Below are 57,067 nucleotides of genomic sequence, written 5' to 3' on the forward strand. Positions count from 1 at the left end.
TCTCGTGCCTGCGTGCGATGGCCTCCACCACCTCGGCGCGCCGTCCCCAGAGCGTCGTGGAGGTGCCGGCCTCCGCCAAGATCATCGCGAAGGTGGTCCCCCACGAACCGGTTCCGAAAACGACGGCCTTGGTCATCTACTCACCGTACGCCCAGCTCGCGGCGCACCGGCGTCGGCGGACGGCATCACCCGGCGCGGCTCTCGGACTCATCGAAGGGGGTGTCCGGCGCCTTCTCGCCGCGCAACTCGGCGAGAAGGCCGACGACCTCGGCCATGATGTCGGCCGTCGCGTCCTTCAGCACCTGGCCGCGCATCGGCAGGCCCTGGTACTTCGACAGGTCGACCGGCGGACCGGCGAGCACGCGGAAGGTCTTGCGGGGGAACAGCCGCGGCTTCTTCCCGCCGTACGGCAGCAGCTCCTGCGCGCCCCAGTGCGCGACGGGGATCACCGGCGCGCCGGTGGCGAGCGCCAGGCGTGCCACGCCGGTCTTGAACGCCATCGGCCAGTAGTCGGGATCGCGGGTGATCGTCCCCTCGGGGTAGAAGATCACGCACGAGCCCTCCCTGAGGGCCTCCTCGGCGTGCTTCAGCGAGCGCGCCGCGTCGGTGCTGCCGCGGAACACCGGGATCTGCCTGCACGCGCGCACGATCTTGCCGATCACCGGGATGTCGAACACCCCGGACTTGGCCAGGTAGACCGGCCAGCGGCCGTTGTTGTACGTGAAGTGGGCGAGCAGCAGCGGGTCCGTCCACGACAGGTGGTTCGCCGCGATGATGACGCCGCCCGTGCGCGGCACGTTGGCGCGGCCGCGCCAGTCCCGCTTCGTGAAGAGCAGCAACACCGACTTGACGATCACCGTGACGAGGGCTTCCCAGAAGATGGGCGGGCGTCCGGGGCGGCTCAATTGACTCCTCCAGTCATGCCTGTGCGCCATCAGTCTCCCGGTTGGCTCCACGAGATGTCGAGGCGGAATGCTAAGGCTATGCGTACGGCAGACGGTCGGCACAGTCACGACAGCGGACATGGCGCGGAACCTCACTGGACCATCGTGGTCCCGGTGAAGACGCTGATCGCCGCCAAGACACGCCTGGCGGCGCACGCGGGGCCCCACCGCGCGGCGCTCGCCGTGGCCATCGCCTGCGACACGGTGTCGGCCGCGCTGGCCTGCCCGGACGTCGCCCGCGTCATCGTCGTCACCGGCGACCCGGTGCCCGCCGAGGCCCTGGCCGCGATCGGCGCGCACGTCGTCGCCGATCCGGAGGCCGGGCTGAACGCGGCGCTGCGGGCCGGCGGCGCCGAGGCCGTGCGGCTGGCGCCCGGCGGACCGGTCGGCGCGCTCCAGGCGGACCTGCCGGCGCTGCGTCCCGCGGAGCTGAGCGTGGCGCTCGCCTGCGCCGCCGACTTCGACCAGGCGTTCGTCCCCGACGCCGCCGAGATCGGCACGACCTTCTACGGGGTGCGGCCCGGCGTGCCGTTCCGGCCGCGGTTCGGCGGCGAGTCGCGGGCCAGGCACCTCGGGGGCGGCGCCAAGGAGCTGACGCCGGGCGGCATTCCCTCGGTGCGCCGCGACGTCGACACGCCGTCCGACCTGGAGGACGCGCTCGCCCTCGGCGTCGGCCGGTACACCGCCGAGGTGGTGACGACGATGAGGGGGTCCTCCGGATGGAGAACCCCCTCGTGATCCCATGACGGCCCCGTGGCCGACCGGCCCTCGCCACGGTCAGTGGCCGGCGGCCTCACCCTCGCGGGCGTGCTTGGGCAGCAGGAAGGCGGCGAGGAACGTCAGCGCCAGCATGCCGTCCACGACCCAGAGGATCGTCTTCATCGCGTCGCTGAAGCCGGTCTTACCCGCCTCGGCCCCGGCGGAGGCGAGCGCCTTCTGGACGGCCGCGCCCGCCTGCGGCGAGGTGACCGCGGCCCGGGTGTCGGCCTCCAGCCGGACGCAGGAGGCGGGCGCCACGGCCGGGTCCTTGGCGACCGCGCGGTCGTGGCCGCAGGCGCGCAGGCCCTCGACGACCCGGTCCTGCGCCGGGCCGGTGACCTGGACGGCCGCCAGCTCCGCGCGCAGCCTGGGCGTGACGTCGTCGGCGGCCGCGGCCACGCTCGTGCCGAGCATGCCGAAGAACAGCGTGCCGAGCAGCGCCACGCCGAAGGCGCTGCCGAGCTGCTGGACGGCGGTCAGGCTGCCCGAGGCCGAGCCGTTCTCGTGAGGCTCGACGCCGGCGAGCACGATGTCGAAGAAGGGCGCCATGAGCAGGCCCATGCCGGCACCGGTCACGAGCAGCGCGGGGCTGAGCTGCCAGGGGTTCACGCCGATGCCGGCGACGTTCAGCGTGAGGATCACGGCCAGCACGCCGAGCGCCATGAGCAGCGTGCCGCCGTGCAGGAGCTTGCGCCCGAACTTCTGCAGGGGCTGGGCCAGGAGGAAGCCGACGACCATGCCGATCGACCACGGCACCATCGACATGCCGGCCTTCAGCGGCGAGTAGCCGAGCCCGATCTGCACGTAGAGGTTGAAGACCAGCGAGAAGCCGACCATGCCGGAGAAGAAGACCAGGCCGGTGACCAGGCCCCCGGTGAACGCCCGCTTGCGGAACAGGCTGGGCACGACCAGCGGGTCACCGCCCCTGGCGTTCTTGCGGCCCTCGAACCAGCCGAAGCCCACGAAGACCAGCACCGCGGCGGCGATCATCAGGAATGACCACAGCGGCCAGTCGTGCTCGCGGCCCTGGACCAGCGGGAAGATGATCAGGAAGCCGGCCAGCGAGGCGAGAACGACACCGGGGACGTCGAGCTTCAGCGGGTGCGGGGAGCGCGACTCGGGCAGGAACCGCATCCCGGCGAGGACGGCGGCGAGGCCGAGGGGGATGTTGATCAGGAAGATCATGCGCCAGCCGGTGCCGAAGAAGTCCGCGTCCACCAGCCATCCGGCCAGGATGGGACCGGCGACGGTGGACAGGCCCATGATCGGCCCGAACAGGCCGAACGCCTTCTGCATCTCCTTCGGCGGGAACATCTCCTTGATCATGCCGAGTCCCTGCGGCAGCATCACCGCGCCGAAAAGGCCCTGCACCACGCGGGCGGCGATCAGTATCTCGGGCCCCTGCGCGACGGCGCACAGCAGCGAGCCGGCGGTGAAGCCCACGGCGCCGATGACGAACATCTTCTTACGCCCGAAGATGTCGCCCAACCGGCCGCCCGTGATGAGGCCCACGGCCATCGACAGGGTGTAGGCGGCGCCGAGCCACTGGATGACGGCGGCGCTTCCGCCCAGCTCCGCGCGGATCGCGGGCGAGGCGATGTTGGTGACCATCGCGTCCAGCAGGTCCATGATCTCGGCGGCCAGGATCACGAAGAGCGCGGCCCAGCGCCATCGATAGGGCGTCACCTCGGACGGCGACTCTTTCAGGGGGGTTTCGATCGATGTCATTCGGGTTCCTCCGCCCGCCCACCCCGGGGCAGAACAGTGTTCAGTAAATACGAGCGCTGTTCTATCATTGAACAGCGTTCGCCGCACAGTGCGGTGTTCTTAAGATATATCGCAAGGCTTGGCAAGACAAGATATATCGCGAAACAGAGTGGTGTTCTGCTCGGACGAGCGGTGTTCTCCGTGCGCACTACACTGGCCGGAAGCCACGCGAGGACGCCTGAAGGCGGGGTGTACGCATGACCGGACCGGAGCGCGACGACGCCGTGCCCGCGCCCCCATGGGAGCGGTCACGCAGGCGTCCGGCGCAGGTCCGCGTCCCCCTGACGCGCAAGCGCGTCGTCGACGCCGCCTTCGCCGTGCTCGACCGCGAGGGGTACGACCGGCTGAGCATGCGCCAGGTCGCCGGCGAACTCGGCGTCGCCGTCTCGGCGCTCTACGCGCACGTGGCCGGCAAGGACGACCTGTTCCGGCTCATGTACATGCGCCTGTTCGACCACTGGGAGCCGCCCGAGCCGGATCCGGAGCGGTGGCAGGAGCAGGTCAAGGACTTCGCCCGGCGCGGCCGCGGCCTCCTGCTGGAACATCGCGACATGGCGCGCATCTCCATGGCGCAGATCCCCTTCACCCCCGAGCTGCTGCCGAAGATCGAGCGCATGCTGAGCCTGTTCCGCGGCGCCGGGCTCCCCGACCACGTCGCGGCGGCCGCGGGCGACATGATCTCCACCTTCATCGAAGGGTTCGCCTACGCCGAGTCCATGTGGGAGGAGCGCCTCCGCGGCACCGAGGCGGCCTCCTGGGAGCAGATGCGCGAGACGATCACGGGGTACTTCGACGCGCTGCCGCCCGAGCGGTTCCCCCACCTGCTGGCCCTGTCGGGGCTGATGTTCGAGGAGACGAACGACGAGCGCTTCGACGTCGGCCTCGACATCATCGTCCGCGGCCTGGCCTCCTACATCGAGCCCACGGACATCAAGCCGGACTCCTGAGCGGACGACGCGTTCCCCCGGTCACGACCCCCGCGCCGGTCCAAGCGCGCCGCTGTAGACTGGCGCGCGTGCAGGCGACGGTGCGGAGCTTCGACCAGGAGACCCGGTCGGGGTCGGTCTTCCTCGACGACGGCACCGAGCTGCCGTTCGACGCCCCCGCCTTCGACGCCGGCCCCCTGCGCCTGCTGCGCTCGGGCCAGCGCGTGAACATCCGCGTCGAGGACGCCGTCATCACCGCGATCACCCTGTCCACGTTCCCGCTGCCGGGTTAGCGCGCCCGCCCCGGCGGACGCACAGGCCCGCAGACGCACCGGCCCGCAGACGCAGGCCCGGGAGAAACCGGCCGCTCGCACGCGGCCGGGACACCCGCCGCCGGACACGCCCGGACATACGGACGCCCGGGGCCTTGCCGGGCCCCGGGCGTCCGTGATCGTCCTCAGACGGTCGTCACTTCTTCTTGGCGGCCTTCTTGCCGGCCGCGTTGACCTGTTCCTTGAAGTCGGCGCCGGCCCTGAACTTGGGGCCCCAGCTCTCGGAAACCTTGATGGGCTCGCCGGTCGAAGGGTTCCTTGCCTGGCGGGCGGGCTTGTGAGCCATCTCGAACGCACCGAAACCGGTGATCGAGACCTTCTCCCCGTTCGCGACAGCGTGCTGGATCGCCTCGATTATCGCGTTCACGGCCTCGGTGGCCGTCTTCCTGTCGCCGACCCGATCAGCGATCGCGTCCACGAGTTCTCGCTTGTTCATCTCGGTTGTTCCCCCTGATTACCGCTGTCTGAGGATGAGCGCCGGGGCCGACGGCCCGCGGCCGATCTCACCCGGTGTGGCCAAGCGCGGGGTTCCGGCACGCGCCCACCAGTCAGCGGTCAGAAACCCCTTACCCGCTTGAAATTAAGGTACACAGGGCCAGGACTCAATCACATCCGGCGATGTTTCGACTACCGGGCGTGTCGGATCCGGCTTCCAGAGCGGCCAGGAAGTCGTCCAGGCGGGCGCCCGCGTGATCGAGGTCACGCTTGGCGAGATCGCATATCGCCACGAAACGGCGCGCGACGCGCTGTTTCTCGTCAGGGGGAAGCCGTGCGGCGGCGACGCGACGGTAGGCGTCGCGCAGCCGCCGCGCCAAACTGTCCTCGCGGCTCTCGGCCTGCGAGGCTCTCGCGGGCGGCCCGGAGGTCCCGGGCGGCGCGGCATCTGTCAAACGGTCGTCGGCAGCCATGGCTGCCGTCCATTCTCGTACTCCGTTATGTCATCCGCGTGCGTCAGGGTCAGGCCGATGTCGTCGAGTCCTTCGAGCAGGCGCCAGCGCGTGTAGTCGTCGATCTCGAACCCGGCGGTCTCGCCGCCCCAGCGGACCTGGCGTTCGACCAGGTCGACGGTCACTTCGGTGGACGGGTCGGCCTCGACGGCGCTCTGCAGCGCCTCGACCTTCTCGGCGGGCAGGACGACCGGCAGCAGCCCCATCTTCGTGGAGTTGTTGCGGAAGATGTCGCCGAAGCGCGCCGCGATGACGGCGCGGAAGCCGTACTGCTGGAGCGCCCAGACGGCGTGCTCGCGTGAGGAGCCGGTGCCGAAGTCGGGCCCGGAGACGAGGATCGAGGCGCCCGCGTAGGCGGGGTCGTTGAGGACGAACTCCGGGTCCTCGCGCCAGGCGGCGAACAGGCCCCTCTCGAAGCCGGTGCGGCTGACCTGCTTGAGCCAGACGGCCGGGATGATCTGGTCGGTGTCCACGTTGCTGCGGCGCAGCGGCACGGCCCGGCCGGTGTGGGTGGTGAAGGCTTCCATCTGTCCAGGCTCCTTACAGGTCGGCGGGCGCGGTGAGACGGCCGGTCACGGCGGTGGCGGCGGCGACCGCCGGGGACACGAGGTGCGTGCGCCCGCCCTTGCCCTGGCGGCCCTCGAAGTTGCGGTTGGAGGTGGAGGCGCTGCGCTCGCCCGGCGCGAGGGTGTCGGGGTTCATGCCGAGGCACATCGAGCAGCCGGCCTGGCGCCACTCCGCGCCCGCGGCCTGGAACACCTCGTGCAGCCCCTCTGCCTCGGCCTCGGCCTTGACCTGCATGGACCCGGGGACGATCAGCGTGCGCGTGGTGACCTTACGGCCGCGCAGGATGTCGGCGGCGGCGCGCAGGTCCTCCAGCCGGCCGTTGGTGCAGGAGCCGACGAAGACGGTGTCGACCTCGATCTCGCTCAGCGGCGTGCCGGGCCGCAGGGCCATGTAGTCGAGGGCGCGGCGGGCGGCGGCCGTGTCGGAGGTCTCCTCCGGCGCGGGGATCGCGGTGTTCAGCGGCGCGCCCTGCCCCGGGTTGGTGCCCCAGGTGACGAACGGCGACAGCGCCGAGGCGTCGATCTCGACGACCGTGTCGAAGACGGCGTCGTCGTCGGTGCGCAGGGACTTCCAGTACTCGACGGCGGCGTCCCACGCCTCGCCGGTCGGCGCGTGCGGCCGGCCCCTGAGGTAGGCGAAGGTGGTCTCGTCCGGGGCGATCATGCCCGCCCGGGCGCCCGCCTCGATGGACATGTTGCACACCGTCATGCGGCCCTCCATGGAGAGCTTGCGGACGGCCTCGCCGCGGTACTCGATGATGTGGCCCTGGCCGCCGCCGGTGCCGATCTTGGCGATGATGGCGAGGATCAGGTCCTTGGCGGTGACGCCGAACGGCAGCTCGCCCGAGACCTCGATGGCCATCGTCTTCGGCCGGTAGGCGGGCAGCGTCTGGGTGGCGAGCACGTGCTCGACCTCGGAGGTGCCGATGCCGAACGCGATGCCGCCGAACGCTCCATGGGTGGAGGTGTGCGAGTCGCCGCAGACGATGGTCATGCCCGGCTGGGTCAGGCCGAACTGCGGGCCGATGATGTGCACCACACCCTGCCCCGCGTCGCCCATGGGGTGCAGGCGGACGCCGAACTCGGCGGCGTTCTTGCGCAGGGTCTCGACCTGGGCCTTGGACACGGGGTCGGCGATGGGGCCGAGGACGGTCGGCACGTTGTGGTCCTCGGTGGCGATGGTCAGCTCGGGACGGCGCACCTTGCGCCCCGCCATGCGCAGGCCGTCGAACGCCTGCGGGCTCGTCACCTCGTGGATGAGGTGGAGGTCGATGTAGAGCAGGTCCGGCTCGCCGTCGGCACGCCGGACGACGTGCCGCTCCCATACCTTTTCGGCCAGTGTGCGACCCATGTCGTGAACGCCTCCTTGCGTTTCAGGCCCCCGGCACGTCTCAGAAAATAAGACGGAAATTTCGGGATATGGACAGCCTATCTATCGTTCGCGTAGATCCCCAGTTGCATCTCGTATGGCGAGACGGCAGTATCGGGGTATGGACAACTCTAGCGGAGTCGGCGTACTCGACAAGGCCGTGCTCGTGCTCAACGCCCTTGAAGCCGGTCCCGCGTCCCTGGCACAGCTCGTCCAGGCCACCGGGCTGGCACGCCCCACCGCCCACCGTCTCGCGGTCGCCCTGGAGCACCACCGCATCGTCTCCCGTGACACGCAGGGCCGCTTCATCCTCGGCCCCCGCCTCTCCGAGCTCTCCGCCGCCGCCGGCGAGGACCGCCTGCTCGCCGTCGCCTCCCCCGTCCTCACCCAGCTTCGCGACCAGACCGGCGAGAGCGCGCAGCTCTACCGCAGGCAGGGCGACGAGCGGGTGTGCGTGGCGGCCGCCGAGCGCGCGAGCGGCCTGCGCGACACCGTCCCCGTGGGCACGGCCCTGCCGATGACCGCCGGGTCCGCGGCCCAGGTGCTCCTGGCCTGGGAGGAGCCCGACCGTCTGCACCGCGGCCTGCGCGGCGCCAAGTTCACCGCCGCCACCCTGGCCAGCGTGCGCCGGCGCAGCTGGGCGCACAGCGTCGGCGAGCGGGAGCAGGGCGTGGCCAGCGTCTCGGCGCCGATCCGCGGGGCGGGCGGCAAGGTGATCGCCGCCGTCTCCGTCTCCGGCCCGATCGAGCGTCTCACCCGCACTCCCGGCCGCATCCACGCCGCTCCCGTGGTGGCCGCCGCCGAGCGCATCACCGACGCGATGCGCCGGGCCAACTGACCGGCTGTTCGCGCAGGGCAGAGGGGCCGTACGGGCCGGTGGGCGCCCCGCTCACCGATTGGGTTCGGAAGCAGTGCCAACTGATTAGAGACGGCAGCCGCCAAGCACTAGCCTGGCGGAGTGACAGATCGCATCGAGGCAGCTGCGTCAGAGCTGCGTCCCCTCCTTCAAGAGTTCATTCTCTGGGCACCCCAACACGCACCGGACAGTGATCCCGACATGGTGGGACCGGCCGCTCTCTGGCACCGCCTGACCGTGCGCGACGACGTCCACCTGTGGAAGCGCGGCGATCTTCGCCCGGTCCTCGTGGAGCGCATGCCGCAGGTCGTCGAGGATCCGGACGCGGCGGCCGACGGCATGATCCCGGCCGTGCGCGCCTACCTCACCTTCCTGTCGGAGACCGGCAGGCTGGCCAAGGGCTCGGACGACCTCGACGAGCTGCTCGACGGGCTCGACGCGATCGAGGACGACTTCGTCGAGGCGATGGAGGAGGTCATCGGCGAACGCGAGTGGGACGAAGAGGACGACGAGGACGAAGACCTCGACGAGGAGGAGGTCGAAGGTCTCGGCGACTTCGAGCCCTTCGCCGACGAGCTCGCCGAACTCCCGACCATCCGCCTGCGCCCCGACGCGGAGCTGGCCGACGCGGCCCGCGCCGTGCCGCTCATCTCCACGGCCCGCGATCTGGCCGTCTGGGTGGGCACCGCGCGCACGGTCGGCGAGGAGACGCTGCTGAGCGACGACGAGATCCGCGAGGCCCTGGCCGTCGTGGGCCTGCCCGTGCCCGCCGAGCGCCCGCTGGCCCAGGCCGTCCCCGCCCTGTGGAACCTGTGGAACCTCGCGGTCGACCTGGAGTTCCTCACCCCCGACGGCGAGGACACCGTCAGCGTCGACGAGGACACTCCGGCGTGGCCGTTCGAGAACGACGAGGACGTCCTGGACGCCTGGATGCTCGGGCTCCACTCCGTCGACTACGGCGACCCCGAGCTGGACGACGACGATCTGACCCTCGCGCTGTCCGGGCTCACCCGGGCGCTGCTGGTCCGCCTGCTGCTGGCCGGCGGCGAGCGCCCGCTCGGCGAGCTGGCCGAGGAGCTCTCCGAGGCCGCCGCCGAGTTCGACGACCTCGGCGCCACCGCCTGGGCCGAGGCGGGCGACCCGCTCGCCTCCGTGGTCGAGTGGCTCACCGGCTACGGCATGATCACCGTGGACGGCGAGCGCCTGCGCCTGACGCCGCTCGGCACCGAGGGCGTGGTCCACCTGCTGGACGACGACGACATCGAGGTGGACGCGCGCCCCGCGATCGACGCGATGACCGCCCTCGACCTGCTGTCGCTCAGCGCCGACCTGCCCGAGGAGGAGGCCGACGCCGAGTTCGCCGCCTGGATGAAGCTGCGCGACCCCGCCACGGCCGCCGGGGAGCTCCTCGGCGCCGCCGCCGAGGACGAGGCCGACGCGCTGATCCGCGTGCAGGCGGCCAGCCTCGTCGGCTCGCTCGGCCCCGTCGCCGTTCCCGCCTGGCAGGAGGCGCTCAAGGAGGCCTCGCTACGCCCGTACGCCGCGACACACCTCGCCCAGCTGGGCGTCGTCGGCGCGCCCGAGCCGAGCCAGAGCGACACTCACTGGCTGATCCTCGACATGTGGACGATCTCGGCGGGCCTCGGCACGCCGGAGTTCGTGAGCAGCCTGCACGACATCGGGCCGGCGCCCGTGCTGAGCAACCTGCTGGAGGTCATCTGGAAGGTGCCGCACCCGCACGTCGAGGAGCTGCTGGAGGCGATCGGCGAGGCCCATCCCGACCGGCAGGTCGCCAAGGCGGCCAAGCGGGCGCTGTTCAAGGCCCGCTCGCGCGCCGGTCAGGGCGCGTAGCCGCCGGGGAGGCCGTTCACGCGGCCTGGGCACGTGTCCCAGGCCGCGGCCGACGCCCGGGGATCGCGCCCGACGCCCGGGGACGCACAGGTACACGCGGTGCGCAATGCGCCGGCGTCACGCTCTTAGCAGCCCCGTGAATGCGAAAACCCCCGGAAGACGCGCTTCCGAGGGTTCCCGACCTTGTAGCCCCGACCGGATTCGAACCGGCGCTACCGCCTTGAGAGGGCGGCGTCCTAGGCCACTAGACGACGGAGCCTGGCCTACACGGTCTCGATCTTTCGACACCGCGGCGTGGTAGTCCCGACCGGATTCGAACCGGCGTTACCGCCTTGAGAGGGCGGCGTCCTAGGCCACTAGACGACGGGACCTCGCGCGCTGCGTGTCTGGATCCAGGTGACCGGATCCAAGATTCCGAACCGAGGAGGCGCCCTTCCGGACGCCTCGCAACGGGCGTAACTCTACCGCACCCGTGAGAGCACGGCCAAACCGATGGTCATGGCCGGGCGATCGAATCGCCCGATCCCGCAAACGAAAACGCCTATGTCTCCGAGAGACATAGGCGCCGTGCGGATGACCGCTGGGGTACCAGGACTCGAACCTAGACTAGCTGAACCAGAATCAGCCGGGCTGCCAATTACCCCATACCCCATTGCTCGCGGGCCCTGATTGCCGTGGGCCTCGCTCGCGACTCCGAAAGAATAGCCCAGCTTGGGGGCCAAGACCAAAACGATTGCCGAACCGCCGGATTCCTCCTGGTGAGCCCGCCGATCGGCCTCCCCCGCGGCCCTCGCGCCGCGCGCGGCGCTCACGTCCCCGGGGCACCGAACTCGCGGTACCGAGCATGCCCAGGCTGTGTAACCCTTCAGGGAAGACATTTGCCACGTGAGGAGCAGGCGCGTTGACCGATAACCCGTTCTTCGTCCAGAGTGCCCTGCCGTACCGGCTGCCCCCCTACGCGGAGATCCGCGAGGAGCACTACGCGCCCGCGTTCGAGCGCGGTATGGCCGAGCAGCTCACCGAGGTCGAGGCCATCGCGGGCAGCGCCGACCCTCCGACGTTCGAGAACACGATCGAGGCGCTCGAACGGTCCGGGGAGCTCCTCACCCGCGTCACCACGGTGTTCTTCAACCGGGCCTCCGCGGACACCACCCCGGGGATCCAGGAGATCCAGAAGGAGATCACCCCGCGGCTGACCCAGCACGCCGACGCGATCCACCTGAACCAGCGGCTCTTCGCCAGGATCCGCGCGGTCCCCGCCGACGGCCTGGACCCGGAGCGCGCGTGGCTGCTCGAACGCTACGTCACCGACTTCGTCCGGTCGGGCGCCGAGCTGGGGCCGGAGGACCAGAAGCGGCTGAGAAGCCTGAACGAGGAGCTCTCGACCCTCTCGACGACGTTCGAGCAGAACCTGCTCGCCGACACGAACGCCTCCGCCATCGAGGTGGACGACGCCGCCCGGCTCGACGGCCTCTCCGAGGACGCGGTCAAGTCGGCGGCCGAGGCCGCCAAGGCCCGGGGCCTCGACGGCAAGTACGTCATCACGCTCGGGCTCCCCACCGCCCAGCCCGTCCTGGCCGAGCTGACCGACCGCGCGCTGCGCGAGCAGATCCACAAGGCGTCCGTCGAGCGGGGCGTCCGGGACAACGCCCCGCTGGTGATCCGCCTGGCCGAGCTGCGGGCCGAGCGGGCCGCCCTGCTCGGCTACGGCAACCACGCCGAGTACGTCGTGGCCGACCAGACGGCGCCGAGCACGCGGGCCGTCACCGAGATGCTCGGCAAGATGGTCCCCGCCGCCGTGGCGAACGCCCACAGGGAGGCCGAGCAGCTCCGCGAGCTGGCCGGCTTCGACCTGGAGCCTTGGGACTGGTCGTTCTACGCCGAGAAGGTGCGGGAGGCTCGCTACGCGGTCGACAGCCGCCTCATGCGCCCGTACTTCGAGCTGGACCGTGTCCTTCGCGACGGCGTCTTCTACGCGGCTCACAAGCTGTACGGCCTCGACTTCGTCGAGCGGCCCGACCTGGTCGGCTACCACCCGGACGTGCGGGTCTTCGAGGTCTTCGACGAGGACGGCTCCGCGCTCGGCCTCTTCCTCGGCGACTACTACGCCCGTTCCTCCAAGCGGGGCGGCGCGTGGATGAACAGCCTGGTCAGGCAGTCGGTGCTGGAGGGCACCCGGCCGGTCGTGGTCAACAACCTCAACATCGCCAAGCCCCCGGAGGGCGAGCCCACGCTGATGACGTGGGACCAGGTCAACACGATGTTCCACGAGTTCGGCCACGCCCTGCACGGGCTGTTCTCCGACGTCGGCTTCCCGTACTTCTCCGGCACGGCGGTGCCGCGCGACTTCGTCGAGTACCCCTCGCAGGTCAACGAGATGTGGGCGGTGTGGCCGGAGGTGCTGGCGAACTACGCGCGCCACCACGAGACCGGCGAGCCCATGCCGCAGGACCTGGTCGACCGGATGCTGGAGTCGCAGAAGTTCGACCAGGGCCACGGGACCGTCGAGTACCTCGCGGCGGCGCTGCTGGACTGGGCGTGGCACACGCTGGAGGAGACGCCCGCCGACACGCTGGAGTTCGAGCGGCAGGCCCTGCGCAACGCGCACATCGACCTGCCGCTGGTGCCGCCGCGCTACCGCAGCACGTATTTCGCCCACATCTGGTCGGGCGGGTACAGCGCCGGCTACTACTCCTACATCTGGAGCGAGGTCCTGGACGCCGACACCGTCGAGTGGTTCAAGGAGAACGGCGGGCTGACCAGGGAGAACGGCGACACCTTCCGCCGCGAGCTGCTGTCCAAGGGCGGCAGCGTGGACCCGATGACGGGCTTTCGCGCCTTCCGGGGCCGTGACCCGCGCATCGAGCCGCTGCTGGAGCGCCGCGGCCTGCTCTGACCCGGCCGCTGAGACGGCGGACGGCGGCCCGGAGCCTCGCTCCGCGCCGCCGTCCCGGCCCGCGGGCCCCTGGAACGTCAGACGGTCGTCGTGCTCGGCGTGGCGCCGCTGCGCAGCAGGTGGAGGGCGGCGCGCAGCCGGTCGAGCGACTTCTCCCTGCCCAGCACCTCGATCGACTCGAACAGCGGGAGCCCCACCGTGCGCCCGGTGATCGCCACCCGCACCGGAGCCTGCGCCTTGCCGAGCTTGAGCCCCTGCTCGGCGCCGACCTCCTCCAGGGCGGTCTTCAGCGACTCGGGGTCGAACGAGACCGTCTCCAGCCGCGCCAGGTAACCGGCCAGGATCTCCTCGGCGCCCGGCTTCATGGCCTTGGCCCAGCTCGCCGGGTCGAACACCGGCTCGTCCAGGAACAGGAAGTCGACGTTGGCGGTGATCTCCGACAGCACCGCGATGCGGGTCTGCGCCAGCGGGGCGACCCTGGCGAACGTCTCCCGCCCCCAGCTCGGGTCCAGCCACGGCTCGCACCGCCCGATGAACACCTCCAGCGGCAGGGCCCGGATGTACTCGCCGTTGAACGCGCGCAGCTTCTTCTCGTCGAAGAAGGCCGGGGACGGGTTCACGTCCGAGAGATCGAAGAGGGGCACCATCTCGGACCAGGGCATGATCTCGCGGTCGTCCCCCGGGCCCCAGCCGAGCAGCATGAGGTAGTTGACCATCGCCTCGGCGAGGTAGCCCTCCTCGCGGTAGGACTCCAGCGCGACCTTGTCGCGGCGCTTGGAGAGCTTCTGCCGCTTCTCGTTGACGATGACCGGGACGTGCGCCCAGACCGGCGGCGCGACGCCCAGCGCGTCCCAGAGCAACTGCTGCTTGGGGGTGTTGGACAGGTGCTCCTCGGCGCGCACGACGTGCGTGATCCGCATCTCGATGTCGTCCACCACGTTGGCCAGGACGAACAGCGGCGAGCCGTCGCTGCGGGCGATGACGAAGTCCTCCATGGCCTGGTTGGGGAACTCCACCCGGCCCCGGACCAGATCGTCCACCACCGTCACGCCGGAGTCCGGGGTGCGGAAGCGCACCGCGCCCTCGGCGAGCCCCCGGTCGCGGCAGAAGCCGTCGTACCCCTGGTGCTCGGAGCCCGTGCGCGCCTTCACGTCCTCGCGCGTGCAGGCGCAGTGGTACGCCCGGCCGTCCGCGACCAGCTTGGCCACGGCGGCGCGGTGCTGCTCCTCGTACGCGGACTGGAAGTACGGCCCCTCGAAGTGCGGCGAGTCGCCGTTGATGCCGATCCAGGCCAGGGCCGAGATGATGCCCTCGGTCCACTCCGGCCGGTTGCGGGCGGCGTCGGTGTCCTCGATGCGCAGGACGAACCGGCCGCCCGACCGCTCGGCGAGCGCCCAGTTGAACAGCGCGGAACGAGCACCGCCGACATGGAACATGCCGGTCGGGGAGGGCGCGAATCGCACCCGCGGCGTGGGCTCGGCGGAGCCCTGCAGATCAGTCACGCGGAACCACCCGGTTGGTGAGAGTGCCGATGCCTTCGATGCCCACGCTGACCTCGTCGCCGTCCTCCAGCGGGCCGACCCCCTCCGGCGTGCCGGTGAGGATGACGTCGCCGGGGATCAGCGTCATGACGTCGGTGATGTAGGCGATCAGCTTCGGGATGTCGTGGAGGAGCTGGGACGTGCGGGCGCTCTGCTTGAGATCGCCGTTCACGGTCGTGGTGATCGCCAGGTCGGCGGGGTCGAGCTCGGTCTGGATCCACGGGCCGATGGGGCAGAACGTGTCGAAGCCCTTGGCGCGCGTCCACTGCCCGTCCTTGCGCTGGAGGTCGCGGGCGGTGACGTCGTTCGCGCAGGTGTACCCGAAGATCACCTCGTGGGCCCGCTCTACCGGCACCTCGCGGCAGAGGCGGCCGATGACCACGGCCAGCTCGCCCTCGAAGTCGACGCGCTCGGAGAGCTTGTGCGGGTAGACGATCGCCTCACCGTGGCCGATCACCGAGGTGGACGGCTTGCCGAAGATCAGCGGCTCGGCCGGCGGCTCACCGCCCATCTCGCGGGCGTGCGCGGCGTAGTTCCTGCCGACCGCGATCACCTTGCTGGGGAGCATCGGCGCGACGAGGCGCACCTCCTGGAGCGGATAGCGCTCGCCGGTGAACTGGATCGCGCCGAACGGGTGCCCGTCGATCCTGGAGATGAACTCCTCACCCTGCGCGCCTTCGACCACCCCGAACGCGACGCCTTCACCTGTGGAAAACCTTGCGATACGCACCCCACAAGGCTAGTGCCGCCGCGATCCCCCGAGCACATCAGCCGCTCCGGCCGAGGCCGTGGCCATCTGGAGACAGGACGGGTGAGCCCCGAACTTCGGCGGTGAGCGGGGGCGTGGGCGGGGCGGATCGTAGGGTTGCCTCAGCGGGGCGGTCGTGCGGCCGCCCGGGGGACGGGTCCGTCTGGCGAGGGAGTGGTCATGTCGGTTGTGAAGATCAACGTGCTGTCGGTTCCGGCCGAGATGCGGGAGGCACTGGAGAGCCGGTTCGGCGGCCGCGCGGGCATGGTGGAGTCGTCGGACGGGTTCGAGTGGTTCGAGCTGCTGCGGCCGGTCGAGGGCACCGACAGGTACCTGGTGTACACCCGCTGGCGCAGCGAGGAGGACTTCCAGCGCTGGCAGCAGAGCGAGGCCTTCCAGGCGGGCCACGCCCGCGCCGCCGCCGAGGCCGCCGCGCAGGGGCAGGGCCAGGGTCACGGACAGGGACACGGCCACGGGCAGGGCGGGCCGGCCGCGACGGGCTCGGAGCTGTGGACGTTCGAGGTGGTCCAGTCGGCCGGCCGCAAGAAGGACTGACCGCGCGGCCCGGGGGTGTGATCTTCAGGGACGGGCGGCGGCGCCTCGGTCCGTGGGCGCGGGCGTGCCGGTGGAGCGCAGGAAGCGGGTCGCCCACTCGCGGAGACCGTCGGTGAGCTCCGGGGGGTGGACCACCTCGAAGTCGGCCCCGGCGACGCCCAGCGCGAAGATGGGCCACTCCAGGTTCTCCGTGGTCATCCGCAGATGGCACCGCGTGGCGTCGATCTCGTCGATCGTCGCCCAGGCGCCGAGACGGCCGCGGAGCGTCTCGGCCGGCGCGTGCACGATCACCTCGACGCTCAGCGGCGCGACGATCGTGTCGATGCCGGCCCGGACGAACGCGGCGGCGTCCTCGGCGGGCAGCTCGCGCGGCCGGAAGCGGTCCCGCGTGCCGCGCGGCTCGCTCAGGCGGTCGAGCCGGAAGCTGCGCCAGTCGTGCCGGGCGAGGTCGTACGCCACGAGATACCAGCGGCGGCCGAGCGAGACGAGCCTGTGCGGTTCGACGTGCCGCTCGGTGACCTCGCCCGCCCGCGCGGTGTAGGAGAACCGCAGGCGTTCCTCGTCGCGGCAGGCCTGGGCCACGGTGGTGAGCGTGCCGGCGTCGACGGTCGGGCCCGCGCCCCAGACGGTCGGCTGGGTGGCGGCGCGCAGCGCCTCGATCCTGCGCCGCAGCCGGGGCGGCATGACCTGCACGACCTTGGCGAGCGCGCGTACCGACGCCTCCTCGATGCCGGCGACGGCTCCCTGCGCTGCCACGCGCAGGCCGATGGCGAGGGCGACGGCCTCCTCGTCGTCCACCACCAGCGGGGGCAGGGCGGCGCCCGCGGCGAGCTGGTAGCCGCCGTCGACGCCGCGGTGGGCCTCGACCGGGTAGCCGAGCTCGCGCAGCCGGTCGACGTCGCGGCGCAGGGTGCGGACGGAGACCTCCAGCCGGTCGGCGAGCTCGGCGCCCGGCCAGTAGCGGTGGGTCTGGAGGAGGGAGAGGAGCCGCAGCGTCCGGGAGCTCGTGTTCGCCATGGCTCCAGCGTGCCCGACATTGAGGTCAGAAAGTGACCGCTAGACCTCCTGGCGTGGACGCATCGTCCTCGCACCTCGGGAGAATCCATGACCGCGACCCTCGAAGCCCCGCCCACTCCCCCGGGCGGCGCCGCGCCCCTCGTGCGGCGCGTACACGCGCCCGGCGCGGTGAATCGGCCCGGAGAACCGGCCCGTTCGAGGTACCCGGTTGTTAACAATGTGACGGAAGTGATGCGGGCCACTTGACCATACCGGTGAGATTCGGACACCATGATCCGCCTCCACCCCTGGTCAAGGAAGGAAACTGGCGTGCGCCGCCGCACACGAGCTCTCGGTATTCTCACCACTCTTCTCCTGGCCGGTGGAGCCGTCTCCCTCGCCGCACCGGCCGGCGCCGGGACCTCGGACACCCGCACGACCGCGGCAGTCTCGACGGCCTCGGCCGCGAGGACCACCGCCGAGTGCCAGGGCGACTGGCTGCCCGCCACGCCGACCTCCGCCGAAGTCATGTCCGGTCAGGTGCGGTTCCTCGACCTCCCGCCCGTCAAGATCGGCAAGACGGTCGACTGGAACTGGAGCCCGTACAAGAACCGCTCCTGGGACATGGTCTTCTCCTCGCTGCGCTGGGTCGGCAGGCTCGTCGCCGACTACGAGACCTCCGGCGAGCAGGGCCTTCTGACCCGGGCCACCGAGCTGACCAAGAGCTGGGTGGAGAGCAACCCCCGGGGAGGCTCGCGCGCGAGCAGGTACGCCTGGGACGAGCACCCCATCGCCCTGCGCGCGCCCGTCCTGGTCTGCCTGAGCAGGCACGTCTCGGCGTCCTGGCTCACCGGCAGCCTCGCCGACCACGCCGTGATGCTGGCGAACCCGGCCCTGTACGAGAAGGGCCACAACCACGGCCTTGACCAGGACATCGCCCTGCTGCGCATCGGCTGCCGCACCGGGCACAAGGAGTGGGCCGACCTCGCGGTCCGCCGCATGACCGGGTCGGTGAAGCTCGACATCGACGCGCAGGGCGCGCTCCAGGAGCAGGCGCCGCGCTACGGCATCTACGTGCACGAACGGCTCAAGGTCGGCATGGACGCGATCAAGGACTGCGGCCGGAAGGTCCCCGCCGAGATCGAGAAGCGCTGGGATTCGCTGACCGGGTACATCACCCACGCCACCGAGCCCAGCGGGTACATGGCGCCCATCGGCGATGGCGGCGCGGACGTGAAGCCGTCGGGGTACGAGCACCCCGAGAAGACCGTGCGGGTGTTCGACGCCGGGTACGTCTTCGGCCGCACGGCCTGGGACAAGCCCGAGTCGGCGTACTACACGATCCGCTTCGGCCCGGGGCTGAAGTTCCACGGCCACGAGGACCACCTGGGCGTGACCTACTACGCGCAGGGCCGCGACGTGCTGGTGGAGGCGGGCTTCCACTCCTACGAGCGGACGGCGTACCGGTACTGGACGATGTCCCCGGAGGCGCACAACGTGCCGGTGGTGGTGGGCAGGCCGTTCCGCGGCCGCACGGCGACCTCGCTGGTGCGCGCGTCGGTCGGGGGCGACCGGCAGTCGTACAAGCTGGCCGACAAGGCGTACGGCGTGACCCGCACCCGGACTGTGCTGGTCAACCACGGCGACGACCTGATGGCCGTGCTGGACACGGTGCCCGCGGGCGCGAGGGCGCGGAGCTACTGGCACCTGGACCCCGCGCTGACCCCGGTGTCCACGAGCGGCGGGCGCGTCGTGGTGAAGGACAGGTCCGGCTGGAAGGCCACGGTCGTGCAGCTCGCGATGCCGTCCTGCGAGCCCGTCTCCGGCCAGACGGTGGTGCGCGGACGGACGAACCCCTACCAGGGCTGGATCTCCCCGACCTACATGAGCAAGGTGCCCGCCTCGGTCATCGTGTCCCCCGCCGCCGGGTCCCTGCTCACGATCGTCGTGCCCGGCGCCGGCGACCCCGAGGTCACCTGCTCGGGCGCCCGCGTCAAGGTCACGACCTCCGCCGGCACCGTCTCCTTCCGCGCCGCGTCGGGGAACCTTTCCTAGTATTCGCCACGGTGAGGGGCCCAGCAGGCCCCTCACCGAAGGTCGTCAGGCGCCGTGGCTCGCGGGGGTGGTCGCCGGGTCGGCGCCGTAGCCGGCACGCAGGAGGCCGTAGGTGACGGCCTGTTCCAGGGCCTGCCAGGACGCCTCGATGACGTTCTCGCCGACGCCGACCGTCGCCCACTCGCCCGCCGCGTCGCTGGAGGCGATGAGCACGCGGGTGATCGCGTCCGTGCCGTGGGTGCCCTCAAGGATGCGGACCTTGAAGTCGATCAGCTCGACCTCGGCCAGCTCGGGGTACAACTTCTCCAGCGCGACCCGGACCGCGCGGTCCAGGGCGTTGACGGGACCGTTGCCCTCGCCGGTGGCGACGATGCGCTCGCCCTTGGCGTGCAGCTTGACGGTCGCCTCGCTGACGACGTCGCCGCCGGGGCGCCGCTCGACGATCACGCGCCAGGACTCGACGCCGAAGTGCCGCCTGCGCTCGCCGGCGACCGTGTCGCGCAGCAGCAGCTCGAATGACGCGTCGGCCGCCTCGAAGGTGTGCCCCCGCGACTCCAGGTCCTTGACGCGCTCGACCAGCTCGCGGGACTGCTCGGAGGTGAGGTCGTACCCGAGGGCCTTGCCCTTGAGCTCGACCGACGCCCGCCCGGCCATGTCGGAGACGAGCATGCGCATGTCGTTGCCGACCTTGGCCGGGTCGATGTGCTGGTACAGGTTCGGGTCGACCTTGATCGCGCTGGCGTGCAGGCCCGCCTTGTGGGCGAACGCCGAGACGCCGACGTAGGGCTGGTGGGAGTTCGGCGTGATGTTGGTGACCTCGCTGATCGCGTGCGCGATACGGGTCATCTCGGCGAGCGAGCCCGCGGGTACCAGGTCCAACCCCTTCTTGAGCTGCAGGTTCGCCACGACGGTGAACAGGTTGGCGTTGCCGGAGCGTTCGCCGTACCCGTTGGCGCACCCCTGGACGTGCGTGGCGCCGGCCTTGACGGCGGCCAGCGTGTTGGCGACGGCGCAACCGGTGTCGTCGTGGCAGTGGATGCCGATGCGCGCCCCCGTGCCCACCGCCTCGTGCACGACGTCGGCCAGCTCGTCCGGCAGCATGCCGCCGTTGGTGTCGCACAGGACCATCACCGACGCCCCGGCCTCGGCGGCCGTGCGCAGCACCTCCAGCGCGTACGCGGGGTCGGACTTGTACCCGTCGAAGAAGTGCTCGGCGTCCAGGAAGACCCGTTGGCCCTCCGCATGAAGGTGGGAGACCGTGTCGCGGATCATCGCGAGGTTCTCCTTGAGCGTCGTGCGGAGGGCCAGTTCCACGTGCCGGTCGTGGCTCTTGGCGACAAGGGTCACGACCGGCGCGCCGGATTCGCGCAGTGCAGCGACCAGTGGGTCATCGGCCGCCTTCACCCCGGCCCGGCGGGTCGCGCCGAACGCGGCGAGCTGCGCGTGCTTCAGGTCGAGCTCTGTTCGAGCCCGCCGGAAGAATTCGGTGTCCTTCGGGTTGGCGCCCGGCCATCCCCCCTCGATGAAGCCGACGCCCAGTTCGTCCAGATGGCGCGCGACGGCGAGCTTGTCGGCCACAGTCAGGGACAGCCCCTCCTGTTGCGCGCCGTCGCGCAGCGTCGAGTCGTAGACGTGGAAGCGGTCGTCAGCCATGGTTTCTCGTCTCCTTCGCGGATGCGATCGTTTCGCCGCGCGCGGATCCTCGGGGCGGGAGGTCGTTGCCCAAACAAAAAGACCCCTCACGGACGTGAGAGGTCTGCGCGCCGGCGGTGTCCCTGTGTCAGCCGGCGCGCCTGCTGATAATGAGCAGACCGTAGAGCATGGTGTTCCGCAGTCTGCCACAACTCGCCACCATGTGGCACATCGATCTCACCATCCGGGACCCTGGCCTGGTGAGACACCCCGCTCATCTGCGAATACGCCGCCCTTTCCGGTGTCCCGGGCGTGTCGGGAGGCCGGAGGGCGACAATGGGGCGCCATGAAGGCCTTCTCGTTCCTCAACGCCGACGTCGCGCAGTACATCGCCGGCCACACCACCCCGCCCGACCAGGTCCTGCGGGAGCTCGCGGAGGAGACGCGGGCGGCCACGGGCGACGACGCGCGCATGCAGGTCTCCCCCGAGCAGGGGACGTTCCTGACGCTGATAGCGCAGATCACCGGCGCCCGCAACGCCGTCGAGATCGGCACCTTCACCGGGTACTCGTCGATCTGCCTGGCCCGGGGCCTGGCGGAGGGCGGCAGGCTGACCTGCTTCGACGTGAGCGACGAGTGGACGTCCATCGCCCGCAAGTACTGGGAGAAGGCGGGCGTCGCCGACCGCGTCGAGCTACGGATCGGCCCGGCGGCGGAGACCCTGAAGGAGTTCCCGATCCGGCCCGAGATCGACCTGGCGTTCATCGACGCCGACAAGGCCGGGTACCCGGTGTACTACGAGGCCGTCGTGTCCCGCCTCGCCCCGGGCGGCGTCGTCCTGATCGACAACACCCTGCGCCGCGGCACCGTGGCCGACTACACCGACGGCGACGCCGCCCCCATGCGCGAGTTCAACGACCTCGTCCACAACGACCCCCGCACCACCAGCACCCTCCTCCCCATCGCCGACGGCCTGACCTTCGTCCGGAAGATCTGACGATTTCCGGGCGGCCCGTAACCCTTTGCCGCTACTTTGCGTGATGATTAGACCACGTTACGGCAACCCGCCTGGAGGGGATGCTGGCCTCATGGTCAAGGTCTTGGACAAGCCCGCCACCGCACCGAAGAGGGGAGAGCGGCGGATGCCACCCGTCGATCAGCGGCTCGATGCCGAGCCCGATATCGAGCCCGACATCGAGCCGGCCGCACGAACCGGCACCGGGCCGGACGAGCCTGCCATCGAGCATGACGAGCCGGCCACAGACTCTGAGGCCCCGGACCACGGCCTCGAATTGGAAGGGCTTTATCGCGAGCTCGGCGCTCGTCTGGAAGGCCGGCACAAGGTCGAGGTCATCGACGGCCGGGTCGTGGTGAGAGAGATGCCCACCGCCGATCACGCCAGGTTGGTGTACCACCTGCTGGTCCAGCTCATTCCCGTGGTGGTGGAGCGCGGCTGGCAGTTGTGGCCCGACATCGCGCTCTTCCTGGGCCCTCAGATGGACCGCTACCGTCCGGACGTGACCGTCGTGCCCGCCAATCCCCCGATGTGGCAGCCCGACGAAGTGTACGGCCACGCCACCCATCTGGTCGTGGAGGTCGTCTCCAAGAGCAGCGCGCACGACGACCACGTGGTCAAACCGGCTCAGTGCGCGCTCGCGGGCGTGCCGCTGTACCTCGTCATCGACGGGTTCGACGAGAAGGTCAGACTTCTCGGCCGTCCGGTCGAGGGCCGATACGACGTGGAGGTCGCCGTCGCGTTCGGCGAGTCCCTGCTCCTTCCCGAGCCCTGGAACGTCGCCATCGACACCGGCAGGCTGATCAGCCGACCGGCCTGAGCCGGGAGTGGCGCGGTAAGCGGGAACCCGGCCGAGGGCAGTCGGCCGGGTCTGCCTGGCTGGCCCGGGGGTCAGCAGATCTTGTGGACCCAGCCGTGGGGGTCGGGGCGGGTGCCGTACTGGATGCCCATCAGTTCCTCGCGCAGGCGCATGGTGAGGGCGCCCGGGGTGCCGTCGCCGATCGTCCAGCCGCCCTCGACGCTCTTCACCGAGCCCACGGGGGTGATCACGGCGGCCGTGCCGCAGGCGAAGACCTCGGTCAGCTCCCCGGACGCGCATGCCTCGCGCCACTCGTCGATGGAGATCTTCCGCTCCTCGGCGGCGAGCCCCAGGTCGGCGGCCATGGTGAGCAGCGAGTCGCGGGTGATGCCCGGCAGCAGCGTGCCGGTCAGGTCGGGGGTGACGAGGCGGTCGCCGAAGACGAAGAACAGGTTCATCCCGCCCATCTCCTCGACGTAGCGGTGCTCGAACGCGTCCAGCCAGACGACCTGGTCGCAGCCCTGGGCGACGGCCTGCCGCTGGGCGACGAACGCGGCGGCGTAGTTGCCTCCGCACTTGGCGAAGCCGGTCCCGCCGGGGGCCGCGCGGGTGTAGTCCTGCGAGAGCCACACCGAGACGGGCTTGACGCCGCCGGAGAAGTACGCGGCGGCGGGCGAGGCGATCACCATGTACTTGTAGGACTTCGAGGGGTAGTTCACCCCGAGCCCCGCCTGGGTGGCGATCATGAAGGGGCGCAGGTAGAGGCTGTGTCCCTCGGTGGTGGGCACCCAGTCGCGGTCGGTCTGCACGAGCAGCTCCAGCGACTCGACGAACGCCTCCTCGGGCAGCTCGGGCATGGCCATGCGCCGGGCCGAGGTGTTGAAGCGCGCCGCGTTGGCGAACGGGCGGAAGGCGACGATCGACCCGTTCGCCTGCCGGTACGCCTTCAGGCCCTCGAAGAGCTCCTGTGCGTAGTGGAAGACCGCGGTGGCCGGTTCGAGGGTGAGCGGACCGTACGGCTCAAGGCGGGCGTCGTGCCAGCCGCGTCCCTCGGTGTACTCGATGGTGATCATGTGGTCGGTGAACGTCTGCCCGAACCCGGGCTCGGCCAGTACCCGCTCCCGCTCGGCCGGGGTACGAGCGGCGTGGGAGAGCTGCGCGTCGAAGCTGAGCTTGGGAGCGGAGGTCATGTCGAAGATCCTTCTCTTTCCGTGGTCTCGCCTGCATCCATTGTGCGACTGACCGGGTAACGGGAAACTACTGCATCATTTGGACACACGGGAGTGTGTCGATCGGGTCTTCGACGCGAACGGTGGTACCCGGGGCCGGTGGAGCGCGAAAAACGCGCACGGCGGCCCGTCCGGGGGCCACCATGCGCGTCGGTCGGCGTCGGGAGGCCCCTAGCCGGCTACTCGTGCGGTGATGTCGTCGCCGATCTCGCGGGTCGAGCGGCTCGCCCAGACCGTCTGGCGCCCGATGAGGTCTTCGGCGACGGCCTGCTCGACGCGGGCGGCCTGGCCGGCCAGCCCGAGGTGGTCGAGCAGCATGGCGACGGACAGGATGGTGGCGGTCGGGTCTGCCTTGCCCTGGCCCGCGATGTCGGGCGCGCTGCCGTGCACGGGCTCGAACATGCTGGGCGCCCAGGACTCCGAGCCGGGGCGGGCCGGGTTGACGTTGCCGCTGGCGGCCAGGCCGATGCCACCCGCGATGGCGGCGCCGAGGTCGGTCAGGATGTCGCCGAACAGGTTGTCGGTGACGACGACGTCGAACCGCTGGGGCTGGGTGACGAAGAACATCGAGGCGGCGTCGACGTGGCAGTAGTCGGTGGTGACCTCGGGGTACTCGGCCGAGACGCGCTCGACGACGCGGGACCACAGGTCGCCGGCGTAGGTGAGGACGTTGGTCTTGTGGACCAGCGTGAGCTTCTTGCGGGGCCTGGCCGCCGCCTTCTCGAAGGCGAACCGCACGACGCGCTCGACGCCGAAGGCGGTGTTCAGGCTCTCCTGGGTGGCGATCTCGTGCGGGGTGCCGCGCCGCATGACGCCGCCGGCGCCGGCGTACGGGCCTTCGGTGCCCTCGCGGACGACGATCATGTCGATGTCCTCCGGCCGGGCCGCCGCGATGGGGGCCTCGACGCCGGGGAAGAGCTTGACCGGGCGCAGGTTGACGTAGTGGTCGAGCTCGAAGCGCAGCCTGAGCAGCAGGTCGCGCTCCAGCACGCCGGGAGGCACGCTCGGATCCCCGACCGCGCCGAGCAGGATCGCGTCGAAGCCGCGCAGCTCGGCGAGGGTCTCGTCGGGCAGCGTCTCGCCGGTGGCGTGGTAGCGCGCGGCGCCGAGGTCGTACGTCGTGGTCTCCAGCTTGAGGCCGACCGCGTCCAGGACCTTCAGCCCCTCGGCGACCACTTCACGGCCGATGCCGTCGCCCGGGATGACCGCCAGACGGATGTTGTGGGAATCCCGCATGGACGTACCTTACCGGCCCGTCTCGGCGGTCGAACACACTATCTCAGCGTCCGGACAGCACGCGCCCGTGTCAGCCCGGCGGGGCCTGGGCCACGGCGCGTTCGAAGACCAGGTCGCGCGCCTTGGTGAGGCCGACGGCCATGGCGCCGAGCAGCACGGCCTCGGTGCCGAGCGTGGAGGCCCTGATCATGGGGACGCGCAGGGCCACGAGGTCGCGCAGGCCGTCGGCGACCGGGCCGATCAGCAGGTCGCCCGCCTGGGCGCCGATGCCGCCGCCGAGCACCACCATCTCGGGGTCCAGCACGGCGATGACGCCGGCCAGCGCGTGCGCGATGTGGTCGGCCTCGGCCGCGACCACCTGGCGCGCGACGTCGTCCCCGGCGCGGGCGGCGTCGAAGACGTCCTTGGCGCTGGTGACGCCGCGCATTCCGAGCCGGGTGGCGAGCGCGACCACGCCGTCGGCGGAGGCGACCGACTCCAGCATGCCCCGGCCGCGGTTGACCAGCGGGTCGCCCTCGCCGACGGGCATGTAGGAGATCTCTCCGGCCGCCCCTTGGTAGCCGCGGTACAGCTTGCCGTCGATGACGATGCCCATGCCGATGCCCGTGCCGATCCACACCAGGGCGAAGTGGGCCATGCCCTGGCCGAGGCCGTAGGCGCCCTCCCCCACGGCGGCGAGGTCGACGTCGTTCTCGACGAGGTAGGGCGCCTCGCCGGCGACGCCCGCCAGCAGTTCGATGGCGCCGGGCCGCCCCCAGCCGGGGAGGTTGGGCGCGAGCTGGAGGGAGCACGTCTCCTTGTCGTGGATGCCCGGGGTGCCGAACACGGTGAGCGTGATGTCGGCGAGGTCGACCCCGGCCTCGTCCACGAGCTCGCGGGCCAGCCCGGCGAGCCAGGCGACGAGCTCGCCGGGCGTCTCGCCGCCCTTGCGGTGCTCGTCCCTGCGCGCGGCGATGTCGCCCACGAGATCGGCGAGGGCGAGCCGGACGAACTCGCGGCCGACGTCGACGGCGAGCACCCAGCCCGCCTGGGGACGGATCTCGTACAGCAGGGCGGCACGGCCGGCGTTGCCGGTGCGCAGGCCGATGGGACGGACCAGACGCGCGCGTTCGAGGTCGGCGAGGGCCATGGATATGGTCGGTTTGGACAGCCCCGTGGCCTGGGCCAGCTCGGGCCGCGAGACCTTTCCCAGCTTGAAGATCTCCGCGAACACAGCCCGTTCGTTCATGACACGGAGCACCGCTGTCGTGCTGGCCGTCCCGCCGATACTCACCACGTCCCCCAGACTGGCACATCATTTGCTCAGGCAAGGTCACGAACGAACTTTGTTAGAGACCTTGCCAAATTTGTACGCGGAGTTCAGCATGCTGCCAAGTACCTGAAGTACCTCCCCATAGCCCCTGAGAGGCAAGCATGCGAGCGAAATGGTTCGCCATCCCGTTTGCGATAGCGGTTCTGGCCACCGGCTGCGGCGGCTCCGGCGGCGACGGCGGCGCTGACACCGCCACCACCGGCGCGTCGGGCGGCACCGGCGGCGACGCGCCGACGATCGCGCTGTTCCTTCCCGAGTCCAAGACCACCCGGTACGAGGCGTTCGACCGGCCGCTGTTCGAGGCCAAGGTCAAGGAGCTCTGCGCCGCCTGCAAGGTGCTCTACAACAACGCCGACCAGGACGCCGCCAAGCAACAGCAGCAGGTCGAGGCCGCGCTCACGCAGGGCGCCGACGTGCTGGTGCTCGACGCGGTGGACGCCGCCGCGGTGGCGCCGCTGGTCAACCAGGCCAAGCAGAAGAAGATCCCCGTCATCGCCTACGACCGGCTGATCTCCGGCATCGGCTACGACTACTTCGTCTCGTTCAACAACGTGCGCGTCGGCGAGATGCAGGGCCAGGCCCTGCTGGACGCGCTGAACGCCAAGGGGACCGCCGGCAAGGGCCAGATCGTCATGATCCACGGCTCGCCCACCGACCCGAGCTCCGCCGACTACAAGAAGGGCGCGCACAACGTCCTGGACGGCAAGGTCACGATCGGCCGCGAGTTCGACACCCCCGACTGGAGCCCCGACAAGGCCCAGCAGGAGATGGAGCAGGCCATCACCGCGCTCGGCCGTGACAAGATCGTCGGCGTGCTCTCCGCCAACGACGGCATGGCGGGCGGCGCCATCGCGGCGATGAAGCGCGCCGGGTACGACCCGCTCCTGCCCATCACGGGCCAGGACGCCGAGCTGGCCGCCGTCCAGCGCATTCTCACCGGCGAGCAGTACATGACCATCTACCTGGACATCAGGAGCGAGGCCGAGAAGTCGGCCGAGCTGGCCGTCGCCGTCGGCAAGGGCGAGAAGCCGGCCGCGCCGACCAAGGTCAACAACGGCACGGCGGACATCCCGGCGTTCCTGCTCGACCCGATCGCGGTCACCGCGGACAAGGTGAAGGACACCATCGTGAAGGACGGCTTCTACAAGGCGGCCGACATCTGTCAGGGCGAGACGGCGGCGGCGTGCGCCAAGGCGGGCATCAGCTAGATGATCCGCGCGAAAGACATCTCCAAGCGGTACGGCGCGGTCCAGGCCCTCGAAGGGGTGAGCCTGGACCTGCCGCCGGGTGAGGTGGTGGCCCTGGTCGGCGACAACGGCGCGGGCAAGTCCACTCTCGTCAAGACCATCTCCGGCGTCGTCCCACCGGACGACGGCCAGATCACCATGGACGACAGGCCCGTGCGCATCGGCAACCCGCACGACGCGCAGGCCCTCGGCATCTCCACCGTCTACCAGGACCTCGCGCTGTGCGAGAACCTCGACGTGGTGGCCAACCTGTTCCTCGGGTCGGAGACGCGCCGCTGGTCGGTGCTCGGCCACATCCGCATGGAACGGGCGACCCGCGATCTGCTGACCCAGCTCGACGTGCGCATCCGCGACATCCGCGTGCCGGTCGCCAGCCTGTCCGGCGGGCAGCGGCAGTCGGTGGCCATCGCCCGCGCGCTGATCGGCGACCCCAGGCTCGTCATCCTGGACGAGCCGACCGCCGCGCTCGGCGTCGAGCAGACGGCGCAGGTCCTGGACCTGATCAGGCGGCTGCGCGACCGGGGGCTCGCCGTGCTCCTCATCTCCCACAACCTCGCCGACGTGCGGGCGGTCAGCGACCGCGTGGTCGTGCTGCGCCTCGGGCGCAACGCCGGCGAGTTCCGCACGGCCGAGGCGTCCCAGGAGGCGATCGTGGCCGCGATCACCGGAGCCGCCGCATGAGCGCGACCACCGTGCCGGACCAGACGCCCAAGCCGTTCAGCCCGAGGCAGGCCGTCGAGCGGATCCGCCGCGGCGACCTCGGCGCCTGGCCGGTCGTCGCCGGGCTGATCGCCATCGCGATCGTCTTCGGCTCGCTGAACGAGAACTTCCTGTCGCCGGAGAACCTGACCAACCTGGTGCTGCAGATGGCGGCGACGGGAACGATCTCGCTCGGCATCATCATGGTGCTGCTGCTCGGCGAGATCGACCTGGCGGCCGGGTCGGTCAGCGGCCTGTGCGCGGTCGTGATGACCATCCTCAACGTGCGGCACGGCTGGAACCCGGTGCTGTCCATCGCGGTCGCGGTGGCGGCGGGCGCGGCGATCGGCCTGGTGCACGGGCTGATGTTCACGCGCATCCGCATGCCGTCCTTCGTGGTCACGCTGGCGGGCCTGATCGGCTGGCAGGGCCTGCTGCTCTACCTGCTCGGCCAGGGCGGCACGATCAACCTGCCGTTCGACGGCTTCGTCGCCAAGCTGAGCGACACCTGGCTGCCGCCGTGGTTCGCCTGGACCCTGGCCGTGGCGCTGACCGCCCTGTACGCGGGCTCGCTGCTGCTCGGCCGACGCATGCGGCTGGCCGCGGACCTGCCGGTCACCCCGGTGTACCGGACGGCCGTGCGGGCGGGCGGCCTCGCCGTCGTCCTCGCGGGCGCGGTGGCCGTCCTCCAGGCCGACCGGGGCGTGCCGCTGCTGCTGGTGATCTTCGCCACGCTGGTGGTCGTCCTTGACCTGGTGCTGCGCCACACCGCCTTCGGGCGCTGGATGTACGCCGTGGGCGGCAACGCCGAGGCCGCCCGGCGCGCGGGCATCAACGTCACGCGGATCCGCGTCCTGGCCTTCGTGCTGTCGGCGGCGCTCGCGGCGTTCGGCGGCATCCTGGCGGCCAGCCGCCTCTCGGCGGTCAACCAGAGCTCCGGCGGCAGCGACATCCTGCTCATGGCGATCGCGGCCGCGGTCATCGGCGGGACGTCGCTGTTCGGCGGGCGCGGGCGGACGTACGCGGCGCTGCTCGGCATCCTGGTCATCCAGTCGATCACCAACGGCATGCTGCTGCTGAACGTCGACTCCTCGGTGCGGTACATGGTGACCGCCGCCGTGCTGGCCCTGGCCGTGGCGATCGACTCGCTCGCCCGCCGGGGAAGCGCCCAGTGAGCCCGGGGTTCGTCCTCGGCATCGACTTCGGCGGCACCAAGGTCGCCCTCGCCACCGCCCCGGCCGACAGCGTCGACAGGCCGCTGCGCAAGGTGCGGCTGCCCACCTTGGGCGGAGAGGGCGCCGAGCAGGTGCTGCGCAGGACGCTGGAGGCGGCCCGCGAGCTGGCCGGCGGCTCAGGAACGCTCCAGGCCGTCGGGGTGTCGACGTTCGGCGTGGTCAGGGGCGACACGGTACGGCTGGCGCCGACGGTGCCCGGCTGGGAGGGGCTCGAACTGCCCCGGCTCCTGCGCGAGGAGTTCGGCGACACGCCCGTCGCGATCGACAACGACGTCAACGCCGCCGCGGCCGCCGAGCTGCGCTGGGGCGCGCTGCGGGACGTCGGGACCGGGCTCTACCTCAACCTCGGCACGGGGCTCGCGGCGGCGCTCGTCGTCAACGGGCAGGTCGTGCCGGGCGCGCACGGCGCGGCCGGGGAGATCGGCTACCTGCTCAGCACGCCGGGCGAGCCCGCCTTCGCGGAAGGGCACGCACCGCTGGAGGAGGTCGTGTCCGGGCACGCGCTGGCGCTGCGCGGCTCGGCGCTGCTCGGCCGGACCGTCAGCGCCGCCGCGCTCTTCGATGCCGACGGCGACCCGTCCGTGCGCGCCCTGGTGGACGGCGCCGTGGAATCCCTCGCGATGGCGGTCGCCAACGTCTGCGTCGTGCTCGACCCCGAGCGCGTGGTGATCGGCGGGGGGCTGATGGGCGCGTCGCGGCACATCCTGCCCCGCCTGGCCGAAGAAGTGCGGCGCGCCGTCCCGTTCCCGCCGGAGATCACCTCCGCGCGGTTCGTGGACGACGCCCCTCTGTACGGCGCGCTTGCGCTCACGCTGACCGCGCGGGCCTGATGGCGCCCGGGGGGTACTAGCGGGTGGGGGCGCCGCCGTTGTCCCGCCGGTCCAGGGCCGTCTGGACGGCGTGCGGCGCCTCATCCTCGTACTGGTGCTGCTCTTCGGGGGCGTCCCAGTGATACATCTCGTACATTTTCATCTCAATCCCTGAGAAGCGCGCGCTGCGGCGCACGCGATGGCCGGGAACATCGGATTCCGGTCACGAATCCGGACCGGGGCTCCATCTCGATCCGGGTCACGGATCAGGAGGGGACTCACAGCCGACCACGCCACAACACCGCGGCGGGTCGCCGGCCTGCCCTGTCAGACCCCGCCGCGGCAGGTAATGAGTACGAGAACCTGGCGCGTCATCGCACTCCACGTTACCTGGTGGTAGCCGGGCTGTCTCGTAGGACGACCTAGTATCTCACCATTCGAGATGAGAAAAGGCCCGCGTCCCCCCGAGGGACGCGGGCCTTTCCGGTCTGGGCCGCGGACGAGACCCGTCAGTCGCCGAGGTCGACCGTGCGGCCGCTTTCGGCGCCGATCTCCTGCGCGATCTGCTCCACGACCTCGGCGGGGATCGCCGAGTCGACGGTGAGGGCGATGAGCGCGTTGCCGCCCTTGGCGTCCCGGGAGACCTGCATCGAGGCGATGTTCACCTGACGCTCGCCGAGGATCTTGCCGACGATGCCCACGATGCCCGGCCGGTCGGAGTAGGTGAAGAACGCCAGGTGCTCGGTCGGCTCGATCTCCATCGGGTAGCCGTTGACCTCGACGATCTTGGTGATCTGGCGCGGCCCGGACAGCGTGCCCGACACCGAGACCGTGCGGCCGTCCGCCAGCACGCCGCGCACGGTGACCACGTTGCGCCAGTCGGGGCTCTCGTCGCTGGTGACCAGCTCGACGGTGACGCCGCGGTCCTTGGCGAGCAGCGGCGCGTTCACGTAGGTGACGGTGTCCTCGACGACGTCGGTGAACACGCCCTTGAGGGCGGCGAGCTCCAGCACCCGCACGTCGTGGGCGGCGATCTCGCCGCGGACCTCGACGTCCAGGCGGGTGGCGACCTCACCGGCGAGCGCGGTGAAGACCCGGCCGAGCTTCTCGGCCAGCGGCAGGCCCGGCTTGACGTCCTCGGCGACCGCGCCGCCCTGGACGTTCACGGCGTCCGGCACGAACTCGCCCGCGAGCGCGAGCTTCACGCTGCGCGCGACCTGGGTGCCGGCCTTCTCCTGCGCCTCGTGCGTGGAGGCCCCGAGGTGCGGGGTCACCACGACGCTGTCGAGCTCGAACAGCGGGCTGTCGGTGATCGGCTCCTTGGAGAACACGTCGACGCCGGCGCCGGCGACCCGTCCCTCCTTGACCGCCGAGTACAGCGCGGTCTCGTCCACGATGCCGCCGCGCGCCACGTTGATCACGCGGGCCGACGGCTTGACCATGTGCAGCTCGCGGTCGCCGATGAGCCCGATGGTCTCCTTGGACTTCGGCAGGTGGACGGTGATGAAGTCCGCCTGCTGGAGCAGCTCGTCCAGGGACACCAGCCGCACACCCATCTGGGCGGCGCGGGCGGGCTGGAGGTAGGGGTCGTAGGCGATCAGCTCGACGCCGAACGGCGCGAGGCGCTGGGCCACGAGCTGGCCGATGCGTCCGAGGCCGACGATGCCGATGACCTTCTCGTCCAGCTCGACGCCGGTGTACTTCGAGCGCTTCCACTCACCCGCCTTCAGCGCGGCGTGGCCCTGGGCGACGTTGCGGGCGCTGGCCAGGATCAGGGCGACGGTGTGCTCGGCTGCGCTGACGATGTTGGAGGTCGGCGCGTTCACGACCATGACACCGGCCTTGGTGGCGGCCTCGACGTCGACGTTGTCCAGGCCGACCCCGGCGCGGGCGATGACCCGCAGACGCGGCGCGTGGGACAGCGCCTCGGCGTCCACCTGGGTGGCGCTGCGGACGATGAGCGCGTCCACTTCGGCGAGGGCGGGCAGGAACTGCGAGCGGTCGGCGCCGTCGGTGTGACGGACCTCGAAGTCCGCCCCGAGCACGGCGAGACCTGCTTCGGAGAGCTCCTCTGCGACCAGGACGACGGGCTTGTTCACGGGTGGGTCCTTTGGGAAGTGCGGATGCACGGACAAGGTTCGAGTCTATCCGTGCTTGTGAAAGCACTCACTAGCGTCCGGGATGCGAGACGGGGACTCCCTAGACCGGCTGAGGGCGGGGCCGGGTACCCACCTCGCGTTGATTCCATCCGCAAGCCGCCATCTTGGTATTGATCGCAACATTTCTTCACGATTAGGCTCATAAGCTGTGCCCCACTACCTATCGTTTGACGTATGAGCATCGGGAACCCCTCTCTCGGAGAAGTGCTCGCGCAGCACGGCAGCCCACACCGGCTCCTGGCGGCGCTCGCCGAATGGGGCATCCTGGTGGCCGTACGGCCTGACCGCTCCGTCGTGCTCGGCACGACGCAGGCGGGCGAGCGCGTCCTCCTCGGGTACACAGGCCCGGGCACCTACGCGCGGCACCGCGGCAACCACTCGCTGTCGGCCTGCGACGCCGACACGATCCTGGACATCCAGCGCGTCACCGGCGTGCGCGAGATCGTCATCGACGCCGCCGGGCCCGCCGCCGCGGCCGTCCCGATCGAGGACCTCCAACGCTACCTCGCCTCCACGCGCAGCGGCCGGGGCGCCCCCGCGGCGACCGCGATGTCCAGCGCGACGCCGACGGCGTACGCCACCGGAGCCATGGCCACCGTGTCGCAGCGGATGACCACGCAGGGCTCCTACGAGAGCTCCTTCGGCCGCAACGAGACGCTGACCGCCCCGGTGCCGCCCCGCGCGCCCGAGGCCCCGGCCACGCCGTGGATCCCCGCGCCCCGGCCGCACCTGTCCGGCCCCATGCAGCAGGTGGACCCCGGGTACAAGCGGTGCGTCCATCCGATCCTGCCCGCGCTGCGGGTGGCCATCGCCGAGCTGCTCCGAGATTTCCCGCTGGTGCACCACGTGTGGATCAGCGAGGCCCGCACCGTCTCCGGCTCCTCGGGCATCATGCTGCACGTCAAGGTGCACACCCGGGCCGCGGAGGACATCGTGCGGGACCTGCACCGCATGGTCCGCGCCCGCCTGCCGCAGCTCGCGGCGAGCGAGGCCCCGGTGCTGATGGCCCGCGTCGCCGACGCCTACACCGAACGCCGGATGATCGAACTGGGCGCCCACGTCGTCTGCGCCGACGTCCGCGACCACTGAGTTGACGGCCTCACTCCGCTCGGCGTGTTCGGGGCCGGGACTTCGGCATGGCGGTTCGGGGGGCTTACCTCCGATGGTTTCGATGTCGTGATCTGATTCGGCTGGCGACGGCGGGTGCGCTGGGCTGTAATGACCAAATGGTCCCCTCGACGGAGGCGCGCGCGGTCCGCGGCGTCTCGCGCGGCGTGCGGCTCGGCTACGGCATCGGATCGTTCTGCACCGCGACCTTCGCCATCATCCCCGGCCTGCTGCTGTTGTTCTATCTGACCAACGTCATGGCCGTGCCCGCGTGGCTGGCAGGCGTGGTCGTCTTCGCGCCCAAGGCCTGGGACTTCGTCATCAACCCGCTGGTGGGTCAGTGGTCGGACCGCACCGTCTCCCGCTGGGGCCCGCGCCGCCCGTGGCTGCTGGCCGGGGCCGTGATCCTTCCCGTCAGCTTCGCGCTCACGTTCGTCGGCCCCTCGCTCAAGGGCGTGCCCGCGGCGCTGTTCGTCGGCCTGTCCTTCCTGATCGCCGCCACCGGGTACGCGCTGTACGAGGTGCCTTACAAGGCGATGCCCGCCGAGATGACCGACGACTACCACGAGCGCACCTCGCTGCTGCAGTGGCGCATGGTCTTCGTGGCGCTCGCCGTGGCGCTCAGCGGCGTCGTCGCCCCGATGCTCGCCGGGCGCACCCTGGACGGCTACCGCCTGATGGGGCTGGTCATCGCGGCGGTGCTGCTGGCGGCCATGCTGGCGTCGTTCTTCGGCACGGCCCGCGCGCCGCTCGTCGGCGGTTCCGAGCCGGAGACGAACCTGCGCGCCAAGCTCGCGGCGGCCGCCGCGAGCCGTCCGTTCATGTGGCTGCTCGGCCTGTCCAGCGCGCAGACGCTCGCCGTCGGGGTGATGCTCGCGGGGGCGCCGTACTTCGCCTCGTACATCCTGGAGGACCCCGAGGCCACCAGCACGCTGTTCGCCGCGCTGGTGGGACCCATGCTCGTCACCCAGCCCCTGTGGGTGTGGATCTCGCGCAAGATGGACAAGCGCGGCGCGATGCTCCTTTCCGGCGCCCTGTTCATGGCCGGCGCGCTGCTGGTGGTGGCGACGCCCGCGCTGGGCTCGCTGTACGCGCACCTGGCGATCACGGTGATCGGCGTCGGGTACGCCGGGCTCCAGCTCCTGCAGTTCTCGATGCTCGCCGACGTGATCGCCCACGACTCGACCGTGAGCGGCAAGCGCAGGGGCGGCGTCTTCACCGGCCTGTGGACCGCCGCCGAGAGCGCGGTCAGCGCCTTCGGCGCGCTGGTGTTCGGCTGGGTCATCGCGTCCGGGGGGTTCATCTCCTCCGACCCGGAGAACCCGGTCACCCAGCCGGACAGCGCGGTCACCGCCGTCCTGATCGCCCAGGCCGTCATTCCCGCCGTCATCATCTTCCTCGGCATCCTGATGACCCTGAAGTACAAACTCACCGCCACCGACCTGGCCGAGGCGGCCCCCGCCCCGGCCAAGTAAGCGACACCCGCCGCCGTACGGCGAACAGCTCCGCGCGCCGCTCCAACGACACCCTCGTCCGGGCGAACACGCCCGTGACCACGGCGGCGACCAACGGCAGGAGCAGCACCAGCGCGGCGATCGCCGCCCACGGGATCACCACGGCCGGAGCCGGCCATTCCGACAGGGGCATGGAGGTGGTGAACTGGTTCACGCCCTCTGGCAGGAACACGTTCAGCCTCCACAGCGGCGGCGACGCCCGGGACCAACCCCACGGCCGCGCCAACGCGCGCCTCGCCGTTCGCCTACCTCCGCCGTTCAAGCTCGCGGCGCGGGACGCCGCCCGCAACCGGGGTCGCACGGCCCCCGCCGTGGCCGCCGTGATAGCCGCCACCGCGGGGCTGGTGGCGGTGCTGATCACCTCCGCGGCCGACGAGGACGACTTCCTCCGCAGGTACCATCCGGTCCAGGCCGAAGGCTCACTGGAGCGTCGCGGGGCGGAGCGGCACCGGCGAGATACCCCTTGTCCGCATGGCCGTGGAGCGGGCGCTCCGCGGGCCCTCAGGCACGGCGCGCCTCACGTAGGTACTCGTCGACGTCCTGCCCCCCCAGCCAATCCGGGTCCGCGCCCAGCAACTCGGACACCGCGGCGCGCCTGTCGTCGTCCTGCGGAAGCGGCTCGATGTGGTCGATCCTGATACGGACGATCTGACCTCGCTTGTTTCTCGTGATCAGACCACGCGCCAACACGCGTTGACGCCAGAATCGCTGCATTACGGCTTCCATGTCCGGAGCCAGCACGCCCGTGACGGCCCGGCGGGTGAGCGGGTCATAGAGACCCACGCGAAGCACTCCTTTGGCCACCCGGCGCGCATTCATCTCGTCCAGCCAGCCCGCGATCGAGCCGAGCGAGTCATACGCGCCGACCACGGCTTGCCTCGCTGCCGATAGCGCACCTGTGGTCGTCATGCACTCACCGTCTACTTGCTGTCCTACCTTGCGGCGAATGTGACTCACCGTGTTCGCCTGACGACCCTAGCGAACATCACCCGCAGCGACCCGGCGATCACCAACCCTGCGGTGTCCTCATCCGGCCGCCTTGTCCAGGCTCCCGGGCCACGCCGACAAAGACGTCCAGCTCTCGCCGAGCGAATCTCCTCACGCGGGACCGCCTGGTGCGAGCCGCGGTCGTCGGACTGTCTCCCTGGCGGAGCGCGCGGGGAATGGGTGCGGGACGCAGAATGGCGGGTGATGGAGGCGAGAGTTCTTCGCTCTTCGGATGTAGGCACGGATCTCAGTCAGGTGCCGTGTGGGTCGCCGGAAGATCTTCTGGGCGCTCGCGGCACGGGCTCTAGGGAGGATCGATGGCCCGCAGCACACCGCACGGTCTGATTCCTCGCATGATGGCGGCGATGGCGCTGCTCGCGCTCGTCTACGCCATCCCGATCGGGGCGGCGCTGTGGGCCGGAATCCCCTGGCCGGGGGTCGCCGCGGTGGTGGTGCTGGTCGTGACCGTCCAGTGGTTCGGCACCGAGTACATGGCTCGCAAGATCGCCAGGGCGCACGTGGTCGGACCGGAGGAGCAGCCACACTTACACGCCGCGCTCGACCGGCTCTGCGCGCTGAACGACTTGCCCAAGCCCCGTGTGGCGATCAGCAGGGATCGTGTGCCCAACGCCTTCACCGTGGGCCGATCCCGTAAGCACACGACGATCGTGGTGACCACCGGCCTGCTCGACAAGCTGGAGACGGACGAGCTCACCGCCGCGATGGCCCACGAGGTCGCGCACATCCGCCACCGCGACGTCGCCGTGATGACGCTCGCCAGCTCGCTCGCCATCTTCATGGCGTGGTCGGCGCGCGGCGTGGCCAAGGTGGCCGGGAACGCGCCGGGCGCCGTCCTGGAGGCACCACTGTTCGCGCTCGCGCTCCTGGCGGGGGCCGCGGCGGCGGGCCTGCTGAGCGCGCTGGCGTACCTGCCGCTGCGAGCGCTCAGCCGCTACCGCGAGTACGCCGCCGACCACGACGCCGCCGCGCAACTCGGGCAGCCCGCCCTACTCGCCGCCACGCTTCTCAAGGCCGGCGACCGCGACGCGATCCCCCGTACCGACCTGAGAGCCGCCCGCGTCCCCGCGATGGGCCTGGTCGCCACCAAACCCACCAAGTTCGCCTGGTGGTCGACCCACCCACCACTCACCAAGCGCATCGACCGTCTGACCAAGCCGGCCACCTGAGCCCTACTCCATACGCGTGCCCCCTCCCTCGCCGTGCACCCCCGGCGCCCCGCCCGACCACCGGACGGCGACACGCAGCGCCGGGAAGCGCGGTCGTGGTCGGCGGCGAGGGGCGAGGTGAGGCAGGGGGACGTGGGTGCTACTGGGAGTTGCGGGGCGACCTGCGGGGTACATGAGATCCCGTATATTCTGGACACCTTGGCGTTGCCAGACCGATACTCGGGACATGAGTTCGACGCACCCGCCTGTGCGCGCCTCCGACGGGGATCGCGAACGCGCGATCAGTGATCTTCGCGATAACGCCGTCGAGGGGAAGATCTCACACGACACCTTCCTCGGACGGGTCGATCAGGCGCTGCGCGCCCGCAGTCGTGTCGAGCTGACCGATCTGGTCTCCGACCTGCCTCCGCGCGGCAAGTGGCGGCGCAGGCTCACCGACGCGGTGGCCTCCTTCTCGGAGCTGACGACCCGGGTGGAGAACGCCTGGCGGCGTCCGCGACTGCCCCGGCTCGCGCTGCCCGTGGACAGCCGGGTGCGCTACGTCGTCGGGCGCGGCTCGGAGTGCGATCTGATCCTGACCGACCTCACCGTCTCCCGCGTGCACGCCGAGCTGCGCCGCGAGAGCGAGGACTGGCTGCTGGTGGACCTCGGCTCGCTCAACGGCACCCGGCTGAACGGCTGGCGTCTGGTCGGGCCGGCCCGGGTGCGCACCGGGGACGAGATCTCCTTCGGCGAGTGCGCGTTCGTGGTCTCGTCCCCCGTCGCCTGACGCCCTGCCGGTACGGCTTCCTGAGGGGCTTGTCACGGTCGCGGGTCGGCGGGCGGGCGATCTCTGTAGCGTTCGGGAGTACAGGGATTCGTGGGCGTCATAGATACGTAGGTTTCCGTATTGTGCGGCGGCGTCGGTGTTGTCGATGATCCCCCAAGGCCGAGCCCCTGGAGGCACCCCCATGCGCAGACACCGAAAAGTCATCACACTCCTGTCGGCCGCCGCGCTGGCGGCGACGTTGACGCAGGCGACAGGGGGCGGGGCGAACGCCGCCGATCCCGCGCCCGGCGTGACCGACCTCGTCCAGGATCTCGACCAGATCCTCAGCGCGCCGTTCCTCGGCGTGGCGCGGGCGGGCGTCGTGGTCAGGAGCGCCGCGACCGGCGAGCAGCTCTACGCGCAGGACGCCGGGAAGGTCTTCGCCCCGGCCTCCAACACCAAGCTGCTCACCTCCGCCGCCGCCGTGGACGGCCTCGGTCTCGATTACCGCTTCACCACGACCGTGCTGAGCTCAGGCCGCCGCGCCGGGTCCGCGCTGGCCGGCGACCTGTACCTGAAGGGCACCGGCGACCCGACCCTGCTCGCCGCCGACTACGACGCGCTCGCCGCCAAGGTGGCCGCCACGGGCGTCAAGCTGGTCACCGGGAAGCTGGTCGCGGACGACACCTGGTTCGACGACGTGCGGCTCGGCACCGACTGGGCGCAGGACGACGAGCCGTACTACTACTCGGCGCAGATCTCGGCGCTCACCGCCTCACCGGACACCGACTACGACGCCGGTTCGATCATCGTCTCGGTGGCCCCGGGAAGCGCCCAGGGTTCCACCGCCAAGGTGAGCACCACGCCCCCGACCGACCACGTCACCATCGAGAACCACGCCACCACGGGAGCCGCGACCGACGTCACGGTCACCCGCGTGCACGGCACGAACCGCATCGTGGTCACCGGCACGGTGGCGAGCACCTACCAGGAGTGGATCGCCGTCGACGACCCGACCGGGTACGCCGCGTCGCTGTTCAGGGCGGCGCTCGCCAAGCACGGCGTAGGCGTCCTGGGGAAGACCGTCCGGGGGACGACGCCGGGGACGGCGGCGAGCGTGGCGGGGCGCGAGTCGATGCCGCTGCGCGAGCTGCTCGTGCCGTTCATGAAGCTCAGCAACAACATGCACGCCGAGATCCTCGTCAAGGCCCTCGGCCGCAAGGTGTCCGGCCAGGGCACCTGGGACGCGGGGCTCGCGGCCGCCACCGCGTTCGCCAAGGCCAACGGGATGGCGAACGTGCGGCTGCGCGACGGCTCGGGCCTGTCGCGGGTCGACGCCGTCGCGCCGGGCGAGCTCACGGCGTTCCTGATCGCCCTGCGCGCCAAGCCGTGGTACCAGACCTGGTACCAGGCGCTGCCGATCGCGGGCAACTCCGACCGGTTCACGGGGGGCACCCTGCGCAGCCGCATGGCCGGCACCCCGGCCGCGAACAACGTGCACGCCAAGACCGGCTCGCTGACGTCGGTGAGCGGGCTGTCGGGGTACGTGACGAGCGCCGACGGCGAGCCGCTGGTGTTCTCGATCCTGTCCAACCAGTATCTGAGCGGCAGTCCCAAGAGCACGGTCGAGGACGCGATCGCGGTGCGGCTCGCGCGGTTCAAGCGCGACACCCCGGTGAACATGGCCGTCCCGCTCAGGACCGCGCCGGACGCGGGCGAGGACCTCGGGCTGGAATGCTCCTGGGTCAAGCCCGCCCAGTGCTGACCGGGGCGGCCTGACACGAGACATGCGAAGGCCGGCCTCCTCACATCGTGCGGATGGAGGGGGCCGGCCTTCCGGCACTCACTTCTCCTTGAGCCAGCTCATCATCGGGCGGAGCTTGGCGCCGGTCTTCTCGATCGGGTGCTCGGCGAGCTCCTCGCGGTACTTGCGGAAGTTGCCCTGGCCGCCGTCGAACTCCTCGACCAGCTCACGGGCGAACGCGCCGGACTGCACCTCGCCGAGGATGCGCTGCATCTCCTTCTTGGTCTCGCTGGTGACCACGCGCGGCCCGCGCGAGTAGCCGCCGTACTCGGCGGTGTCGGAGACCGACCAGTACATCTTGGAGATGCCGCCCTCGTACATGAGGTCGACGATCAGCTTCATCTCGTGCAGGCACTCGAAGTAGGCCACCTCGGGCTGGTAGCCCGCCTCGACGAGGGTCTCGAAGCCGGTCTTGATCAGCTCGGACACGCCGCCGCACAGCACGGCCTGCTCACCGAACAGGTCGGTCTCGGTCTCCTCGGTGAAGGTGGTCTTCAGCGCGCCGGCGCGGGTGCCGCCGATGGCCTTGGCGTACGACAGCACCAGCGGCCAGGCGTTGCCGGTGGCGTCGCGCTCGACGGCGACGAGCACCGGGACGCCGCGCCCGGCGGTGAACTGGCGGCGGACGAGGTGGCCGGGGCCCTTGGGGGCCACCATGGCGACGTCCACGCCCTCGGGGGCCTCGATCAGGCCGTACCGGATGTTGAGGCCATGGCCGAAGAACAGCGCGTCGCCCTCGACGAGGTTCGGCGCGACGTGCTCGGCGTACAGGTGGCGCTGGATGTGGTCGGGCGCGAGGATCATGATGAGGTCGGCCTCCTCGGCCGCCTCTCCCGGCGTCACGACGCGCAGGCCGTCGTTCTCGGCCTTCTCGCGGCTCTTGGAGCCCTCGGGGAGGCCGACGCGGACGTCCACGCCCGAGTCGCGCAGGGACAGCGCGTGGGCGTGGCCCTGGCTGCCGTATCCGAGGACGGCCACGTGCCGGCCCTGGATGATCGACAGGTCGGCGTCGTCGTCGTAGTAGATCTCAGTCACTTGCTTTTGCCTTTCGTGGGTTCGTACGGCTCACGCGCTGCGGTCCAGGGCCCGCAGCGAGCGGTCGGTGATGGAACGGGCGCCGCGGCCGATGGCCACCATGCCCGACTGGACGAGCTCCTTGATGCCGAACGGCTCCAGCACCCGGATGAAGGCGTCGAGCTTGTCCGGCGTGCCGGTGACCTCGATGGTCACGGCGTCGGTGGCGACGTCCACGCAGCGGGCGCGGAAGAGGTTGACGAGCTCCAGCACGTGCGAGCGGGTCTCGGAGTCGGCCCTGACCTTGATCAGGGTGAGCTCGCGCTGCACGGACTGCGCGGGGTCCAGCTCGACGATCTTGATCACGTTGACCAGCTTGTTGAGCTGCTTGGTGACCTGCTCCAGCGGCAGCTCGGCGACGTTGACGACGATGGTCATGCGCGACACGTCGTCGTGCTCGGTCGGCCCGACCGCCAGCGAGTCGATGTTGAAGCCCCGCCTGCTGAACAGCGCGGCCACCCGGGCCAGCACGCCCGGCTTGTTCTCGACGAGAACCGACAGCGTGTGGCGGCTCATGCGTTCCCTCCCGCGAAACCGGTCAGTCGTTGGCGGCGCGCGCGGACCCGGGGCCCGGTCACACGCCCTCCTCGTTGTCCCACACGGGAGCCATGTCCCGCGCGATCTTGATCTCGTCGTTGCCGGTCCCGGCGGCGACCATGGGCCAGACCATGGCGTCCTTGTGGACGACGAAGTCGATGACCACCGGCACGTCGTTGATCTCCATTGCCTTGCGGATGGTCGCGTCGACGTCCTCGGGGCGCTCGCACCGCAGCCCGACACAACCGTACGCGTCCGCCAGCTTGACGAAGTCGGGAATGCGGCGGACCGACTGCAGGTCGGTGTTGGAGTAGCGCTCGTTGTAGAACAGCGTCTGCCACTGCCGGACCATGCCGAGGTTGCCGTTGTTGATGACCGCGACCTTGATCGGCACGCCTTCGAGCGCGCAGGTGGCGAGCTCCTGGTTGGTCATCTGGAAGCAGCCGTCCCCGTCGATCGCCCAGACCACGGCGTCGGGCTGTCCCATCTTGGCTCCCATGGCCGCGGGGACCGCGAAGCCCATGGTGCCCGCGCCGCCGGAGTTGATGAACGTGCCCGGGTGCTCGTAGGTGACGAACTGGGACGCCCACATCTGGTGCTGGCCGACGCCCGCCAGGTAGATCGCTTCCGGGCCGACGATCTCGCTGAGCCGCTTGATGACGTACTGCGGGGCCAGCGAGCCGTCGCCCGGGTCGTCGTACCCGAGCGGGTAGGTCTCCCTGTAGCCGTTCAGCACCGACCACCAGGCGGTGTAGTCGCCGGTGTGGCCCTCGGCCTGCTCGTGCTTGACTGCGGCGACCAGGTCGGTGAGCACCTCGCGGCAGTCGCCGACGATCGGAACGTCGGCGTGGCGGTTCTTGGAGATCTCGGCCGGGTCGATGTCGGCGTGGATGACCTTGGCGTGCGGGGCGAAGGTGTCGAGCCTGCCGGTCACGCGGTCGTCGAAGCGGGTGCCGAGCGCGATGAGCAGGTCGCTGCGCTGGAGGGCCCCCACGGCGGCGACGGTGCCGTGCATGCCCGGCATGCCGAGGTGCTGCGGGTGGCTGTCGGGGAAGGTGCCCCGGGCCATCAACGTGGTGACCACCGGGATGCCGGTCAGCTCGGCGAGCTGCGCGAGCTCGGCGGAGGCGCGGGCCTTGTGGACGCCGCCGCCGACGTACAGCACCGGGCGCTTGGCCTCGGACATCAGCCGCGCGGCCTCCCGGATCTGCTTGGAGTGCGGCCGGGTGACCGGGCGGTAGCCGGGCAGGCGCATCGTGGGCGGCCAGGCGAACGGGGCCTTGGCCTGGAGGGCGTCCTTGGCGATGTCGACCAGGACGGGCCCCGGACGGCCGGTCGAGGCGATGTGGAAGGCCTCGGCGATGATGCGCGGGATGTCGGCGACCTCGGTGACCAGGAAGTTGTGCTTGGTGATCGGCATGGTGATGCCGGAGATGTCCGCTTCCTGGAAGGCGTCGGTGCCGATGAGCGGCGCGGCGACCTGGCCGGTGATGGCGACGATCGGCACGGAGTCCATGTAGGCGTCGGCGATGGCGGTCACGAGGTTGGTGGCGCCGGGGCCGCTGGTGGCCATGCAGACCCCGACGCGGCCGGTCGCCTGCGCGTACCCCTCGGCCGCGTGGCCGGCGCCCTGCTCGTGCCGTACGAGGACGTGCCTGACCTTGGTGGAGTCGTAAAGCGGGTCGTAGGCGGGCAGGATGGCGCCGCCGGGGATCCCGAACACCGTGTCGACCCCGACGTGCTCCAGCGCCCGGACGAGGGCCTGCGCACCTGTCAATTCTTCGGTCATCGGCTCGTTTCCTTGCGTGGCTGAGCTGGGTGTGGCCATAAAAAATGCCCCGCCCGCCGGAAGGGCGGTGCTGGGGCTGCGCGCAGGCTGGGGACTCTTCGTCAGCGACCCGCGCGCCGGCGAAGTACTACGCCATCGAGCCGAGCCCGCAGGCCGGCAATCTGGTCCCCAGTGATACGCATGCCGCAACGATAGCCCCTGACACAACCGACGTGTCAAATCCCCGGACACAAGTCTCACGATATGGGATCTCGGACAGTACTCGTGGCCGCGCCTCCGGCACGGCGTGTTCGGGGCCCTTCAGGCGGTGTTCTGCAGGGGTGTGCAGTTCGTGCGCATCAGCGAGTCGACGCCCCGGGCCGCCATCGGCCGCGCCACCAGGTAGCCCTGGCCGCGCGTGCAGCCCATCTCACGCAGGAGCTCCAGCTGCTCGGGACGTTCGATGCCCTCGGCCACGACGATCAGCCCGAGGTCGTGGCCGAGCCGCACGATCGTGCGGGTCAGCAGGGTCAGCGTCTCGTCGCAGCCGAGACCCGACACGAACGACGGATCGATCTTGATCATGTCGACGGGGAGCTGACGGAGCAGCGCCAGCGAGGCGTACCCGGTGCCGAAGTCGTCGATGGCCAGCCGCACCCCGAGCGCCCGCAGGGACGACAGGCGGGCGATGACCTCCTCGGCGTCCTCGACCAGCATCTCCTCGATCACTTCGAGGGTGAGGGCGCTCGCGGGCAGGCCGCTCTCGGCCAGCGCCGCCTCGACCGTCTCCACGAACCGGGGCGCGGTGATCTGACGGCTGGACAGGTTGAGCGACAGCCCGATGTCCCATGCCGAGGCCCGCCACGCGGCGACCTCCCGGCACGCCTCGCGCAGGATCCACTCCCCGAGGGGGACGATCAGCCCGGTGTCCTCGGCGGCGCCGAGGAACTGCTGCGGCGGGACGAACGCGCCGCCCGACCACCAGCGCACCAGCGCCTCCACGGCGGTCACCCGCGACGTCGCGAGGTCCACGACGGGCTGGTACTCGACGGCGAACTGCTCGGCCAGCAACGCCCGCTGGAGGTCGGCGGCGAGCTCAAGCCGGCGTACGACGTCGGCGTGCATGTGGGCGGCGAACACCTCGACCCGGCGTCCGCCGAGCTCCTTGGCCCGGGTCATCGCGACGTCGGCGTTGCGGATCAGATCGCCCGCCGGGACGCCTTCCTCGGCGAAGGCCACGCCGACGCTGGCGGTCAGCGCGATGTCGCGGTCCGCCACGCGGAACGGCTCGGAGGACACCGCGCGCACCAGACGCTCGGCGAGGTCTATGGCCGACTGCGCCTCGGCGGCCGCGCCGGACCCGCCCGCGCCGCCCGACTCCAGCAGCACCGCGAACTCGTCGCCGCCCCAGCGGGCGAGCGTGTCGTCGGAGTTGACGGCGGCGCGCAGCCGGCGGGCGGCCTGGCTCAGCAGGTAGTCGCCGCTGGCGTGGCCTACCGAGTCGTTGACGCCGGTGAACCCGTCCAGGTCGATGAAGACCACGGCCATGCGGGCGGCGCCCCGGTGCGCGAGCACCTCGCGGGTGCGCTCCTCGAAGTAGGCGCGGTTGGGCAGGCCGGTGACGCCGTCGTGGAAGGTCAGGTGGGCGACCTGGTTGCGCAGCGCGACCTGGTCGCTGACGTCGCGCGTGGAGATCAGGACGAGGTCCTCGGCCTCGCGCGGGTGGCGGGTCGCGACGGACTCGGCGGGCCGCCAGGTGCCGTCGGCGGCGCGCACCCGGCAGGAGACCCGGCAGGCGCCCAGACGGTCGGGGGACGAGTCGTCCTCGGTGGTCATGGCGCGCAGGGCGGCCTGGAGGGCGGGTACGTCCTCGGAGTGGAGGTACCCGAAGACCGTCTGGCCGACCAGCTCCTGCGGGGTGTAGCCGTACATGGCCTCCACATCGGAGCCGATCTCCTGGATCAGCCCGTCATGGTCCACGACCAGGACGACGTCCCCGGCGTTCTCGGCGAGCTGGATCAGCCGGCGCTCCCCGGATTCGAGGGTGGCGCGCATGCTCGTGGTCGACAGGTCCAGGAAGAAGACCTTGACGAGCAGCACGAGCATGACCGAGCCGGCCACGACGGGCAGCATCGGAGTCAGGGGCTGAGGCCATCCGGCGAGCGCCCGCACCGCCACGACGACGGTGGCGACGGCGACCAGGGCCAGCGGCGCGCCGTCCACCACGACGGCCGCGGCGGGGCTGGCCTGCCTGGCGCGGGTGCGGCTGGACCACGGCGTGGCCGCGAGCAGCAGGAACGCGACCGGGGCCAGCATGCCGACGACGAGGGGCGGCCCCTCCGAGGCGGTGGCCCGCCCGATGGACGTGGCGAACTCGTCGACGGTGATCGTGCCCAGCACGGCCAGCGCGGCGAGGCCGGCGCGGCGCTCGGGCGAGCGGGCGGCCAGCACGGCGGGCGCCACCGCGCACGTCGCGAGCAGGCACAGCACGGGCGAGGCCAGCGAGGTCGGCTCGTCCGCCTTGGCGTAGATCGGCGCGAGCAACAGGACCCAGCAGATCGTGAACAGCGACGCCGCGCTGAGGTAGGCCCCGGCGACGTACTGGAGCAGAGAACTGCCGTACGCGGGCCTGCGGGCGGTGCGGCCCGAGCCGAAGGCGAGCAGCAGTGTGCCCACCAGGAGCAGCACGTCGGCGAAGGTGAGCACGAAGGGCGTGCCGTCCGCCAGGGGCCGGACGCCGACCCCCGCCACCCAGGTGACCGCCCCGAAGGCCAGCCAGCGCAGGGACGAGGACCGCCGCCGCGAGCGGCGCGCGGCGCGCACGGAGCCGACGAGCAGCGAGACCGCGGCGATCAGGCCCGCGACCACCCCGGCCACCGCGGTGACGACCACGGAGGACCCGTTTACCAGGAGGGCGGCCGCGAGGGCCACCGCGCCGAGACCGGCGGCGGCGCTCAACGGGACCCTCGGGTCACGTAGGCCGTTCAACGTCGTCGCCCATGCGGTTCATCCCTGTCACGTCGCCAGTGTCGCGCCCGAGCGGCGGCGCGGGAGGCGACAACCGCTCGGTCGTCACCGTTCCGATAACCACCATGCCATCCGGTCGCGCGGTGAGACTCACCGTACGCAGCGGAGGTCACGAGGCAGCTACGGTCTGACTTTGCTTTCCTATCGTTCCGAGTCAGGAAAAACTGTCAACGTTCAGTACGAGCCGGTGATGACGTTGTTCAGCGGTTCCCCGGACAAGTATCTCAGCATCTGAGACCGCATGAGCCGTCGCAGGCGGCGGATCGAGGCGGGCGTGCTCCCGGCGACGTGCGGGGTGACGAACAGGCCCGGCGCGGTCCAAAGCGGGTGATCCTTCGGCAGGGGCTCGGGGTCGGTGACGTCCAGCGCCGCCCGCAGCCGCCCCGTCCGCAGCTCCGCCAGGAGCGCGCCGGTGTCCACGACCGGGCCCCTGGCCGCGTTGACCAGGACCGCGCCGTCCTTCATTGAGGCGAGGAACCGGGCGTCCACGAGGCCCGCCGTCCCCTTGGTGGACGGCACGAGCAGCACGACCACGTCGGCCTCGGGCAGCAGCCGGGGAAGCTCGTCCTCGCCGTGCACGCCCTCGCGGGCCGTCCGCGCGACGCGCACGACGTCCACCTCGAAGCCGTCGAGGCGGCGCTCCAGGGCCTCGCCGATCGCGCCGTACCCGACGATCAGCACGGTGGAGTCGGCGAGCGCGCCGGTGTGGCGGTAGGACCACTCACCGCGCTCCTGGGCCGCGGCGAAGGACGGGAACTCGCGCAGGACCGCGATCATGGCGCCCAGGGCCCACTCCGCCGTGCCCGCGTCGTGCACGCCGCGGGCGTTGCACAGCACCACGCCGTCCGGCAGGTGCCCGAGGTACGCGTCCACGCCCGCCGTCACGGTCTGCAGGAGGCGCAGGCCGGTCATGCGGCGCAGGAGCCCGGGCAGGCCCGGCGGCGGGATCAGCGAGGGGATCCACACCTCGACCTCCTCGGCGCCCTCCGGAGGCTGGGTGGCACCGTCGAAGATGACGCACTCGACGTCGGGCAGGTCGGTCAGAACGTCCGCGACGGCCTGCGAGGGAGCCCAGATCTTCATGACCGACAACCCTAACGACGGGCTCGCGGTGCCCGGAACCTCCCGGCGGGAGCAGGAGTATTGAGTCCACGGAAAGGAGGTCACATGACGAACCGATCGTTCCACCCGGGCCGCCGGCGGGGTGTGGCCACAGCAGTCGCCGGAGTGGTCGCCGGGGTGACGGCCGTCGCGGTGGCGGCCGGGTGCTCGGCGGGAGGCGCCGGGCGGGCGGACGGCGCCGGCCCGCCGCCGAGCGCGGGCACGGGCCATTCCCGGCCCGCCTCCCCGCTGGACGTCGCGCCCGAGCACACCCCCGGGACGCCCCGTACGCTCGCCGGAGGGCTCGCCGTGCCGTGGGCGATCGCGTTCCTGCCCGGCGGCGACGCGCTGGTCACCGAACGGGACACCGCGCGCCTGCTGCGCGTCACCCCTTCCGGCCGGGTCTCCGAGGTGGGCGTGATCGAGGGCGTCGCCCCGGGCGGGGAGGGCGGCCTGCTCGGCGTCGCCGTCTCGCCGAAGTTCGCGCGGGACCACTACGTCTTCGTGTACTTCACCGCCGCCGCCGCCAACCACATCGTGCGGTACCGCTACGACACCGCCCTGTCCGACCCGGTGACCATCCTCGACGGGATCCCCAAGGGCGGCATCCACAACGGCGGGCGCCTCGCCTTCGGCCCCGACGGCTATCTGTACGCCTCCGCGGGGGAGGCCGGGGACCGTCCCCTGTCCCAGGGCCTCGGCTCACTGGGCGGCAAGATCCTTCGCATGACCGTGGACGGCAGGCCCGCGCCCGGCAACCCGTTCGACAGCGTGATCTGGAGCTACGGCCACCGCAACGTGCAGGGCCTGGCCTGGGATCCCTCCGGCCGCATGTACGCCACCGAGTTCGGCCAGAACACCTACGACGAGGTGAACCTGATCCAGAAAGGCCACAATTACGGCTGGCCCGAGGTCGAGGGCTTCGGCGACCGGGACGAGTACACCGATCCCCTGCTCACGTGGACCACGGCCGAGTCCTCGCCGTCGGGCATGGCGTACGCGGGCGGGTCGCTGTGGGTGGCGGCGCTGCGCGGGCAGCGGCTCTGGCAGATCCCGCTGACGTCCGGCGGCGAGGCGGGCAGGCCGATCGCCCGGTACAGGGGCGAGTACGGGCGGCTGCGCGCGGTGGCGGCGTCCCGGGACGGCAAGGCGCTGTACGTGAGCACGAGCAACAAGGACGGACGGGGGTCGCCGAAGGACGATGACGATCGCATCCTCGTCGTGCCTCTACAATAAGGACAGGGAAGAACCCGCGATAGGGGCGCCGACGCCGGTGCCCTTATTTGTGGCTGCTGCCCTTCCCGTTGCTGTTGCTGTTTCCGTTTCCATGGCCGTTGCGGTTGCCGTTCTGGCTCTTGTTGCCGCTCCCGGTCGGTTTGCCGTTGCTCCGGTCGGCACTATCTAATCGTCTGTCCGAGTTTGGTACGTCATGTACCGGTTTAAGGGACTGAGTGCCGGTCGGCTTCTTGTCGGGTTTCTTGTCCGGCGGTGACGGGTTCGACGTCGGTCCCACGTCGACGTCCCCGTTCGGCTGCCGTTGCCCGCCGGTCCCGCCGTCCGGGGTCAGCACCGCGTCGTCCGCGCAGACCACCTTGCGCTGTGGTTCGTAGGTCGTCGTCTGCGCCTTATCCCGCCTGACGACCTCGCCGTCCTTGGTGAACACGCGGGTCACCGTCACCGTGAATCCGGCCCCCCCGTGCATCGGGATACAGCCCGGGTCGTCGTCGGTGACCGTGTCCGGCTGGGTGAAGGCGGTCCGCTCGGAGGTCTCGGCCTCGATCCTGTCGTAGACCTTGGTGCTCCAGAGCTCCACCGTCACCGACGTGCCGGTGGAGGCGGTGGTGATCAGGACGCCGTACTCGGTGCCGTTCTTCCACCGCAGATCCTGGTCGGGGTACTGGACCGCCGCGTCCCGCCCCGGGGGGTAGCGCATGACGTGGAAGGTGTGCGTGGTGTGCTCGACATCGTCCATGCCGGCGAGGTAGGCCGCGTTGTACATGGTCGTCGCGAACTGCGAGACGCCCCCGCCCATGGCGATGACGAGATGGTCGTCCTCGATGGCCTGGGCCGCGACGAACCCCCGGGCGACGGCCGGGGCGCCGATGGCCTCGTTGAGCGAGAACGTCTCCCCCGGCCTCACCACCCGGCCGTCCACGAGCCGGGCCGCCCGCTGGATGTTGGTCACCCGCGCGGCGCAGCACGAGAAGTAGGTGGTGAACTCGCCGACCTTCTGCTTCACGCCGAGCTTGAGCGCCTCGGCGTCGGTGAGCGGGGGCTGGGTGACGGCGAGCGACACCGGGATCGTCCGGCTTCCGCCCTGGTCGATCAGCCTGGCCAGGGCGCTCGTCAGCTCGGCGTCGTCGATCCCCTTGCCCGGCCGGGCCGGCACGAGCTTCGGCGCGCCGTTCTCGATGACGAACCCGGCCGCCCTCGGCGCCTGGGTGACTCCGACGAGCCCGGCCTCCACGCCGCCGACCGCCTTCCGCGCGTCGAACTCCGGCTCGACCATGCCGTTCTGCTGGGGCTCGAAGACCAGGTTCGCGGCGATGACCGCCGGCGAGAGGGTGGCCCGCCGCGAGCCGTTCGTCAGGGTGATCGGCCCGGACACCGCGCGGCGGGCGTCGTCGAGGAACCCGGAGAAGGCCTCCTGGCTCGCCTTCGGGCGGACGGTCACGACCGAGAGCGTGGCCGAGGCCGGGGGCCGGACGAAGGCCCGCTTGATCGCCTCCTCGGTGGCCTGCCGGTCGAGCGCGACGCCCTCGCGCGGAGGGATGACGCGCGGCCTCATTCCCTCGTAGACGATGCGCCCCTCGCGGGCCGGGCGGTCGATCGTCTGGGCGATCTTGCGTACGCGCTGGGCGAGCTTGACGTGGTTCGTGGAGATCCTGAGCGACAGCTCCCGCTCGCCGGTGAAGGCCTGCCAGACGTCGACGGGGGTCGGGAAGCCCGTCTGCGCCTCGGCGACCGTGGCCTGGGCGTCGATGGCCAGGCCGACTTCTGCCGGCTTGAACTTGTCCAGGGGACGGCCGCGCAGCAGGAGCGCGAGATCCTGCTGGTCATTGCCGTCGAAGCGCGCGTGTACGCGGTCGAGCGCCTCGGTCTCGGTGAGCCCGCCGATCTCGACGCCGGCGACGTGGGTGCCGGGCAGCACCTTGCCCCACATGAACGTCGCGGGGATCACGTAGCCGAACAAGAACAGCAGGGCGAGCCCGCCGGCGATGACGAAGAGGCGCCGCAGCCTGCTCCTCCCGGGGGGAGGCTCCGGCACCATGATGATCGAGGGCTGGCCGTCCGGGTCGTCCATGCTCCACCGCACCCGCGCGCTGCCGGTCATCGGCCACGGCTGGGCGGGAGGGGCGGGCGGGGGCAGGGTGCCCGGCTGGCCGGACGACGGGCCGGACGAGGAGGGCATGGACGACGGCGGCGGAAGGGCGAAGATCTCGGGCGACACACCCGGCGGCAGAGGCGTCACGCCCCGCGGCAGCTTCTTCTTGGGCGGGGTCGCGCCGGGCTGCCGGCCCTTGGGCGCCTGGCGGTCGGCGGGCAGGGTGACGGGCGTTTCCGGTCGCACCGCCGCGAACGGGTCCGGCGGCGGGTCGATGGACGCTCCGGCGTTCCGCACGCCCTCGTCTCCTCCCGCTCTCCGTACCGGTTCCCCCGCCTCACCCTAAACCACGGGCACTCGCAAATTCTTCTACATCAGCGGATGAATCGCGCCCCACAGGCGGGCGATTGGGGGGTGAAACACACATCCGGTCAGAACCAAACCCAACCCGCGGTTGAGACGGTGACGAGCCCCGCGAACGCGTCGCGAGGCTCGTGAACCTTCCGATCCGGGACGCCCGCTACGGCCACGCCCCCCGCACCCGGCACCGCCGGACGAGGGGGAACGTGACGGGCACCTCCCGGGTCGGTCTACTCGCTGACGCCCAGCCGCTCCAGGATCAGCTCGCGGGCGCGACCGGCGTCGGCCTTGCCCCTGCTGGCCTTCATCACGCCGCCGACCAGCGCGCCCACCGCGGCGATCTTGCCCGCGCGCACCTTGTCGGCCGCGTCGGCGTTCGCGGAGAGCACCTGGTCGATGATCGAGGTGAGCTCGCCCTCGTCGCTGACGATGCGCAGGCCCCGGGCCTCGACGACCTCGTCCGGCGAGCCCTCGCCCGCCAGCACGCCCTCCAGCACCTGCCGGGCCAGCTTGTCGTTCAGCGCGCCCGAGGCGACCAGCTCGACGACCCGGGCGATCTGCGCGGGCGTGATCGGCAGGTCGGCCAGGGCCGTGCCCGACTCGTTGGCCCGCCGGGCCAGCTCGCCCATCCACCACTTGCGCGCGTCGGCGGCGGGCACGCCGGCCGCGACCGTGGCCTCGACCAGGTCGATCGCGCCCGCGTTGTGCATCGCCGCCATGTCGAGGTCGGAGACGGCCCACTCGGCCTGCAACCGCCTGCGCCGCGCGGACGGCAGCTCGGGCAGCTCGGAGCGCAGCTCCTCGATCCACTCGGGGGCCGGCGCGATGGGCAGTAGGTCGGGCTCGGGGAAGTAGCGGTAGTCCTGCGCCTCTTCCTTCGAGCGGCCCGAGGTGGTGGCGCCGGTGTCCTCGTGGAAGTGGCGTGTCTCCTGGACGATCTTCCCGCCGTCGGCGAGGACCGCCGCCTGGCGCTCGATCTCACCGCGCACGGCGCGCTCCACGCTGCGCAGCGAGTTGACGTTCTTGGTCTCGGTGCGGGTGCCCCACTCGCTCGCGCCGCGCGGCATCAGCGAGACGTTCACGTCGCACCGCAGCGAGCCTTCCTCCATGCGGACGTCGGACACGCCGAGCGCGCGCATCAGCTCGCGCAGCTCGGTGACGTACGCGCGGGCGACCTCGGGGGCGAGCCGGTCGGTACCGGGGATCGGCTTGGTGACGATCTCGACCAGCGGGATGCCGGCCCGGTTGTAGTCGACGATCGAGTAGTCGGCGCCGTGGATGCGGCCGGTCGCGCCGCCGACGTGCGTGGACTTGCCGGTGTCCTCCTCAAGGTGGACCCGCTCGATCTCGACCCGGACGGTCGAGCCGCCCACCTCGACGTCGAGGTAGCCGTTGACGCACAGCGGCTCGTCGTACTGGCTGATCTGGTAGTTCTTCGGCATGTCCGGATAGAAGTAGTTCTTCCGGGCGAACCTGCACCATTCCGCGATCGTGCAGTTCAGCGCGAGGCCGATGCGGATGGTCGACTCGATCGCCTTGTCGTTCGCCACCGGCAGCGCACCCGGCAGCGCCAGGCAGACCGGGCACACGTGCGTGTTCGGCGGCGCCCCGAACGTCGTCCGGCACCCGCAGAACATCTTCGACGTCGTACCCAGCTCGACGTGCGTCTCCAGCCCGAGCACCGGCTCGAACCGCTCCAACGCCTCGTCGAACGGCATCGTCGCCAGCGTGTCAGCCATGCTGATAACCCAACCCTTCCAAAGCCTTGATCATGTCATTCCACCACTGCTGGAAGGCGGGCACCTTCCTCAGCACGCCTACGTCGGCGAACTCGGCCATGGAGATGTAGAAGTCGCGGACCACTCCTGGCTTGGCAGGGTTCATCCCGGCTTCTCCCTTCAACAACCCCTCCAGGACCGCCTTCGGGTCCGGGCAGCCCTCCACCGCCGCGCCCGACACCAGACCGTTCCTCAAGCGACGGACGCTCAGAGCCCGCGCCAAGGCCTCGTGGTCCGCGAGGATCCACGCCTCGGTCTCTCGCATGGGCACCACTGTCACCAGAGGCTCGGTGAAGGCGCTGTTGTCCCATGTCCGACGCATCCTGGCGATGACAGGGTCGGACTTTGTGGGCGGCGCGCCATCATGGTGGTAGAGCACCACGTCGAAGGCACCCCGTTCACCATCGAGAGCTTTGAGTACCGGCTCCGGGTGCTGGTTACCCGCCTTCACCATACTGCGAATCTCCTGGATCTCCCGGCACGCCGGAAACGACTCCAGAACCATGGCCTCCAGCGCCCGGCGTAAGAAGATCGGCAGGAACCAGTCGTCCGAGGGCCCTTCTCTCACGAGCACGCAACTCAGGCTCCGCATCAGGCCGACGCCTCCACCCCGGCGCGGAACCTGCTCAGTTCCGACTCGGTCACCCTCGCCCAGCGCTCACCCTCGACCCGTACCGGCCCCTGATCCTCCCGTAGCCTCCGGACGCGGCTGACCCGGCTGGCCGCCCCGTTCTCCAGGACGGTGGTCATGTCCAGAAAGGCGATGTTGGCGGAGGGAACCTCGTCAAGCACGATCGGCGAATGGCTGGTGAAGATCGCCTGTCGATACGGCAGAGGAACACGCAAGGCGTCGCGCTCGGGAGGTTGGCGCATGTCGGTGACCAGGCCACCGGTCAAGGCCAGCAAGTGACGGAACCGCTCGGGGAAGACGCCGTTCTCCGGCTCCTCGATGGCCACACAGCCACGATCATGGAGGGCGGCGAGAATGGCGAGCATGCGCAGGGTGCCGTCGGAGGCGAACTCGGCACCGATCTCCTGCTCGTATGGAGACGAGAACTCCAGTCGTACGTCCCGCCGGTGCCCGTCCTCGACGATCGCGAAGTCGGTGACTTCTCTTGCCAAACCGGCAAGATGCATTTTGATCTCACCGACCACGCCCAGGGGACGCTCCTTTGACCCGGTCGCCTTCGTTAGTGATCGCAAGTAGTTCGGAAGGTCACGGCCGGTCGTGTCCATGAACTGGGGGCCGCCCAACTCACTGGACAGACGGAGGGCACCTGCCTCCAGATGCAGGAAGCGCATCTGTGCCAGCTCGGTCCAGGCAACTCTGACGACTGTGTCGTCCTCCAAAACATGGATGTCGTCATCCGTCAGGTCACGCAGATACTTCCGGTCATTCAGGGCCACCCGCGCCATGTGGAGGAGGCCCATCCCGCCGCTGGGAACCTCCAGCGGACCGATGGGCAAGGAGACGACGCGCCCCCCCTGATAACTGACCAATCCATCGGCGAACCACTCGGGTGCCATCCCGCGGACGGCTGGCCATCGATCCTGCGCCGACGACAACGCGACGAGCTGATGCCCCTCCACGACGATGCCCTCAAGAGCATCTTCCGGCTCCGCCCACGCAAGATCGAGCTCATAGCGCCATCTGGTGGGCAGACCGAGTGGAGCACTTTCCAACAGGAACTCGACCGCGAAGCGCATACGGTCGACCCGGGTTCCTTCGCCGCGCCTTCGGAACAGACCACGGGCGTCGCCGCGGACCGCCGCCACAGCCGAGTCCAGCCCTTGGACGGCCGCCTTCGAGAGGAAGGACAAGGCGTCCAGCAGGTTGGACTTGCCGCTGGCGTTGGTGCCGATGAGGACGAGGAACGGCGGCACGTCCAGCGCGAAGTTCTCGAACGACTTGAAGCCGTCGATCTCGATGCGTGTGATCATGACGCCGTTCCTCCCTCCGCCGGATCGTTACAGCGAGGGCGCCCTGGACAGCAGGGACCCGCCCCAGCGGTCCTCGAGTGCCTTCTCGATGGCGGCGCCCACGCGGTAGCAGCGGTCGTCGCCGAGGACCGGGGCCATGATCTGCAGGCCCACCGGCAGGCCGTCCTCGTCGGCGAGGCCGCAGGGCACCGAGATGGCCGCGTTGCCCGCGAGGTTGGCCGGGATCGTGCACAGGTCGGCGAGGTACATCGCCATCGGGTCGTCGGCGCGCTCGCCGATCGGGAAGGCGGTGGTCGGGGTGGTCGGCGAGACCAGCACGTCGACCTGGTGGAAGGCCGCCTCGAAGTCGCGCGCGATCAGCGTGCGGACCTTCTGCGCCGAGCCGTAGTACGCGTCGTAGTAGCCGCTGGACAGGGCGTACGTGCCGAGCATGATGCGCCGCTTGACCTCGGGGCCGAAGCCCTGGGCGCGGGTCAGCGCCATGACCTCCTCGGCGCTGCGGGTGCCGTCGTCGCCGGCGCGCAGGCCGTACCGCATGCCGTCGAACCTGGCCAGGTTGGACGAGCACTCGGACGGGGCGATCAGGTAGTACGCGGGCAGCGCGTAGGTGAAGGTCGGGCAGGAGACCTCGACGACCTTGGCGCCCAGCGACTCCAGCAGCTCGACGGCCTCGCGGAAGCGGGCCAGCACGCCGGGCTGGTAGCCCTCGCCGCCGAACTCCTTGACCACGCCGACCCGCAGGCCGGCGACGTCGCCGCGGCGGGCGGCCTCGACGACCGGCGGCACCTCGGAGTGGATGGACGTGGTGTCCATCACGTCGTGGCCGGAGAACGCCTCGTGCAGCAGCGCGGCGTCCAGGACGTTGCGGGCGAACGGGCCCGGGGTGTCCAGCGAGGACGCGAAGGCGATCACCCCGTAGCGGGACGAACCGCCGTAGGTCGGCTTCATGCCGACGATGCCGGTGACGGCCGCCGGCTGACGGATCGAGCCGCCCGTGTCGGTGCCGGTGGACAGCGGCGCCTGGTAGGAGGCCACCGCGGCGCTCGAACCGCCCGACGAGCCACCGGGGATGCGGGCCAGGTCCCACGGGTTGTGCGTCGGGCCGTAGGCGGAGTTCTCGGTGGAGGAGCCCATCGCGAACTCGTCCAGGTTGGTCTTGCCGAGGATCACCAGGCCGGCCTCGCGCAGGCGCGCGGTCACCGTCGCGTCGTACGGCGGGCGATAGCCTTCGAGGATCTTGGAACCCGCCGTGGTCGGCATGTCCTTGGTCGTGAAGACGTCCTTGTGGGCGATCGGCACGCCCGCGAGCGGGCCGAGCTCCTCGCCGGCGGCGCGGCGGGCGTCCACCGCGCGGGCCTGCTCCAGCGCCGACTCGGCCGCGACGTGCAGGAACGCGTTGACCCGCCCGTCGACCTCGGCGATGCGATCCAGGTGGGCCTGGGCGACCTCGACCGCCGAGACCTCGCCGGAGGCCATCAGCGCGCCGAGCTCGGCGGCGGTCCTGCGGGTGAGACTCATGCCTCCTCCCCAAGGATGCGCGGGACGCGGAAGCGATCGTCCTCAACGGCCGGGGCGGCCGCCAGCGCCTGCTGCGGGGTCAGGCTCGGCCGCGTCTCGTCGGGACGGTAGACGTTGGTGAGCGGCAGCGCGTGCGAGGACGGCGGGACGTCGTCGGTGGCGACCTCGGCCACGCGCGCGACCGCGCCGATGATGGCGTCGAGCTGCGTCGCGTAGTGATCGAGCTCGGCGTCGGCCAGCGCCAGCCGGGACAGCCGGGCGAGGTGAGCGACCTCGTCGCGGGTTATGGCGGACATGAGTCGTTAACCCGTTTCATGGATGGCAATCGGACAGTGTCATCATCCTAGGGCGCGTGACCGAACGTGGCCGAACCATTAAGGTTCGTTCGCCCTCCCCAGGGACGCGCGACCGGCCCGGGCCGTTGGCGGCCCTCAGAACCCGAGGTTAGCGGGCCGTGAACTCGGCCGGGTCGTAGCGGTCGAACGACGGGGCCGCGCCCACGCGCGCCCGCAGCCAGTCGGTCATGTCGTCGGCGGGCATCGGCTCGGCGAACCTCCAGCCCTGGGCGGCGTCGCAGCCCATGTCCCGCAGGATACGCGCCACCTCCTCCGTCTCCACGCCCTCGGCCACCGACCGCAGCCCGAGCGAGCGCACCAGGTCGACGATCGAGCGGACGATGCGCTCGTCGTCCACCGACTTGCCGAGCTGCTGCACGAACGAGGCGTCGATCTTCACCTCGGACACCTGGAGGCGCTGAAGGCGGACCAGCGAGGAGTAGCCTGTGCCGAAGTCGTCCAGGGACAGTGGGATC

General features: G+C 70.9%; 48 protein-coding genes, 3 tRNA genes and 1 pseudogene (2 of these 52 only partly in view). 20 read left to right on the forward strand and 32 right to left on the reverse strand.

Features of this window, described 5'->3' with window-relative positions; genetic code table 11:
- Positions 1 to 136, reverse strand: partial view of an NAD(P)H-dependent glycerol-3-phosphate dehydrogenase gene (locus DQ384_RS06730; protein WP_114027811.1) — the 5' portion only. It extends 872 nt beyond the left edge of the window; the window shows 136 of its 1,008 coding nt (coding positions 1-136); the start codon lies at positions 134 to 136; the stop codon falls past the left edge of the window.
- A gap of 49 nt (positions 137 to 185) precedes the next feature.
- Entirely contained in the window at positions 186 to 905 is a 720-nt protein-coding gene (locus DQ384_RS06735) for a lysophospholipid acyltransferase family protein (protein ID WP_245966281.1), read from the reverse strand.
- A gap of 78 nt (positions 906 to 983) precedes the next feature.
- Between DQ384_RS06735 and cofC the strand changes: the two genes are divergently transcribed.
- On the forward strand, positions 984 to 1,682 hold the full coding sequence (gene cofC / locus DQ384_RS06740; protein ID WP_114027813.1) for a 2-phospho-L-lactate guanylyltransferase: 699 nt from the start codon (positions 984 to 986) through the stop codon (positions 1,680 to 1,682).
- A 39-nt stretch (positions 1,683 to 1,721) separates the two neighbouring features.
- On the opposite strand, the gene DQ384_RS06745 is transcribed toward cofC, so the two are convergent.
- Positions 1,722 to 3,431 (reverse strand): MFS transporter, encoded by a 1,710-nt coding sequence (locus DQ384_RS06745; protein WP_114027814.1) that lies wholly within the window; start codon positions 3,429 to 3,431, stop codon positions 1,722 to 1,724.
- Positions 3,432 to 3,667: 236 nt separating this feature from the next.
- On the opposite strand from DQ384_RS06745, the gene DQ384_RS06750 reads away from it, so the two are divergent.
- Together DQ384_RS06750 and DQ384_RS06755 are read left to right on the forward strand one after the other, a co-directional pair.
- A complete protein-coding gene (locus DQ384_RS06750) occupies positions 3,668 to 4,417 on the forward strand; it encodes a TetR/AcrR family transcriptional regulator (RefSeq protein WP_114027815.1) in 750 nt (249 codons plus the stop codon).
- A gap of 68 nt (positions 4,418 to 4,485) precedes the next feature.
- Positions 4,486 to 4,689 (forward strand): hypothetical protein, encoded by a 204-nt coding sequence (locus DQ384_RS06755; RefSeq protein ID WP_114027816.1) that lies wholly within the window; start codon positions 4,486 to 4,488, stop codon positions 4,687 to 4,689.
- 175 nt (positions 4,690 to 4,864) lie between these two features.
- Here the strand turns inward: DQ384_RS06755 and DQ384_RS06760 are convergent, their stop codons facing one another.
- The 4 genes from DQ384_RS06760 to leuC all read right to left on the reverse strand — a co-directional run bounded on the left by DQ384_RS06760 (position 4,865) and on the right by leuC (position 7,592).
- Positions 4,865 to 5,164, reverse strand: coding sequence for an HU family DNA-binding protein (locus DQ384_RS06760; RefSeq protein ID WP_114027817.1), 300 nt, complete (start codon positions 5,162 to 5,164; stop codon positions 4,865 to 4,867).
- A gap of 166 nt (positions 5,165 to 5,330) precedes the next feature.
- Positions 5,331 to 5,636 (reverse strand): SCO5555 family protein, encoded by a 306-nt coding sequence (locus DQ384_RS06765; RefSeq protein ID WP_245966282.1) that lies wholly within the window; start codon positions 5,634 to 5,636, stop codon positions 5,331 to 5,333.
- Positions 5,615 to 6,202, reverse strand: a complete 588-nt coding sequence (gene leuD, locus DQ384_RS06770; RefSeq protein WP_114027819.1) for a 3-isopropylmalate dehydratase small subunit — start codon at positions 6,200 to 6,202, stop codon at positions 5,615 to 5,617. The genes DQ384_RS06765 and leuD overlap by 22 nt, the downstream gene beginning before the upstream one ends.
- A 13-nt stretch (positions 6,203 to 6,215) precedes the next feature.
- Positions 6,216 to 7,592, reverse strand: coding sequence for a 3-isopropylmalate dehydratase large subunit (gene leuC / locus DQ384_RS06775; protein ID WP_114027820.1), 1,377 nt, complete (start codon positions 7,590 to 7,592; stop codon positions 6,216 to 6,218).
- A gap of 139 nt (positions 7,593 to 7,731) precedes the next feature.
- Between leuC and DQ384_RS06780 the strand changes: the two genes are divergently transcribed.
- Entirely contained in the window at positions 7,732 to 8,448 is a 717-nt protein-coding gene (locus tag DQ384_RS06780) for an IclR family transcriptional regulator (protein WP_114027821.1), read from the forward strand.
- 219 nt (positions 8,449 to 8,667) lie between these two features.
- Complete coding sequence (locus tag DQ384_RS06785) at positions 8,668 to 10,317, forward strand: hypothetical protein (protein ID WP_245966283.1); 1,650 nt, start codon at positions 8,668 to 8,670, stop codon at positions 10,315 to 10,317.
- Positions 10,318 to 10,503: 186 nt separating this feature from the next.
- Here the strand turns inward: DQ384_RS06785 and DQ384_RS06790 are convergent.
- From DQ384_RS06790 to DQ384_RS06800, 3 genes are all read right to left on the reverse strand, one after another.
- Positions 10,504 to 10,576 (reverse strand) — tRNA-Glu (locus DQ384_RS06790).
- Positions 10,577 to 10,612: 36 nt separating this feature from the next.
- A tRNA-Glu gene (locus tag DQ384_RS06795) sits at positions 10,613 to 10,688 on the reverse strand.
- Between the two features lie 209 nt (positions 10,689 to 10,897).
- A tRNA-Gln gene (locus DQ384_RS06800) sits at positions 10,898 to 10,969 on the reverse strand.
- Between the two features lie 249 nt (positions 10,970 to 11,218).
- On the opposite strand from DQ384_RS06800, the gene DQ384_RS06805 reads away from it, so the two are divergent.
- A complete protein-coding gene (locus DQ384_RS06805; protein WP_114027823.1) occupies positions 11,219 to 13,213 on the forward strand; it encodes a M3 family metallopeptidase in 1,995 nt (664 codons plus the stop codon).
- 77 nt (positions 13,214 to 13,290) lie between these two features.
- Here the strand turns inward: DQ384_RS06805 and gltX are convergent, their stop codons facing one another.
- Entirely contained in the window at positions 13,291 to 14,706 is a 1,416-nt protein-coding gene (gene gltX, locus DQ384_RS06810) for a glutamate--tRNA ligase (RefSeq protein WP_281274019.1), read from the reverse strand.
- 1 nt (position 14,707) lies between these two features.
- Complete coding sequence (locus DQ384_RS06815; protein ID WP_114027824.1) at positions 14,708 to 15,484, reverse strand: fumarylacetoacetate hydrolase family protein; 777 nt, start codon at positions 15,482 to 15,484, stop codon at positions 14,708 to 14,710.
- Between the two features lie 198 nt (positions 15,485 to 15,682).
- Between DQ384_RS06815 and DQ384_RS06820 the strand changes: the two genes are divergently transcribed.
- Positions 15,683 to 16,057, forward strand: a complete 375-nt coding sequence (locus DQ384_RS06820; protein WP_114027825.1) for an antibiotic biosynthesis monooxygenase family protein — start codon at positions 15,683 to 15,685, stop codon at positions 16,055 to 16,057.
- Between the two features lie 24 nt (positions 16,058 to 16,081).
- Here the strand turns inward: DQ384_RS06820 and DQ384_RS06825 are convergent, their stop codons facing one another.
- Entirely contained in the window at positions 16,082 to 17,074 is a 993-nt protein-coding gene (locus tag DQ384_RS06825; RefSeq protein WP_114027826.1) for a helix-turn-helix transcriptional regulator, read from the reverse strand.
- Positions 17,075 to 17,383: 309 nt separating this feature from the next.
- Here DQ384_RS06825 and DQ384_RS06830 point away from each other — a divergent pair, with 309 nt between their 5' ends.
- Positions 17,384 to 19,108 (forward strand): heparinase II/III domain-containing protein, encoded by a 1,725-nt coding sequence (locus DQ384_RS06830; protein ID WP_245966284.1) that lies wholly within the window; start codon positions 17,384 to 17,386, stop codon positions 19,106 to 19,108.
- 45 nt (positions 19,109 to 19,153) lie between these two features.
- Here DQ384_RS06830 and cimA read toward each other — a convergent pair whose 3' ends face one another.
- Positions 19,154 to 20,761, reverse strand: coding sequence for a citramalate synthase (gene cimA / locus DQ384_RS06835; protein WP_114027828.1), 1,608 nt, complete (start codon positions 20,759 to 20,761; stop codon positions 19,154 to 19,156).
- A gap of 325 nt (positions 20,762 to 21,086) precedes the next feature.
- Here cimA and DQ384_RS06840 point away from each other — a divergent pair, with 325 nt between their 5' ends.
- Together DQ384_RS06840 and DQ384_RS06845 are read left to right on the forward strand one after the other, a co-directional pair.
- Positions 21,087 to 21,737, forward strand: a complete 651-nt coding sequence (locus tag DQ384_RS06840) for an O-methyltransferase (protein ID WP_114027829.1) — start codon at positions 21,087 to 21,089, stop codon at positions 21,735 to 21,737.
- A gap of 145 nt (positions 21,738 to 21,882) precedes the next feature.
- Positions 21,883 to 22,575, forward strand: a complete 693-nt coding sequence (locus DQ384_RS06845) for a Uma2 family endonuclease (protein WP_181871069.1) — start codon at positions 21,883 to 21,885, stop codon at positions 22,573 to 22,575.
- Positions 22,576 to 22,646: 71 nt separating this feature from the next.
- On the opposite strand, the gene DQ384_RS06850 is transcribed toward DQ384_RS06845, so the two are convergent.
- The 3 genes from DQ384_RS06850 to DQ384_RS06860 all read right to left on the reverse strand — a co-directional run bounded on the left by DQ384_RS06850 (position 22,647) and on the right by DQ384_RS06860 (position 26,037).
- On the reverse strand, positions 22,647 to 23,744 hold the full coding sequence (locus DQ384_RS06850) for a branched-chain amino acid aminotransferase (protein WP_114027831.1): 1,098 nt from the start codon (positions 23,742 to 23,744) through the stop codon (positions 22,647 to 22,649).
- Positions 23,745 to 23,954: 210 nt separating this feature from the next.
- Complete coding sequence (locus DQ384_RS06855; protein WP_114027832.1) at positions 23,955 to 25,019, reverse strand: 3-isopropylmalate dehydrogenase; 1,065 nt, start codon at positions 25,017 to 25,019, stop codon at positions 23,955 to 23,957.
- A gap of 70 nt (positions 25,020 to 25,089) precedes the next feature.
- On the reverse strand, positions 25,090 to 26,037 hold the full coding sequence (locus DQ384_RS06860; protein ID WP_425451420.1) for an ROK family protein: 948 nt from the start codon (positions 26,035 to 26,037) through the stop codon (positions 25,090 to 25,092).
- 395 nt (positions 26,038 to 26,432) lie between these two features.
- On the opposite strand from DQ384_RS06860, the gene DQ384_RS06865 reads away from it, so the two are divergent.
- Genes DQ384_RS06865 through DQ384_RS06880 form a run of 4 tightly spaced genes read left to right on the forward strand, consistent with a single transcriptional unit; the run spans position 26,433 to position 30,342 of the window.
- A complete protein-coding gene (locus DQ384_RS06865) occupies positions 26,433 to 27,539 on the forward strand; it encodes a sugar ABC transporter substrate-binding protein (protein WP_114027834.1) in 1,107 nt (368 codons plus the stop codon).
- Positions 27,540 to 28,259 carry an ATP-binding cassette domain-containing protein gene (locus DQ384_RS06870; RefSeq protein WP_114027835.1) on the forward strand — a complete coding sequence of 240 codons (720 nt, stop codon included), beginning with the start codon at positions 27,540 to 27,542 and terminating at the stop codon, positions 28,257 to 28,259. It begins immediately after the preceding gene.
- Positions 28,256 to 29,452: a sugar ABC transporter permease gene (locus tag DQ384_RS06875; protein ID WP_114027836.1), complete on the forward strand. Its 1,197-nt coding sequence runs from the start codon at positions 28,256 to 28,258 to the stop codon at positions 29,450 to 29,452. The genes DQ384_RS06870 and DQ384_RS06875 overlap by 4 nt, the downstream gene beginning before the upstream one ends.
- Positions 29,449 to 30,342 carry an ROK family protein gene (locus tag DQ384_RS06880; RefSeq protein ID WP_114027837.1) on the forward strand — a complete coding sequence of 298 codons (894 nt, stop codon included), beginning with the start codon at positions 29,449 to 29,451 and terminating at the stop codon, positions 30,340 to 30,342. The genes DQ384_RS06875 and DQ384_RS06880 overlap by 4 nt, the downstream gene beginning before the upstream one ends.
- A 488-nt stretch (positions 30,343 to 30,830) precedes the next feature.
- Here the strand turns inward: DQ384_RS06880 and serA are convergent, their stop codons facing one another.
- On the reverse strand, positions 30,831 to 32,420 hold the full coding sequence (gene serA, locus DQ384_RS06885; RefSeq protein WP_114027838.1) for a phosphoglycerate dehydrogenase: 1,590 nt from the start codon (positions 32,418 to 32,420) through the stop codon (positions 30,831 to 30,833).
- A gap of 234 nt (positions 32,421 to 32,654) precedes the next feature.
- Here serA and DQ384_RS06890 point away from each other — a divergent pair, with 234 nt between their 5' ends.
- Positions 32,655 to 33,569 (forward strand): hypothetical protein, encoded by a 915-nt coding sequence (locus tag DQ384_RS06890; RefSeq protein WP_114027839.1) that lies wholly within the window; start codon positions 32,655 to 32,657, stop codon positions 33,567 to 33,569.
- A 137-nt stretch (positions 33,570 to 33,706) separates the two neighbouring features.
- Positions 33,707 to 35,062, forward strand: a complete 1,356-nt coding sequence (locus DQ384_RS06895; protein ID WP_114027840.1) for an MFS transporter — start codon at positions 33,707 to 33,709, stop codon at positions 35,060 to 35,062.
- Here the strand turns inward: DQ384_RS06895 and DQ384_RS40295 are convergent.
- Positions 35,016 to 35,273 carry a hypothetical protein gene (locus DQ384_RS40295; RefSeq protein WP_147268676.1) on the reverse strand — a complete coding sequence of 86 codons (258 nt, stop codon included), beginning with the start codon at positions 35,271 to 35,273 and terminating at the stop codon, positions 35,016 to 35,018. The genes DQ384_RS06895 and DQ384_RS40295 overlap by 47 nt on opposite strands.
- A gap of 329 nt (positions 35,274 to 35,602) precedes the next feature.
- The gene (locus DQ384_RS06905) at positions 35,603 to 36,010 is read right to left on the reverse strand and encodes a hypothetical protein (protein WP_147268677.1); all 408 of its coding nucleotides are present in this window, start codon (positions 36,008 to 36,010) and stop codon (positions 35,603 to 35,605) included.
- Positions 36,011 to 36,405: 395 nt separating this feature from the next.
- Here DQ384_RS06905 and DQ384_RS06910 point away from each other — a divergent pair, with 395 nt between their 5' ends.
- The 3 genes from DQ384_RS06910 to dacB all read left to right on the forward strand — a co-directional run bounded on the left by DQ384_RS06910 (position 36,406) and on the right by dacB (position 39,788).
- A complete protein-coding gene (locus tag DQ384_RS06910) occupies positions 36,406 to 37,275 on the forward strand; it encodes a M48 family metalloprotease (protein ID WP_114027843.1) in 870 nt (289 codons plus the stop codon).
- A 226-nt stretch (positions 37,276 to 37,501) separates the two neighbouring features.
- A complete protein-coding gene (locus DQ384_RS06915; RefSeq protein WP_114027844.1) occupies positions 37,502 to 38,044 on the forward strand; it encodes an FHA domain-containing protein in 543 nt (180 codons plus the stop codon).
- A 181-nt stretch (positions 38,045 to 38,225) separates the two neighbouring features.
- Complete coding sequence (gene dacB / locus DQ384_RS06920) at positions 38,226 to 39,788, forward strand: D-alanyl-D-alanine carboxypeptidase/D-alanyl-D-alanine endopeptidase (RefSeq protein WP_114027845.1); 1,563 nt, start codon at positions 38,226 to 38,228, stop codon at positions 39,786 to 39,788.
- A 78-nt stretch (positions 39,789 to 39,866) separates the two neighbouring features.
- Here the strand turns inward: dacB and ilvC are convergent.
- The 5 genes and pseudogenes from ilvC to DQ384_RS06945 form a co-directional block, all read right to left on the reverse strand.
- Positions 39,867 to 40,868, reverse strand: a pseudogene (ilvC, locus tag DQ384_RS06925) (ketol-acid reductoisomerase); the annotation flags it as partial.
- A gap of 24 nt (positions 40,869 to 40,892) precedes the next feature.
- Complete coding sequence (gene ilvN, locus DQ384_RS06930; RefSeq protein ID WP_114027846.1) at positions 40,893 to 41,417, reverse strand: acetolactate synthase small subunit; 525 nt, start codon at positions 41,415 to 41,417, stop codon at positions 40,893 to 40,895.
- Positions 41,418 to 41,475: 58 nt separating this feature from the next.
- A complete protein-coding gene (locus tag DQ384_RS06935; protein WP_114027847.1) occupies positions 41,476 to 43,266 on the reverse strand; it encodes an acetolactate synthase large subunit in 1,791 nt (596 codons plus the stop codon).
- Positions 43,267 to 43,527: 261 nt separating this feature from the next.
- The gene (locus DQ384_RS06940; RefSeq protein WP_245966286.1) at positions 43,528 to 46,164 is read right to left on the reverse strand and encodes a putative bifunctional diguanylate cyclase/phosphodiesterase; all 2,637 of its coding nucleotides are present in this window, start codon (positions 46,162 to 46,164) and stop codon (positions 43,528 to 43,530) included.
- 243 nt (positions 46,165 to 46,407) lie between these two features.
- Positions 46,408 to 47,316: a 2-hydroxyacid dehydrogenase gene (locus tag DQ384_RS06945; RefSeq protein ID WP_114028033.1), complete on the reverse strand. Its 909-nt coding sequence runs from the start codon at positions 47,314 to 47,316 to the stop codon at positions 46,408 to 46,410.
- 84 nt (positions 47,317 to 47,400) lie between these two features.
- On the opposite strand from DQ384_RS06945, the gene DQ384_RS06950 reads away from it, so the two are divergent.
- A complete protein-coding gene (locus DQ384_RS06950) occupies positions 47,401 to 48,570 on the forward strand; it encodes a PQQ-dependent sugar dehydrogenase (protein WP_114027848.1) in 1,170 nt (389 codons plus the stop codon).
- 43 nt (positions 48,571 to 48,613) lie between these two features.
- Here DQ384_RS06950 and DQ384_RS06955 read toward each other — a convergent pair whose 3' ends face one another.
- The 7 genes from DQ384_RS06955 to DQ384_RS06985 form a co-directional block, all read right to left on the reverse strand.
- The gene (locus DQ384_RS06955) at positions 48,614 to 50,956 is read right to left on the reverse strand and encodes a VanW family protein (protein WP_114027849.1); all 2,343 of its coding nucleotides are present in this window, start codon (positions 50,954 to 50,956) and stop codon (positions 48,614 to 48,616) included.
- Between the two features lie 293 nt (positions 50,957 to 51,249).
- Complete coding sequence (gene gatB / locus DQ384_RS06960; RefSeq protein ID WP_114027850.1) at positions 51,250 to 52,758, reverse strand: Asp-tRNA(Asn)/Glu-tRNA(Gln) amidotransferase subunit GatB; 1,509 nt, start codon at positions 52,756 to 52,758, stop codon at positions 51,250 to 51,252.
- On the reverse strand, positions 52,751 to 53,371 hold the full coding sequence (locus DQ384_RS06965; RefSeq protein WP_181871070.1) for a DUF4276 family protein: 621 nt from the start codon (positions 53,369 to 53,371) through the stop codon (positions 52,751 to 52,753). The genes gatB and DQ384_RS06965 overlap by 8 nt, the downstream gene beginning before the upstream one ends.
- A 17-nt stretch (positions 53,372 to 53,388) precedes the next feature.
- The gene (locus DQ384_RS06970; RefSeq protein WP_114027852.1) at positions 53,389 to 54,738 is read right to left on the reverse strand and encodes an AAA family ATPase; all 1,350 of its coding nucleotides are present in this window, start codon (positions 54,736 to 54,738) and stop codon (positions 53,389 to 53,391) included.
- A gap of 27 nt (positions 54,739 to 54,765) precedes the next feature.
- Positions 54,766 to 56,256 carry an Asp-tRNA(Asn)/Glu-tRNA(Gln) amidotransferase subunit GatA gene (gatA, locus tag DQ384_RS06975; protein ID WP_114027853.1) on the reverse strand — a complete coding sequence of 497 codons (1,491 nt, stop codon included), beginning with the start codon at positions 56,254 to 56,256 and terminating at the stop codon, positions 54,766 to 54,768.
- Positions 56,253 to 56,552 carry an Asp-tRNA(Asn)/Glu-tRNA(Gln) amidotransferase subunit GatC gene (gene gatC / locus DQ384_RS06980; protein WP_114027854.1) on the reverse strand — a complete coding sequence of 100 codons (300 nt, stop codon included), beginning with the start codon at positions 56,550 to 56,552 and terminating at the stop codon, positions 56,253 to 56,255. Before gatC ends, gatA begins: the two co-directional genes overlap by 4 nt.
- A 148-nt stretch (positions 56,553 to 56,700) precedes the next feature.
- On the reverse strand, positions 56,701 to 57,067 hold the 3' portion of the coding sequence (locus DQ384_RS06985) for a putative bifunctional diguanylate cyclase/phosphodiesterase (protein ID WP_114027855.1). 1,703 nt of this gene lie beyond the right edge of the window; 367 of the gene's 2,070 nt are visible here — the last part of the coding sequence; its start codon lies beyond the right edge, outside the window; the stop codon is at positions 56,701 to 56,703.

Origin of the sequence: Sphaerisporangium album (assembly GCF_003323745.1) — a bacterium.
Classification (GTDB): Bacteria; Actinomycetota; Actinomycetes; order Streptosporangiales; family Streptosporangiaceae; genus Sphaerisporangium; species Sphaerisporangium album.

Coding starts and splice junctions, on each gene's coding strand:
- cofC (WP_114027813.1), top strand. CDS start 984: ATGCGTACGGCAGACGGTCGGCACAGTCACGACAGCGGACATGGCGCG.
- DQ384_RS06745 (WP_114027814.1), bottom strand. CDS start 3,431: ATGACATCGATCGAAACCCCCCTGAAAGAGTCGCCGTCCGAGGTGACG.
- DQ384_RS06750 (WP_114027815.1), top strand. CDS start 3,668: ATGACCGGACCGGAGCGCGACGACGCCGTGCCCGCGCCCCCATGGGAG.
- DQ384_RS06760 (WP_114027817.1), bottom strand. CDS start 5,164: ATGAACAAGCGAGAACTCGTGGACGCGATCGCTGATCGGGTCGGCGAC.
- DQ384_RS06765 (WP_245966282.1), bottom strand. CDS start 5,636: ATGGCTGCCGACGACCGTTTGACAGATGCCGCGCCGCCCGGGACCTCC.
- leuD (WP_114027819.1), bottom strand. CDS start 6,202: ATGGAAGCCTTCACCACCCACACCGGCCGGGCCGTGCCGCTGCGCCGC.
- leuC (WP_114027820.1), bottom strand. CDS start 7,592: ATGGGTCGCACACTGGCCGAAAAGGTATGGGAGCGGCACGTCGTCCGG.
- DQ384_RS06780 (WP_114027821.1), top strand. CDS start 7,732: ATGGACAACTCTAGCGGAGTCGGCGTACTCGACAAGGCCGTGCTCGTG.
- DQ384_RS06785 (WP_245966283.1), top strand. CDS start 8,668: ATGGTGGGACCGGCCGCTCTCTGGCACCGCCTGACCGTGCGCGACGAC.
- DQ384_RS06820 (WP_114027825.1), top strand. CDS start 15,683: ATGTCGGTTGTGAAGATCAACGTGCTGTCGGTTCCGGCCGAGATGCGG.
- DQ384_RS06825 (WP_114027826.1), bottom strand. CDS start 17,074: ATGGCGAACACGAGCTCCCGGACGCTGCGGCTCCTCTCCCTCCTCCAG.
- cimA (WP_114027828.1), bottom strand. CDS start 20,761: ATGGCTGACGACCGCTTCCACGTCTACGACTCGACGCTGCGCGACGGC.
- DQ384_RS06840 (WP_114027829.1), top strand. CDS start 21,087: ATGAAGGCCTTCTCGTTCCTCAACGCCGACGTCGCGCAGTACATCGCC.
- DQ384_RS06845 (WP_181871069.1), top strand. CDS start 21,883: ATGCCACCCGTCGATCAGCGGCTCGATGCCGAGCCCGATATCGAGCCC.
- DQ384_RS06850 (WP_114027831.1), bottom strand. CDS start 23,744: ATGACCTCCGCTCCCAAGCTCAGCTTCGACGCGCAGCTCTCCCACGCC.
- DQ384_RS06855 (WP_114027832.1), bottom strand. CDS start 25,019: ATGCGGGATTCCCACAACATCCGTCTGGCGGTCATCCCGGGCGACGGC.
- DQ384_RS06865 (WP_114027834.1), top strand. CDS start 26,433: ATGCGAGCGAAATGGTTCGCCATCCCGTTTGCGATAGCGGTTCTGGCC.
- DQ384_RS06870 (WP_114027835.1), top strand. CDS start 27,540: ATGATCCGCGCGAAAGACATCTCCAAGCGGTACGGCGCGGTCCAGGCC.
- DQ384_RS06875 (WP_114027836.1), top strand. CDS start 28,256: ATGAGCGCGACCACCGTGCCGGACCAGACGCCCAAGCCGTTCAGCCCG.
- DQ384_RS06890 (WP_114027839.1), top strand. CDS start 32,655: ATGAGCATCGGGAACCCCTCTCTCGGAGAAGTGCTCGCGCAGCACGGC.
- DQ384_RS06895 (WP_114027840.1), top strand. CDS start 33,707: ATGGTCCCCTCGACGGAGGCGCGCGCGGTCCGCGGCGTCTCGCGCGGC.
- DQ384_RS06905 (WP_147268677.1), bottom strand. CDS start 36,010: ATGACGACCACAGGTGCGCTATCGGCAGCGAGGCAAGCCGTGGTCGGC.
- DQ384_RS06910 (WP_114027843.1), top strand. CDS start 36,406: ATGGCCCGCAGCACACCGCACGGTCTGATTCCTCGCATGATGGCGGCG.
- DQ384_RS06915 (WP_114027844.1), top strand. CDS start 37,502: ATGAGTTCGACGCACCCGCCTGTGCGCGCCTCCGACGGGGATCGCGAA.
- dacB (WP_114027845.1), top strand. CDS start 38,226: ATGCGCAGACACCGAAAAGTCATCACACTCCTGTCGGCCGCCGCGCTG.
- ilvN (WP_114027846.1), bottom strand. CDS start 41,417: ATGAGCCGCCACACGCTGTCGGTTCTCGTCGAGAACAAGCCGGGCGTG.
- DQ384_RS06935 (WP_114027847.1), bottom strand. CDS start 43,266: ATGGCCACACCCAGCTCAGCCACGCAAGGAAACGAGCCGATGACCGAA.
- DQ384_RS06945 (WP_114028033.1), bottom strand. CDS start 47,316: ATGAAGATCTGGGCTCCCTCGCAGGCCGTCGCGGACGTTCTGACCGAC.
- DQ384_RS06950 (WP_114027848.1), top strand. CDS start 47,401: ATGACGAACCGATCGTTCCACCCGGGCCGCCGGCGGGGTGTGGCCACA.
- gatB (WP_114027850.1), bottom strand. CDS start 52,758: ATGGCTGACACGCTGGCGACGATGCCGTTCGACGAGGCGTTGGAGCGG.
- DQ384_RS06970 (WP_114027852.1), bottom strand. CDS start 54,738: ATGATCACACGCATCGAGATCGACGGCTTCAAGTCGTTCGAGAACTTC.
- gatA (WP_114027853.1), bottom strand. CDS start 56,256: ATGAGTCTCACCCGCAGGACCGCCGCCGAGCTCGGCGCGCTGATGGCC.
- gatC (WP_114027854.1), bottom strand. CDS start 56,552: ATGTCCGCCATAACCCGCGACGAGGTCGCTCACCTCGCCCGGCTGTCC.